The sequence below is a fragment of the Arthrobacter sp. 10L430 genome, from assembly GCF_056395245.1.
Genome location: NZ_JBFTJD010000001.1, coordinates 399,540 through 456,729, shown reverse-complemented (window position 1 = coordinate 456,729; position 57,190 = coordinate 399,540). Strand labels below are relative to the sequence as shown.

The following is a 57,190-nucleotide window of genomic DNA, read 5'->3' as shown; positions in this document are numbered from 1 at the left end:
CCGATGAGCTTGACGGGAACGCCGAGGGACTTCTGGATGGCCACGACGATGCCGCCCTTGGCTGTCCCGTCCAGTTTGGTCAGGACGATGCCTGTGATGTTCACTACTTCGGCGAAGACCCGCGCCTGGTTGAGCCCGTTCTGGCCGGTCGTGGCGTCGAGCACCAGGAGCACTTCGTCCACTTCCGCGAGCTTCTCGATGACGCGCTTGACCTTGCCGAGCTCGTCCATGAGTCCGACCTTGTTCTGCAGCCGTCCGGCGGTGTCGATCATGACCACGTCGACTTCCTGTTCGATGCCTGCCTTGACCGCCTCATAGGCGACCGACGCCGGGTCCGCTCCGTCGACGTCGGACTTCACGGTGGCAACGCCGACCCGCTGGCCCCACGTGGCCAGCTGCTCGGCGGCGGCTGCGCGGAAGGTGTCCGCGGCACCGAGCAGAACGTCCTTGTCCTCCGCGACCAGGACGCGAGCGAGCTTGCCCACAGTGGTGGTCTTTCCCACACCGTTCACGCCGACCACCATCATTACGGCAGGCTTGTCAGCGTGCCGTTCGATGTGGAGGCTCCGGTCCATCGTAGGGTCGACAAGCTTAATGAGCTCTTCTCGGAGGAGTGCCTTGACGTGATCGGGTGAACGGGTGCCCAGGACCTTCACCCGCTCGCGGAGGGCGTCCACAAGCTGCATGGTGGGCTCGGTGCCGAGGTCGGCGAGGAGCAGCGTCTCCTCCACCTCGTCCCAAACATTCTCATCAATCTTGTCGCTGGAAAGCAGCGCGAGCAGGCCCTTACCGAGGACGTTGTTCGACTTGACCAGGCGTTCCCGGAGGCGGGTGAGGCGTCCCTCCACAGGCAGCGGAGTCTCGACCGGAATAGTTTCGAGGCCGGCAACGTCGTCCGGAACCTCCGTTTCGACCCCTTCGACGTCGACGCCGCCCGGGGCCTTCCGCTCGGGAGCCGCCACCGGGCGGTCTTCCAGAAGGGTTCCGCCGCCTCCCAGCGGGTTCACCGGATCGTTGGCGTCGCGTGTATCTGGGTACCGGGTGCCGGACTTCCGTGCTTTAAGCAGCACCGGGACCAGCCCGCCGATGACTACCAGGGCAGCAAGAATGGGCAGGAGAATGGGGAGGATGTCGTTCACACCCCTAGCTTCTCATAACACCGCGCGGCGCTGCGGGCGGTCCGGGCCTGTCCGTACAGCTAGACGTCGGCTCCCAGGCGCTGGCTGATCACAGTGGACACGCCGTCTCCGCGCATGGTTACGCCGTACAGCGCGTCCGCCACCTCCATGGTCCGCTTTTGGTGTGTGATCACGATGAGCTGGCTGGATTCGCGAAGCTCTTCAAAGATCGTAATGAGGCGGCCCAGGTTGGTGTCGTCCAGCGCCGCCTCCACCTCGTCCATCACGTAGAACGGCGAGGGCCGGGCTTTGAAGATCGCCACCAACAGCGCTACCGCCGTCAGGGACCTCTCACCGCCGGACAGCAGGGAAAGCCGTTTGATTCTCTTGCCCGCCGGCCTCGCCTCGACCTCGATGCCTGTGGTGAGCATGTCGCCGGGATCAGTGAGGACCAGCCGGCCCTCACCGCCCGGAAATAGCCGGGCGAAGACCCGGACGAACTGCGCCGACGTATCGGCGAAGGCCTCCGCGAACACGCGCTGCACCCTGTCATCGACTTCCTTGATGATGTCCAGCAGGTCCTTCCGGCTGGACCTGAGGTCTTCCAGCTGCGTGCTCAGGAACTGGTGTCTTTCCTCCAGCGCCGCGAATTCCTCCAGCGCCAGCGGGTTGACCTTTCCCAGGGACGAAAGGTCCCGTTCCGCTTTGCGGAGCCGCTTTTCCTGCTCTTCCCGCACAAAGGGCTTCCCCTCCACCACGGGCTTGCCGTCGTCATCGACGGGCGCCCGCAGCTCCGCCCATTTGTCCGTGGACCCGCCCGCCGGCAGCGGAACCGGCCGGTCCGGGCCGTAGTCCGCCACGAGCTGGTCGGTCGTGAGCCCCAGCTCTTCGACCGATCTGTTCTCCAGCACCTCAATCCGCAGCCTTTGCTGGCTACGGGCCAGCTCGTCACGGTGCACCGAATCCGTCAGTTCCGCAAGCTCCCGGGCCAGGGCGTCGTTGGCGGTCCGGACCTCGGCCAGCTCACGGTCCCTCTGCTCCCTGTTTTGCTCGGCAATATCGCGTTCCCGGGCAGCCAGTTCGACCGAGATGTCACTGAACCGGATCGTGTGCGCCACCGCATGGGACACGGCAGCAGCCCGCCGTGCCTGGACCCTGCGGCGGCGTGCCCGCTCGGCGGCCTCCTCGCGGGCCCGGCGTTCCGAGGCGGCCGCGCGTTCCAGCGACGTTGCGCGGTTGCGGATAGCGGACAGCTGCTCCTCGGCGCTGCGCAGCGAGAGCCTGGCATCCATCTCGGTTGAACGCGCCAGGGTGGCAGCCTCGGCCATGGCGTCCCGCCGCCCGGTGGACGGCTCTTCCTCGGCAGGTGCCTCCTGGGCCGCAGCCAGCCGGGCGGCGATTGCGGTGAGGGCTTCCTGCTCGGTCACGATGTTGGCTTCGGCCCGTGCCAGCGACGCGGCCAGCCGTTCGCTCTCCCCCACGGCGCTGCGCAGGACCGAATTCAGGTGGCCCAGCCGTTCCGCCACGGCCGCGAGCCGCGCGTCGGAGTCATGCAGCCTTTCCAGTGCCGAGTCAGCCCTGTCCTGCGCCGCGGACCGGCGGGACTCCGCGCCCGCCAGTGCGAAACGGCATTGCTCCAGCCCTGCGGTGACCCCGGCAAGCCGGGACGCGGCGTCGTCGACGGCGGCCTGCACCTCAAGCAGCGACGGCGCCTTGGCCGAACCCCCGGTAACGGTGAGTGCCGTGAACACGTCGCCGGCGAGGGTGACGGCTGTCAGCCCGGGCCGTTCGCCAATCAGGCCGGCCGCGGAGTCCAGGCCATCGACGACGGCCGTCGACGCCAGCAGCCCGTGCACCGCCGCTGCGGCGGCGCCGGATGCCGACACGAGCTCCGTCGCCCATCGGGCACCCTCCGGCAGCGTGCCGGACCCGTCCGGCAGCTTCCCGGTGCCGTCCGGCGAAAAGCCCGCCGGCTTTGCCTGATCTTCAAGCAGCAGAGTGGCGCGGCCGGCGTCGTCGTCCTTCAGGAGCTGCACCAAGGCAGCCGCGGCTGCGCCATCCCGGACAACAACGGCATCCGAGGCAGTGCCAAGAGCGGCTGCAATGGCGGTTTCGTAGCCGGGTTCGACCGTCAGCGCCGACGCCAGCGATCCCACGACGCCGGGCAGCCCGGCCGCGAGGGCGTGCCCGGACCCGTCCTTGCGGTTAAGGCCCAACTGGAGCGCATCCCGCCGGGCCCGGAGTGCATCTCGCTCCCGCACGGCCTCCCGCTCGGCGCTCCGGAGGGATTCGATTTCTGCGAGAACGGCGTCCAGCACCGCAGTGGCGTCCTCGTACTCGGCGTCGAGGGATTCCTCGCCGTCCTCGACTCCGGCAACCTGCGATTCAAGCGCCGTGAACTCGGACTGGGCCAGCTTCCTGCGCTCATCGCCTGCAGCCTGGGACTCGCGCAGCCGGCCCACTTCTGCCTGCGCCGATTCCACCCTGGACCTCGCCGCCGCCACCTGGCCGGCAAGCCTGGCCAGGCCTTCTCGCCGGTCGGCAGCGGCACGGAGGGCGGCCGTGAGGCGCTTTTCCTCGGCAGCAGCGGCGCTTTCCGCCTCGCTTTTCGCGGCGGTGGCGGTCGCCAGAACGTCGCGCCTGGCGACGATTTGCTGCTCAAGTTCGGCATGCTCGGCCCGCACGCGGGCCGCCTGCCTTTCCAGCTGGTCGGGGTCTCGGCCGGGATCGGGTGCCGCGTCCGCGGAGCCCAGCAGCCGGCACCGTTCCTGCGCCAAGGAACCGAGCGACCGCAGCCGTTCGCGGCCGGCCGACAGCTGGTACCACGTGTCCCGTGCAGCATTCAACCTGGGGGTTGCCTCGGCAGCGAGCTGTTCCAGCGCGGCCTGTCGCTGACGGCCGGTTCCCAGCTCGTTCTCGACGACGGCGCGCCGCGTCTTGAGCGCGGTTTCGTCGGCGACGTCCTGGGCCAGGGTGTTCTGAAGCCGGACGAGGTCGTCGGCCAGCAGCCGGGCACGGGCATCCCGGACCTCGAACTGGACTGTCTGGGCACGCCGCGCAACTTCCGCCTGCTTGCCCAGCGGTGTCAGCTGGCGCCGGATTTCTCCTGTCAGGTCGCTGAGCCTCTGCAGGTTGGCCTGCATGGCCTCGAGCTTGCGGACGGTCTTTTCCTTGCGGCGCCGGTGCTTGAGGATGCCGGCGGCTTCCTCAATGAAACCCCTCCGGTCTTCGGGTGTGGCGTGCAGTACCTTGTCGAGCTGCCCCTGGCCCACAATGACGTGCATCTCGCGTCCCAGGCCGGAATCGGACAGCAGCTCCTGGATGTCCAGGAGGCGGCAACCGGCGCCATTGATGGCGTACTCGGAACCGCCGGTGCGGAACAGCGTCCGGGAGATCGTCACTTCGCTGTATTCGATGGGAAGCGCGCCGTCGGAGTTGTCGATGGTCAGCGAGACGTGCGCGCGCCCCAAAGGCGGGCGGCCGGAGGTGCCGGCGAAAATCACGTCTTCCATCTTGCCGCCGCGGAGCGTCTTGGCTCCCTGTTCGCCCATGACCCAGGCCAGCGCATCCACCACGTTCGATTTACCCGAGCCGTTGGGCCCCACCACCGCGGTGACTCCGGGTTCAAAGTCGAAGGTCGTGGCCGAGGCAAACGACTTGAAGCCCCGGACGGTCAGACTCTTGAGGTGCAAGGTATTTCGGATCTCCTGAGTGGCGGCAGCGGCTGCGTGTCCTGCCTAAATGTACTGCCATAAGGGCCGGAATCCGCGGATTTACGGCCTTTTGTGCCCGGAGACAGCGGTCACCAACGGCCGTTTCGGGGCCTCGGCTGGCACACCGGACAGGTGTAGGAGGAACGGTTCATGAACTGCTCGCGTTTCATGAGACTGACAATGCCGGACTCCGCGCACCGGCGGCATTCCTCCCCTTCCCGGCCGTACGCGTTGAGGGAACGGTCAAAATAGCCTGAGGCGCCGTTAACGTTCACGTACAAAGAATCGAAACTGGTGCCGCCTGCCGCGAGGGCGTCGAGCATGACCTCGCGGGCTGCAGTGAGGACCCGCTCGGCGTCCGCCCGCCGGAGCTTGTCCGTGGGGCGCGCGTAGTGAAGCTTGGCGCGCCACAGGGCTTCGTCTGCGTAGATGTTGCCGATCCCGGACACCAGGCCCTGGTCCAGGAGTGCCCTCTTGAGACCTGTCCTGCGGCTCCGCAGCCTGCGATAAAAGTCGTCGAAGGAAAAGTGCGGGTCCAAGGGGTCGCGCGCAATATGGGACGCTTCCTGGGCGACAAGGGGCATCGGCACCTCGGCCAGCCCGCCCGGGCCGGCGTCGTCCGTCGGGATGAGCGACGTGACGAACAGGCCGCCGAAGATCCGCTGGTCCACAAACCTGAGTTGCCCGGGCATCCCGGCCCGCGGGCTCAAGTGCAGCCGCACCTTGAGGTGCTTCTCGTCCGGCACGTCGCTGTCCTGCATCAGCAGTTGGCCGCTCATGCCCAGATGCGCCATCAGGGCAACCTGGGGCAGCACTGAAGGGTCGACCGAATCAGCGCCTTCGCCCTGCAATGGCATCCACAGGAATTTTCCGCGGCGGACCACGTCAAGGACCGTCGCGCCTTCAAGGTTCCCGGCAAAATCCTCAGGTCCCAAGGCGTGGCGACGCACGGACCTGGGATCCAAGACTTCGACGCCGGTGATGGTCCGGCCGAGAACCCAGTTCACCAGGCCGCGGCGGACCACCTCGACCTCGGGGAGTTCAGGCACCGCGCACCTAGCTGCCGGCGGCAGGTTCCGAAGGAGCTTCCGCCGTGTCTGCGCCGGAAAGCTTGCGCCAGGCGTCGGCTGCAGCTTCCTGCTCCGCTTCCTTCTTGGAGTGGCCCGATCCCTTGCCGTACGGCGTGCCGCCAATCTGCAGCTCTGCGACGAACGTCCGCGCGTGGTCTGGACCAGACCCTTCCACGGCGTAGTAGATGCTGCCGAGCTGACGGCCGGCAGCCAGTTCCTGGATGCTGGTCTTCCAGTCGGTGCCGGCCCCGAGGGCGGCTGCATCCTGCAGGAGCGGACCGATCAGGCGCATGACAAGCTGGCGGGCGGTCTCGATGTCGTTGGACACATAGGTGGCACCGATGAGCGCCTCCATCGTGTCAGCGAGGATCGATGCCTTGTTCTTGCCTTCGGTGAGCTTCTCGCCCTGCCCCAGGTAGATGTAGTCACCAATGCCCAGGCTGCGTCCAATGCCCGCAAGGGCACGGGTACTGACCACGGCCGACCGGCGCTTGGCGAGGTCGCCCTCGGGCAGCGTCGGGTTATCGCGGTAGAGCGCATCGGTTACTGAGAAACCCAAAATGGAGTCCCCCAGAAACTCGAGCCGTTCATTGGTGGGTATGCCCCCGTTTTCGTAGGCATAGGAACGGTGTGTCAGAGCAAGACGAAGCGTCTCGGTGTCAATGGAGACACCGAGACGCTTCAGAAGCTCTTCAGTTGAAGACATCCTGGTCAGCCTGTGGGCCGATTAGACGTCTGCGACCTTGCGGCCCTTGTATTCAAGGAACAGCGCGGTGCCAGCCGAGTCGGTGACGACCTTTGCCTGGTGCGGCAGGCTGTAAGTAACCTGGCCGTTCTCGACAGTCTTCACCAGGTGGGGGGCAGTCGCCTTCCACTGGGAGCGGCGGGCGCGGGTATTCGAGCGAGACATTTTCCGCTTCGGGACAGCCACGGCTAACTCATTTCTCTCTAGAAAAACACTTACAAATCAATTTTGCCGGTCAGGCTTAGCCAAGTCAGCTAGGGCAGCCCAGCGAGGATCTACGACCTCGTGGTGATGCCCCGGCTCGTCTTCCAGGCGCACTCCACATTCGGAGCACAGGCCCTGGCAGTCTTCCCGGCACACCGGCTGGAACGGCAGCATGGTTACAACTGCGTCCCGCAACACCGGCTCAAGATCGATTAGATCGTGCTCGATTCGATATTGCTCTTCTTCGTCTTCTCCGTCGGAGAACTGGGCGCCCTCGTAGAAGAAAAGTTCTTGCACATTGACTTCGAGGTCATACGCAAGGGGATCCAGGCATCTGCCGCATTCGCCGGTCACTTCGACGATAACGGTTCCGGATACCAGAATTCCTTCGTGTACGGCCTCAAGCCTCAGGTCAAGCTCGATGTCCGAGCCTTCCTGAACGCCAATGAGCGCCACGCCAAGATCACCTGGCGCGGGCACATGTTCGGTGAGCGTACGCATGCTCCCCGGACTGCGTCCGAGGTCCTTGACATCAAGCATCAAGGGCGAACTAGCATCTCGTTTAATGAGAACTCCTGTTGAACATATGACCGACGTATTATCTTAGCCTGAAGTCCTCGGGGGACTCAAACCGGAGGCCGGCCCCGGCAAAGCGGAGGAGCTAAGGCCAGCCGCCATGCGACCGGGAAAAGCACCACACAACCGGCGGAAAGCCGGAATGTACCGGTCAAGCCTACCCTCTCGACGGCTGGCCCGGGGCAGGCCCACCCGCGACAAGCCGTTTCAGGACGGACCGGGGCACATATTCGGCCACGTTCCCGCCCAGGGTGAACACTTCCTTGATCAGTGTCGAGGACAGGTGCAGGTAGTGCGCCTCAGCGGGCAGGAACACTGTCTCCACGCCGCTCAGTTGCCGGTTCATGGTGGCCATGGGCAGCTCGTAGTCAAAATCCGAGGACGAGCGCAGGCCCTTGACGATGGCGGACACGCCGCGCTGGCGGCAGTACTCGGCGAGGAGGCCTTCACCGACAGGCTCCACGACGATGCCACGCAGGGAGGCCAGCGTCTCCTTGGCCATCTCGATCCGTTCCTCCAGCGTGAACCGGTACTTCTTGGCGTAGTTGGTGGACACGGCCACGATCACTTCGTCGAAGAGGCTCGCGGCCCTGGCGATGACTTCAAGGTGTCCGTTGTGGATGGGGTCGAAGGAGCCTGGGCATACGGCGCGTCTCATGCTCCGAACCTACCGTATGTCCAAGCCGGGATACCATGACTGGATGCATCAGCCGCGCAGGAAAGTGGGCTGACCGGACAGGCGGGAACGTAATGGCAGAGACACTTCCGGCGCCCTGGCAGCGGGCGGCCATGGGGGCGAACCTCCTGGCTTCCGACGGAACCCTGGGCGTCACGATCTTCGAAGAAATGACCACTCTGGCCGTCCGGACCGGCGCCATCAACCTCGGCCAGGGGTTCCCGGACGAAGACGGCCCCGCGGAAATCAAGGCAGCCGCCCAGGCGGCGATCGCCCAGGGCTCTAACCAGTACGCACCGGGCAAAGGCATCCCCGAGCTGAGGCAGGCTGTCTCCGCCCACCAGCAGCGCTTTTACGGACTGGCTCCGGATCCGGACACCGAGGTCATCGTCACTACGGGCGCTACCGAGGGTATCGCCGCATCGCTGATGGCGTTTGTGGGCCCCGGCGACGAGGTCCTGACCTTTGAGCCCTTCTACGACTCCTATGGCGCGATTATCGGCCTTTCCGGTGCCACGCATGTCACGGCGCCGCTGCTCGCCCCTGACTTCATGCCTGACCTCGCGGCACTCGAAAATGCGTTCAGCAGCCGCACCAAAGTGGTGTTGCTCAACAATCCGCACAACCCCACCGGCGCCGTCTTTCCGGCGGACGTCCTGCAGCGCGTGGTCGAACTGGCCCGGAAGTATGACGCCCTCATCGTCACCGACGAGGTCTATGAGCACCTCACGTTCGGCGTCGGCCACATCCCGGTGGCAACCCTGCCGGGTGCCGCGGAGCGGACCGTCACCATCTCCTCGGCCGGCAAGACCTTCTCCTTCACCGGCTGGAAGGTTGGCTGGCTGAGCGGGCCGGAGCACCTCGTGTCTGCCATCCGGACCGTGAAGCAGTTCCTCACCTACAGTTCCGGCACGCCTTTCCAGAGCGCGATTGCGGCCGGGCTGGGGCTGCCCGACGCGTTCTACGACGGCGTCGCCGCCACGCTGGGAAAGAAACGCGACATCCTGAGTGACGGTCTCAGGGCGGCGGGCCTGGACGTGTTCACGCCGCAGGGCACGTATTTCGTGAATGTCGACACGTCTCCCCTGGGGATCAGTGATTCCGTGGAACTCGCCCGGCGCCTGCCTGAGCTCGTGGGCGTGGCCGCCATTCCCGTTCCTGTGTTCTGCCACCCCGAGGGGGCCGAGCGAACGAGGAGCCTGCTGCGGTTTGCCTTCTGCAAGAAGACCGAGGTCCTGGAAGAAGCGGCCACCAGGCTGGCGACCTTGCGGGACAGGCTCTGACGGTGGCGGAAGGTCACTCGCCGGTGTCGCGTTTTCTCCGCACCACCGGCCAGCATGCCGTCATAGAACCGGACCCGTTCACTGACGGCGGCTTCGTGCTCAGCATCGGCGGGGCCGAGCAGTCACACGTCGACCTGGCGGACCCGGAAGACATCTTCTACGAGTACCTGCGCCGGATCGGTCACATGGTGGACCTCGCGGCGCCCTGGGGGGAGGCGGTCACTGCCCTGCATCTCGGAGCCGGCGCGCTGACCCTGGCCCGGTACATCCAGGCGACCCGCCCGGGATCCGTGCAGTACGCAGTGGAGCTTGAACGGGAGCTTCTGGACTTCGTGCTGGAGCAGCTACCGCTGCCCGAAGGCACCGAACTGCACACGGTTATCGGCGACGCCCGCGAAGCGCTGGCGGAGCTGCCCGCGGACCTGCGCTTTGACGTCGTCATCCTGGATATCTTCTCCGGCCCCGACGCTCCGGAACATATCGCCTGCCAGGAGTTCTATAAGGAATGCGCGGCACGGCTGTCGGCGCGCGGCGTGCTGATCGTGAACGTCGGTGACGAGCCTGGCCTGACCCTGGTCCGCAGCCAGGTCGCGGCCCTGCGGCGTGCCATGACCGATGTGGCCGCCTTCGCCGAAGCCGGCATGTTCACCGGCCGGTATCCCGGGAACATCATCCTGGCCGGCACGCAGAAGCCATGGCCGCCCGAATGGACGGCCGCCCTGACAGCCCGCGGGCCGCACCCGGCCAAGGTACTGGCGGGAGTCGACCTGGATCAGCTGTCAGGCTGAGGCTCAGTCCTCTGCCTCCGGAACGACGTCCACCTGGTGGTCGCTGACGGGCTCGGCGAACCACAGCCGGGTTTCGCCGTATTTCTTCTCCGCGAAGCGTTCCAGGGCTGCAGGCCAGAACGGCTCCGGCGTCCTTGACGACCTTTCCACCACCACCACCGCGCCCGGCGCCAGGTGGCGGGCCAGTTTCCCGAGGACTGCGGCCAGGGCCGGCTCGTCCAGCGGGTACGGCGGGTCCAGGAAAACCACATCCCACCGGGTTCCATCAGCCGTCCGCTCCAGGAACGACTCAACCCGCGAGCGGTGTACGGTGACCGTCTTCCGGCCCAGCACACCGTTGATCAGGTCCGCATTCCGCTGGCACACGGCGCTCGCCCGGTCGGCAAATTCGACGAGGTCGACAGCCTGGGCGCCCCTGCTGGCGCTCTCCACGCCCAGTGAGCCGGAGCCCGCGTACAGATCGAGCACGCGGGAGCCAGCCAGCACATCGAAGGCGTCCAGCCGGGAGAACAGGGCTTCCTTAACGCGGTCGGTGGTGGGACGCGTCAGCGAACCCGGCACGCTGACCAGCGGCGTTCCTCCCGCAGCCCCTGCCACGATCCGGCTCATGCCGCCGGCCCCGCTTCCGCCCGGCGTGCCGCTGCTTGGGGTCCCAGCGCATCGGTGCTGCTAGCCACGTTCAAGGAACGCCTCCTTCTCGGGGTTCAGGTAATCGTCGATGGCCTCCGCCAGTGCCGGGTGGTCCGCGAGCGACGGGTCGCTGCCGACGATGTCCTGGGCGTCCTGCCGGGCGCGGGCGATGATGTCCTCGTGTTCCAGCACTCTCAGCAGTTTCAGCGTTGACCGGCCGCCGGACTGGGACGCGCCTAGGATGTCGCCCTCCCGCCGCAGTTTCAGGTCCTCCTGGGAGAGTACGAACCCGTCTGTGGTGGCGGCCACGGCATCCAGCCGGCGGCGGCTGGGGTGGCCGGGTTCAAGCGTGGTGACGAGCAGGCAGGTTCCCGGCAGCCCACCGCGGCCCACCCGTCCGCGCAGCTGGTGGAGCTGCGAAATGCCGAACCTGTCCGCGTCGAGGATGACCATCAGGGTGGCGTTGTGCACGTCCACACCCACTTCGATCACGGTGGTGGACACCAGCAATTTGGTCTCGTTGGCCGTGAACGAGGCCATGGTCTCTGACTTCACGAGGGGATCCTGGCGCCCGTGCAGCGGTGCCAGCGGCACACCCGCCAGGGCCGGTTCCTCGCGGAGATGTTCGACGACGCCTGTCACCGAGGCCAGCTCGCGTGCGGCACCGTCCCCCTCCAGTTCCCCGGCGCCGGGTTCCGCTTCGCCGGGACTGAAGTCGCCGTCGTCGTCCGTTCCGATCTTGGGGCACACGACATAGACCTGGTGCCCGGCGTCAATCTCTTCCCGGGCCCTCGACCAGATCCGGCCTGCCCAGCCGGGGTTCTCCGCAAGGCCCACCACGTGCGTGCTGATGGGCGCCCTGCCTGCCGGCAGCTCGTCCAGCACGGACGTTTCGAGGTCACCGAAGACGGTCATGGCCACCGTCCTGGGGATGGGGGTGGCGGTCATGACCAGCAGGTGTGGGGGCTTGCTCGCCTTCGCGCGCAGGGCGTCGCGCTGTTCCACGCCGAAGCGGTGCTGCTCATCCACCACGATGAGGCCGAGATCGTAGAAGGAAACGTTGTCGCTGAGCAGGGCGTGGGTGCCGATGACGATGCCGGCGGTGCCGGAGGCGGCGTCGAGCAGCGCCTGCTTGCGGGCGGCGGTGGGCATGGAACCGGTGAGCAGGCTGACCTGGACCGTGTGGTCGCCCAGGCCGCCCAGCAGCCCGTCGGCGGCCAGCGGCCCGAGCGTCCGCCGGATGGAGTCAAAGTGCTGCGCTGCGAGGACCTCCGTGGGTGCCAGCAGGGCAGCCTGTCCCCCGGCGTCGACGACCTGGAGCATGGCCCGCAACGCCACGATGGTCTTGCCTGATCCCACCTCGCCCTGCAGCAGCCTGTTCATCGGTCCGTCCTGTGACAGCTCACCGGAGAGCGTCTTGCCCACGGCGGCCTGTCCGCCGGTGAGGGTGAACGGCAGCTGGCGGTCGAAGGCAGCCAGCAGTCCGTCGGGCAGGGGCCGGCGGGCTGTTGCTTCCTCGGCGGCGAGCTGGGCGCGGCGCCGGGCAAGGGCAGACTGGAGCACCAGGGCCTCCTGGTACCGGAAGCGGTCCCGGGCGCGCTGCCAGTCCACAGGGGTCTGCGGCGCGTGGATCAGGCGGTAGGCCTCCGCGACGGGCAGGAACTTCTCGCGCGCAGAGATGCCTGCGGGCAGCGGGTCCGGCAGGTCATCCAGGTCAACGGTGTCCAGGAGCGTCGCGATCACCTTCTGGATTGACCAGCTGGTGAGTTTCGCGGTTGCCGGGTACACCGGGATGGGCATGGCGGCCAGTTTTTCCGGATCCATCCCCGGAGTGTCCGGGTCCTCGTCGAGCAACAGGAAATCGGGGTTGGTCAGCCCCAGCGATCCGCCATAGCGGGTCACCTTTCCGGAGAACATGGCCCGGCGGCCGGGCTGGAGTTCGGTTTTGGCCCGGAAGCCGTTGAAGAAGCTGACTTTCAGGGTGCCCGGCAGGCCGGCCCCCGCAGACCGGACTGAGTTGCCGGCACCGGCGTCGTCGGAGATCACGACGTCGGTCAGGGAACCGCGCCGGGCTCGCATCTGCCGGGTGCTGTTCGAGACGACCCTTGCGATGAGTGTCACTTCCTCGTCCAGGGGAACCTCGCTGATGGGCGTGAGCTCACCCCGGCTCAGATAGCGGCGCGGAAAGTAGTTGAGCAGGCCGCCAACCGTGGTGATCCCCAGGTGTTTTTCGACGACGGCTGCGGAGCGTTTGCCCATCCGGCGCTCCAGGCCGAGTTCAAGCTCGGTGTTCATCTTTCCTCTGCGTTCATCGGCCCTCTGTGTTTCATCAACCCTCGAGGCTCCGGACATCAGCCTCCACCGGGTTGGGGTCTCGTGGCAGTGCCAGCTCGCTGACTGTTACGCCGGTGGGCTCGCCGAGGGAACCGATCATCTCCAGGGCGGGACCTGGCTCCAGGACGTGCACATGGACCCGCCAGCGGTACCGGCCTTCCTGATCCGGAGACGGCCCCACCTGGCTCATGATCACAGAATCCCCGAGCTCGTCGAGGCGCTGCCTGAGAGTGGCCGCGTCCAGCGGCGACAGGCTGATGGTGCACATGACCTCCACGCCGTCGTCATCCGGCAGGTCCGCGTGGATGTGGGGGTCCTGCACGTCGTAGCCGTGCAGGCCGTCCAGCAGTTCACTCTGGAGTTCCCCGCCGAGTACCGCCGACCGCAGGCAATCAAGGATCAGCAGCATCCCCACGCCGCCGGCGTCCACGACGTGGGCGGCCTGCAGGGCATCGAGTTGGCCCTCGGTGCGGACGACGGCCTCGAGTGCTGCCTCAACTGCGGCGTCCAGCACCAGGCCCAGGGCGTGGTTGCTGTCATTCCCGTTCTGGGCGGCGTCGACGGCGGCCGCTGCCCGGGCGGCTGCCTCCATGACCGACAGCATGGTCCCGGGCACAGGGTCGCTGAGCGCCGACCAGGCCCGGATCTGCGCCCGGTTGAGGGCCGCGGCCAGCAACGTGGCGGTGAGCCGCATGTGCCCCGACAAGGGCTCGGCGGCGGCGCACAGGAAAACCGAGAACAGTGTGCCGGAGTTTCCCCTGGCCTGCTCCATCGCGGCCTGCCCGGCTTTGGCGAGGACCGCACCGACGTCGTTCTGGGCCGGGACCAGCTGAATGCTGGCCCTCTGCGACGTTTCCGGCGGGGACTCCTGAAGCGCACGGGCCGCTGCCCGGACTGTCAGGTAAAGGTTGGTGCCGGTGTCGCCGTCGGCCACCGGGAAGATGTTGATCGCATTGAGGCGGTCACTGTGGTTCCCCAGGGCTGTTTCGGCCTTGCCCAACCACCGCTTCATCGCTTGCGCGTTAGCGGCAATCTTAGTCTGCAAAGTGATCCCATCCCACGGAGTCAGCGGGCCGTCCCGCGATCGTAACGCCCGCCGCTTCATTCGAACCGCGGGCCTGTACTGAGCCTATCCCAGTGAACCCGGGAGGCAGCTGAATGTCCGCGGGGAATGTAGCAAGCAGGCCGTGGTCCTCTCCGCCGCCCAGCACCCACGCCAAGGGATCGGCCCCCAGGAGCGCGGCGGCCGGCCGCAGTGACGCGGCCAGCTGCTTCAGCTTCCCGGGATCAAGGTCCAGCACGACGTTGCTCGCAACAGCGAGCCGGGTGCCGTCCCGCACGAGCCCGTCCGAAATGTCCATCATGGCGGTGGCTCCTGATGTCCGCGCCCCTGGCCCGGCATCAAGGGGCGGCTCGGGGCGGCACTGGAGATCCAGGAACAGCCTCAGTTCCGGGGCCAGCGATGCCACAGGGTGGTTCGACTCCAGGAGTGCGAGCCCCGCAGCGGCGTAGCCGGCATTGCCGGCAATGGCCAGAGTGTCACCGGCCGTTGCCCCGGACCTCAGTACGGGCAGACCTCCGCTGAGCGTGCCGAGAACCGCCACAGTGACGGACAGCTCGCCCCCGCGGCCCAAATCGCCTCCAGCGACAGAGCATGATCCTGCCCCGAGCTTTCCGATGGCCGCGGCCAGCCCGTCCGCCAGGTCCTCGATCCATTCAACCGGAGTGTCGGCCGGCATGGTGAGGCTGACCACGAGCGTGGTTGCGGTGGCGCCCATGGCATTGATGTCGCTGAGGTTCTGGGCTGCCGCCTTCCACCCCACGTCGTAGCCGGTGGTCCGATAGCCGTTGTTCCACTGGAGCCGGAAATCCTGGTCCTGTACCTGGGTGTCGATGCTGATGACTGTCCGGCCGTCCGGCACGGCAACGATGGCGGCATCATCGCCAGGACCCAGGAGAACGGCCGCGCTGTGCACGGCGTTCAGCTCCAGCCGCGGGAAGATCCGCGTGAGCAACTCGGCTTCGGACAGTTCGGCGACAGTCAGTGGTGATTGGGGCACGCCACTACGCTACCGCGACGGGACGACATTGTTTCCCGGCATCCGGGGCGCCGGTGACCTCACGGCAATTCGGGTCCTGACTCCGGGATAGGGTTAACGCATGCACTGCCGCCGCACGCCTGGATCAGCCCGAACAGCCCGAAACCTTCGGGTCCCCGGACCGGCCAGCCGGCCCGGCACCTGGTCAGTTCTGGCCGTGGCTTCAGCCGCCGCCCTTGCGCTGGGCGGCTGCTCCCCCGCCGTCGATGTTGCGCCCGCCGCCGACGCCGCGAACCCGGCCTGCGCTCCCATGATGGTGGCACTCCCTGACGCCATTGGCGATGCCCGCCTCCGCAAGACAAACAGCCAGGCGACGGCCGCATGGGGTGATCCCTCCCAAGTGATCCTGCGGTGCGGAGTCAACGTACCCGGGCCCACCACGGACCGCTGTGTCAGCGTCAATGACGTCGACTGGGTCATCAAGGAGGGCAATCCCGTGTGGACATTGACCACCTTCGGCCGCGAACCGGCCACGGAAATCCTGATGGACCCGAACAAGATCAGCTCGGCGACTGTGCTGGCCGACCTCTCCGGGGCTGCCGGGAAAATCAAGGCAAGCCGCAACTGCGTTGGCCAGGAAGACCTTCAGGACCTGCCCACCAGCAAGTAGGTCCCGACAGGCTCGACCAGAGATGGTCAGGACCCGGGGCCGGACGGGCCCGGCCAGCGGCGCGTCCTAGCGGAGACCGGTTTTGCGCTTCAGCGCCAGATAGATGAGTTCGTCGATCAGCTCCGCGTAGCTCAGCCCCGAGGCGGCCCACATCTGCGGATACATGCTCTTCGGCGTGAATCCAGGCATGGTGTTGATCTCGTTGATGATGAGCGCGCCGTCGGCGGTGTAGAAGAAGTCGACCCGGCTCAGGCCCTCGGCTCCGACTGCGTCGAATGCCACGGCGGCGAGCTCCCGCACCCGGGCTATAGCCTCCTCGGGCATAGCCGCGGGGCAGCTCAGTGCGGCGGCGTCATCCACGTACTTGGCGTTGAAGTCGTAGAACTCATGGTCACCGGCGGCCACGGAAATTTCTCCAGGCAGGGACGTCCGCGGTGCATCGGAACCCCGGCCTTCCAGCACGGCGCACTCGATTTCCCTGCCGACGATGCCGGCCTCGATGACGAGCTTGGGGTCGTGTTCACGGGCGGCCTCGATGGCCGCGTCGAGGTCCTCAAGGCGATCCACCTTTGAGATACCCATGGAGGATCCGGCGCGGGCGGGCTTGACGAACACGGGGTAACCGAGCAGGTCGACACGCTTCCGCACCGATTCGGGATCGTTGCGCCACTGCCGGTCCGTCACAGCGATGTAGGGGCCAACCTGCAGTCCGGCGGCCTCGAAGACCACCTTCATGAAATGCTTGTCCATGCCCACGGCGGACGCCAGTACCCCGGCACCCACGTATCGCGTGTCGGAAAGCTCCAGGAGGCCCTGGATGGTTCCGTCCTCGCCGAACGGACCGTGCAACAGCGGGAAAACCACGTCCACCGTGCCGAGTTCCTGCGGCACCTCGTTGGGCGAGGCCACGATAAGCTGGTGCTCCCCGCCGATTTCGGCGAGTGTCACGGTCTGGGACGACGGCGCAACCTCGGGCAGGGAGGTCGACGAAAGTGACCACTGCCCGGTGTCCCCCGCAGCAAGAACCCACTGCCCGGACTTGGCGATCCCGATGGGAATGACGTCGTATTTGTTGCGGTCGATTGCGCCCAGCACCCCGGCTGCCGTGACGCAGCTGACGGCGTGTTCACTCGAACGCCCGCCGAAGAGCACCGCAACGCGGGGCCTGCTCGTCTGGGCGTTGTCCGCTGCGGTCAAGTTTTCTTCCGACACTGTCAGTAATCGCCTTCGGATTTAAGTTCCCGGGCCAGCAGTAGCGGCCCCAGTTGGTCAACGGACAATTTTCCGGCCAGCACGGCGACGACGGCTGCCGTGATGGGCATCTCGACGCCGAGCTTACCGGCAAGTTCATGGACAGCCTGCCCGGACTTGATGCCCTCAGCCGTCTGGGTCATCTTTTCGGCGACTTCATCCAGGGTGAGTCCCTGGCCGAGAAGCCGGCCGGCAGTGTGGTTCCGGGACAGCGGCGACGAGCAGGTGGCCACGAGGTCCCCCAACCCGGCGAGTCCCGCCATGGTTTGTGCTTCGCCGCCCAGAGCCAGAGCCAGGCGGGAGGTCTCCGCAAGTCCTCTGGTGATCACCGACGCTTTGGTGTTATCGCCCATCTGTTTGCCCTCGCAGATTCCCACCGCCAGGGCTATGACGTTCTTGACGATGCCGCCGATCTCGACGCCCACAATGTCCGAGGTGGTGTAAGGGCGGAAATACGGAGAGGTGCAGCTCCTGGCGATCCAGCCGGCGACCGCCGAGTCGGGACACGCCACGACCGAGGCCGTGGGTTCCTCCCGGGCGATTTCCATGGCCAGATTGGGCCCGGACACCACGGCGATGCGGTTGGCGGGGATATCCAGCTCCTGGCCGATGACTTCGCTCATGCGGGCGTCGGTGCTGAGTTCGAGGCCCTTCATGAGGGACACCACCAGGGCGTCCGCCTCCAGCAGGGGCTTCCATTCGCGCAGCTGCAGGCGCAGCGACTGCGCCGGAACGGCGAGGACCACGAGGTCTGCTCCGGCGAGCACCTCGGCCACGTCGGTGGACGCCGTGATGCTCGGCGGAAGTTCGACGTCGGCGAGGTATTGCGGGTTGCGGTGGTACCGGTTAATTTGCTCTACGACTTCCGCGCGCCGGCCCCAAAGCCGGATGCGGCGGTCGACGCCCGAGGCTGTGGCGGCGTCGGCGAGGATCTTGGCGAACGTGGTTCCCCACGAGCCTGCGCCGAGGACCGCCACCGACACCGCGGCACCGGGCCGGGCCCGCTCAGGCGTCATTGTCCGCCCCGCTCCACGTCGCGGCCGTGCTTCGTCTGGTTGTGCGCAGCCGGGTCCCAGCGTTTGGCGGGCGGCTGCTCAGCGCGGAGTTCAGCCAGAAGGCCGGTGACTGCATCCATGATGGCCTCGGTGGCCTCCGTCAGGGTGGCTTTGTCCCTGGGCCGGCCCTCGAAGCGGGAAAGATCCACGGGATCGCCAATCAGGATCCTGGAAGTTTTCCGCGGAAAAAGTTGGAAACGCTTGGCATACCGGGGGAAGACCTCGTGGGCGCCCCAGTGGGCCATGGGCACGACGGGGATACCACCTTCGAGTGCCAGCCGGGCAGCGCCCGTGTGGCCCTTCATGGGCCAGAGGTCCGGATCCCGCGTCAGCGTGCCCTCCGGGTAGATGACAATCGCCCCGCCCTCTGCCACGATCTCCTGGGCGAGCTGCAGGGAGCGGTTGGCACCCGCCGTCGAGCGTTCCACCGGAATCTGCTTGACGGCGTGGAGCAGCTTACCGAGGACCGGCACCTTGAAGAGGCCTGCCTTGGCGAGGAAGTGCGGGGCGCGCTTCTGGTTGTAGAGCATGTGCCCGACGACCAGCGGATCGATCTCGGTGCAGTGGTTGGGTGCCGCAATGAAACCGCCGGCGGGAAGTTTTTCTGTGCCTTCCCATTTCTTGTTCATCATCAGTGTCAGGAGGGGCCGGGCAATCCCGGCGATGATCACGAACGTGATGTGGCTCTTGGCCGATTCCTTCACAGGGGCACGCTACTTCGCAGCAGTGATGTCGAAATCGGCGCCCAGGCCTGCGAGCTTTTCATTGAAGCGCTCATAGCCGCGGTTAATGATGTCCATACCCGTCACCCGGGACGTGCCGGTGGCGGCCAGGGCTGCGATGAGGTGGCTGAAGCCGCCCCGCAGGTCCGGAACATCGATGTCGGTGCCCTTGAGCTGCGTCGGGCCGGAGATGACGGCTGAGTGGAGGAAGTTCCGCTGCCCGAAACGGCACGGTACGCTGCCCAGGCATTCCCGGTGGACCTGGATGCTGGCTCCCATCCGGATCAGGGCGTCGGTGAAGCCGAATCGGTTCTCATACACGGTCTCGTGCACGATCGAAACGCCCTCGGCCTGCGTCAGTGCCACAACAAGCGGCTGCTGCCAGTCCGTCATGAAGCCCGGGTGGACGTCGGTTTCGAGCACCAGCGGGCTCAGCTTGCCGCCGCGGTGGTAGAACCGGATGCCGTCGTCACCGATGTCCATGCCGCCGCCCACCTTGCGGAAGGTGTTCAGGAAGGTCATCATGTCGCGCTGGGAAGCGCCTTCAACGAAGATGTCGCCGCGGGTGACCAGGGCAGCGGAAGCCCAGGACGCAGATTCGTTGCGGTCAGAGAGTGCCCGGTGGTTGTAGCCGCCCAGGTCCCTGACGCCTTCAATGCGGATGGTGCGGTCCGTCTGGACGCTGATGATGGCGCCCATCTTCTGCAGCACAGCGATGAGGTCCACGATCTCGGGCTCGGTAGCCGCGCCGGAGAGTTCGGTGATGCCTTCGGCGCGCGTGGCACTCAGGAGGACCTGCTCCGTAGCGCCCACTGAGGGGTACGGCAGGGAGATTTTGGCGCCGTGGAGTCCCTTGGGCGCGGAGATGTGGATGCCGCCCGGGCGCTTCTCCACGACGGCGCCGAACTGGCGCAGCACGTTCAGGTGGTAGTCGATCGGGCGGTCGCCGATCTTGCAGCCGCCGAGATCGGGGATGAAAGCCTCACCGATGGCGTGGATCAGGGGGCCGCACAGCAGGATCGGGATGCGTGAGTCACCGGCGTGGGCGTCAATGGCCGTGCTCGGCGCCGTCTTGGCGTCCTTCGGATCCAGGGTGAGATCACCGGTCACGGGATCCTTCTCCACGGTGACCCCGTGGAGCTGGAGCAGGCTGGTGACAACCTCGACGTCCTTGATTTCCGGAACGTTCCGGAGCACCGAAGGCTCATTGCCCAGCAGCGCCGCCACCATGGCCTTGGGCACAAGGTTCTTTGCACCGCGGACCTTGACACGGCCAGTTAGCGGGACGCCTCCGCGGATTGTCAGAACACTACTCATTTACCGGTTTCCTCACGACTACTCGTCCCCAAATCCTTACAAAGGCACCAGCTAAGCATATGAGCTTGCGTTACCGAACCGAAATACGGCCCCTTGTGAAAGCCGCCTCCGCGGGACCTGCGGCCAGGCCCCGCGGGCCAGGGAGTGGATCCACAGGGGGCTCAATACAGTATTCACCCGTACGGGCCCGGCAACGGAAAGGCCCGCCGCAGGTTCGTGCGACGGGCCTCCGACTGGGTAACAGGACCTAGGAAAGCCTGGCCGGCAGGGTCTTCGGCTTGAAGGCCGGCCGGGTGGCCTCGTAGGTGGTGATGTCTTCCTCGTGCTGCAGCGTCAGGCCGATGTCGTCGAAGCCCTCGAGCAGGCGCCACCGCGTGTAATCGTCGATCGAGAATGGAGCAACCACGTTCCCGCAGATGACGGTCTTGGACACGAGGTCCACGGTCACCTCGGTGCCGGGGGCGTTCTCGAGTGCCTTCCAGATCAGTTCGATGTCATCTTGCGCCAGTTCGGCAGCCAGGAGTCCCTGCTTGCCCGAGTTGCCGCGGAAGATATCGGCGAACCGGGAGGACAGCACGGTCTTGAAGCCGTAGTCCTTGAGCGCCCAGACTGCGTGCTCGCGGGAGGAGCCGGTCCCGAAGTCGGGCCCGGCCACCAGCACGGAGCCGGCGTTGAAGGGTGCCTGGTTCAGGATGAACGCCGGGTCTTTCCGCCAGGCTGAAAACAGTGCATCCTCGAAGCCCGTGCGGGTGATCCGCTTGAGGTAGACCGCCGGAATGATCTGGTCGGTGTCAACATTGCTCTGGCGCAGCGGGACGCCGATTCCGGTGTGGGTGGTGAACTTTTCCATGGGGGTCTTCCTAGGCTGCGTCGGTCGTCTGGAGGGCGGCGGATTCCGGGGCCGGATCAAGGTCCGACGGCGAGCTCAGCGTTCCGCGCACTGCCGTGGCAGCTGCCACCACAGGCGACACCAGGTGGGTTCGTCCGCCTTTGCCCTGGCGCCCTTCAAAGTTGCGGTTGGACGTGGATGCGCAGCGCTCCCCCGGCTCAAGCTGGTCCGGGTTCATGCCCAGGCACATGGAACATCCGGCGAAGCGCCATTCTGCACCGAAATCCTTGAACACCCGGTCCAGGCCCTCGGCTTCCGCTTCCAGACGGACGCGGGCCGAGCCCGGCACCACGAGCATGCGGACCTTGGGATCCTTCTCGCGGCCGCGGATGATGTCAGCCGCGGCCCGGAGGTCCTCGATGCGGGAGTTCGTGCAGGAGCCCAGGAAGACCGTGTCCACCCGGATGTCCTTCATGCGTGTCCCTGCCTCCAGGCCCATGTACTGCAGCGCACGTTCGGCTGCCGCCTTGGCGTTCTCATCGCCGAAGTCGTTGGGGGAAGGGACCTTGTCCGACAGCGGGACGCCCTGGCCGGGGTTGGTGCCCCACGTGACGAACGGCTCGAGCGTGTCGGCGTTGAGGTCCACCTGGGCATCGAAGACGGCGTCATCGTCGCTGCGCAGGGTGGACCAGTATGCGACGGCGGCATCCCAGTCGGCACCTTCCGGTGCGTGCGGGCGGCCCTTCATGTATGCGTAGGTGGTTTCGTCCGGAGCGACCAGGCCGGCGCGCGCCCCTGCCTCGATGGACATGTTGCAGATGGTCATCCGCGCTTCCATGGACAGTGCCCGGATGGCCGATCCGCGGTACTCCAGGACGTAGCCCTGGCCACCGCCGGTGCCGATCTTGGCGATCACTGCAAGGATGATGTCCTTGGCTGTGACGCCGGGACGGAGGGTGCCCTCGACATTGATAGCCATGGTCTTGAACGGCTTCAGGGACAGGGTCTGGGTGGCCATGACGTGCTCCACCTCGGACGTGCCGATGCCCATGGCCAGCGCGCCGAAGGCGCCATGGGTTGAGGTGTGCGAATCGCCGCAGACCACGGTCATGCCGGGCTGGGTCAGGCCCAGCTGGGGACCCACCACGTGCACAATGCCCTGTTCGGCGTCGCCGAGAGAGTGCAGGCGCACCCCGAACTCCTGGCAGTTGTTGCGCAGCGTCTGGATCTGCGTGCGGCTGGTGAGGTCGGCGATTGGCTTGTCGATGTCCAGCGTGGGAGTGTTGTGGTCCTCCGTGGCGATGGTGAGGTCCGGGCGGCGCAGCTTGCGGCCGGCCAGGCGGAGCCCTTCAAAGGCCTGCGGGGACGTCACCTCGTGGACGAGGTGAAGGTCGATGTACAGAAGGTCCGGCTGGGCGTTGGCGCCATCGCCGTCGCCTTTGCGCACCACGTGCGCGTCCCAGACTTTCTCGGCCAATGTGTTTGCCATGGCCATCTCCCTTCACTGCTGTTGGCTGTTACTTCCACTGAAGCAGCAGAGCCGTGTAATAAGCCAGTCAAAAGATTTGCATCTCAGATAATGAGACGGCAATATCATTACATGGACAATTCTAGTGGAGTCGGTGTCATTGATAAAGCGGCCCAGGTGCTTGACGCGCTCGAGGCCGGACCAACGACTCTGGCACAGCTCGTTGCTGCCACGGGACTGGCAAGGCCCACCGTGCACCGGCTCGCATTGGCGCTGGTTCACCACCGCCTGGTAAGCCGCGATATCCAGGGCAGGTTTGTTCTCGGCAGCCGCCTCGTGGAGCTTGCCTCGGCCGCCGGCGAGGACCGGCTCATCGCCTCAGCGGGTCCGGTGCTGATGCAGCTGCGAGACGCCACGGGCGAAAGCGCCCAGATCTTCCGCCGCCAGGGCGACTGGCGCGTCTGCGTCGCCTCTGCCGAGCGGCCCATCGGCCTCCGCGACACCATCCCGGTTGGTACTCAGCTGTCCATGAAGGCGGGTTCCGCCGCCCAGGTCCTGCTCGCATGGGAGGACCATGACCGCCTGCTGGAAGGACTCCAGTCCGCGCGATTTACTCCCACCGTTTTGGCGGGAGTACGACGGCGGGGCTGGGGTCAGAGCCTCGGTGAACGGGAGCCGGGGGTCGCCTCGGTTTCGGCGCCGGTCCGCGGTCCCTCCGGCCGTGTAATCGCCGCCGTCTCCATCTCCGGCCCCATCGAGCGGCTCACCCGCCAGCCCGGCCGCCTGCACGCCGAGGTGGTCTGCAACGCAGCCCGGGTCCTGACGGAAGCGCTCCGCAAGAACAACGACTGAGGCGAGTGCCGGGTTAGTCCACCTTGGGCCGGATATCGCAGGCTTCCTGCCCTCGGAACAGCACAGCGCTCGTGGGGCTTGGCCAGCTATTGGAAACTCTCTTAGCTGGTACCGGCCCCGACCCTAAATTGTCTGTGCCCCTTGGCAGACTGTGTTTATGGATGGAATTGGGGAAACGCACCTGACGAAGGCAGCGCTGCAATGCGGCTGCGCTCTTCCCCGGGGCGATTTTCCCGGCGCCGATTTCCCGGACGCTGATTTTCCCGTCGACGCGTTTCCACTCGACCCTTTCCCTGACGACGGGTTTCCAGACGCCACTTTTCCAGAGGATCCTTTTCCCGATACCTCATTTGCAGACCCTGCCTTTGCCGGGGCCGCGTTTGAAGACGACGCCGAGTCGGACACCGCCGGCTCGAATACCGTTGCGTCCAGCTCCGCTTCGAGCTGTGCCTGCGTGCAGGACCTGATCGCGGCGGCGGGTTCGCTGCGGCTTCGCGCGGACAATGCCGGGCTGATCGATCAGCTGGCGGGCCTGGAGGACCTCAAATGCGTCATCGCCGGGCTGCAGGCCCGGATTGCCGTGGCCTTTGATGCCTCCCAGCGCCGGGGCCAGGCCCGGGCAGGGGTCCCGGCCGCGGAATGGGGCCAGGGCGTGGCCGCGCAGATCGCCCTCGCCCGCCGCGAATCCCCCAACCGGGGCAGCCGGCTGCTCGGCTTCGCGAAGGCACTCGTGACCGAGATGCCGCACACCCTGGCCGCCCTGGACAGCGGCCAGCTCAACGAATGGCGCGCCACCCTGCTCGTCAAAGAAACGGCATGCCTGTCCGCTACCGACCGGTCCGCCGTCGACGACCAAGGGCAACAATTGGGCCGGCCCGGGCGCGGTCGGGAGGACGATCCCACAACGGGTGACGGCCCAGACCCGGGCCGGCGGGAGGACTCTGGGCACAGTGCAGCTTTCGATGTCTGGCTCCGCCGGCTCTACACCGCCCCCGGGACCGGCGACCTCGTCGCCATGGATACGCGGGCGCGCCTGTTCCCAGCCGGTCTGCGGCGCTTCATCGAGGCCCGCGATGACACCTGCCGCACCCCGTACTGTGACGCGCCCATCCGCTATCACGACCACGTCGTACCGTGGCACACCGGCGGGACCACCAGCCTCGGAAACGCGGCCGGGCTGTGCGAAGCCTGCAACCACACCAAAGAACTCCCAGGATGGAAGGCCCAACCCAGCCCCGGCCCCCGGCACACGATCGAACTCCGGACCCCCACCGGCCACAGCTATCACTCCACGGCACCTCCGCTGCCCGGAACCACGCCGTCCGGAACCAGCAAGACCCGAAAAGTCAGCCAAACCCGCCTGATCAATTCGCGCAACCACCAAGACTGCGGCGAGCATACCGGCGTCGCAGAATAGGACCACCGGCGGCCCACGCCCCTGTCAGCCGCAATCCGGCAGTAGTGTGGGCCCATGACCAGCTACGCAGTGTTCCTTCGCGGCATCAACGTGGGCGGCATCAACATCAAGATGGCGGACCTCAAGGAAGCCCTGAAGGCGTCCTCATTCACCGGTGTGAAGACGCTACTGGCCAGCGGCAACGTCGTGCTGGCCAGTGACCTTGCTCCCGGAGACGTCAAAAAGGAATTCGAGGCGGCACTGAGGCAATCCTTCGGCTATGACGCCTGGGTTGTGGTGCTGACGTCCTCCCGTGTTGCCGAACTGGTGGCAGCCTGTCGCTATCGGGCGGACGACAAAACCACCCACACGTACCTCACCCTGACCTCGGATACCGCCGCACTGGACGAGCTGGTCGCGGCCGCGGAGGCACTGGGCGGCGGCGAATGGGTCGGCGTGGAGCAGGAGAGGCTGGGCCCGGAGGCCCTGGCCTGGCTGGCACCGGCGGGCGGTACCCTGGACAGCCCCTTCAGCAAGCTGACGGCCAAGCCGAAGTACAAGGTTTCCACCACAACCCGCAACCTCCGCACCATGGTCAAGGTCCGGGATGCTGCAGCCGCACTCCAGGACGCCGGGGCCTAAAAGCCACCCTGGCGTCGGGTCATCTGCCGGCGGCCCTGACCGCTGCGTTGAAGGCCTTTAGCCGGCTGATTTCGGTTTCCACGGGTTCCACCACATGTTTCGCCGCGACCTGCGCTATGGCTGTTTTGAGGCGCTTGCGCGCTGACGCCGCCCGGGCACGGGCCGCGCCGGCGGTAATGAATTTCGCGGTGATCGCCAGGAGGATGCCCAGCGCCGCGCCGCCGGCAATCATGAGGGTGGGGATGGGCCAGCCCTCCACGCGGGGCACCTCCGGGATCGGCAACTGCAAATAGCCGAGGACTGCGAGCAGGCCGAGCCACCCCAGTCCGCCCACGGCCGTCAGCAGCGCCAGCCACTGGACCACGTTGAAAACGCCCCACCACCAGGATCTCCGTCCCGCTCTCAAGTCGGCACCGGCGATGGCCTGGTCCAAAGCATCCGGGAGCCTGTCCCTCCCCTGTCGGGCTGCGTTCCGGATCGACGCCCGCCACGGGCCCGGTGCGCCGTCGCTCGCGGCGTCGGCAAAGTCACGGACCGCAGCGTCCGTTCTGGCCCGTTCCGGGGCACCTGCAGGAGGCAGCGAGGTCCTGTTCACCTCGGCATTGGTGCCGCGGCGCAGGTTCAGGCGCCGGAGCGGGTCCGGCCGGAACCGGACCAGCCACCTTGTCACCGGCCAGCCTGTGCGCCGGGTGGACTCTTGCCGGTATGAGCGGCCTACGGCATCGACAACCAGCGGGACGTTGGCCGCGATCGCCAACTCCTCCGCCAGCCGCGCCTTCGATCCGCCCTTCACGCCGGCTGCCTCGCCGGTCCCGGACGCATCCTGCAGCCGTGCGGACGCCCTTGAGACATCCGCGGAGAGCCTCAGTGACAGGGCCGCCCGCTGTGCCGCCACGTGGCCGATCGCCGCCCGGACTTTGTCCACCCCCGCCCCGGTAAGGGCCGAAGCCCCCAGAACCTGGACCTTGCCGAGCCCGTCGCGGACGAGGATGCCCCTGAGCGACTCCAGGACCGGCTGCACATCGGCGTCGGGGAGCCGGTCGATCTGGTTCAGCACCACAAGGGTCACGGCGCCGTGTGACGCCAACGGGGCCAGAAAGTCATTGTGGACGGCGGCGTCGGCGTACTTTTGCGGATCCAGCACCCACACCAGGACGTCAACCATACCCACCAGCCGCTGCACGGTCTCGCGGTTTGCGGCCCTCGTCGAATCGAAGTCCGGCAGGTCAAGAAGTATGAGCCCACTTGATTCGTCCGCGAATCCCTCCACTGGCACAGCGTGATGGCGCTGGCGCACCTCCAGCCAGTCGAGCAGCGTCTCGCTGCCGTCCGCTCCCCAGACACTCGCCAAAGGTTCCGAGGTAGTGGGCCGGCGGGCGGCCGCCGTCGCGATTTCTGCTCCGTGGACGGCATTGAAAAGGGTTGACTTGCCGCTTCCCGTTGCCCCAAAAAATCCCACGACGGTATGGTCGGCTGAAAGTGACCGCCGCGAACTGGCGCGCTCCAGGACCTGGAACGCCTCATCCAACGCCTCAGCCGGCAGGACCCCTCGGGCCAGCTCGCGGGCATTGTTCAGCGCTTCAAGGCGGCTTTGCAGCTGCGTTGCTTCCTTGACCACGCTGTGGCGGCTCATGCGGCGCCCGCCAGCCGGGCCAAAGACCGGGCATGGCCGGCAAGTACTTCGGCCGATGCGCCGCCGTCAAATGCCAGCCGGTCCAGGAAGCGCTGCTGTTCACCCTGCAGCAACGTCTGGCAGCGGGAGTGGAGATCTTCTCGGGCGGTCTGGGCGAGACGGCGTACGGCGTCCTCGCCGAAGAAGGCCTCAAGCAGCCTCTGACCGACGACGGCGGTGCCGCCCGCCACGCCGATCTCAAGTCCGGTCAGGCCTGCAGTCATGGAAAAGACCACAATCATCAGCGCGGCGCCGAGGCCGTTGATGCCGAACGACAGCCACCTGGCCTGCGTCCGCTTGCCCTGGCCCTCGGTCCGGATCAGTTCCATCAGACGCTCCTGCCAAGCCCGGATTTCCGCGGCCACCTCGGCTGCAAACCCCGGGCTGGTTCCGGAGAGGTCGTCCGTGCCCAGCAACTGTCGCCCCGCAGGATCCGAGCGCCAGCGCCGGTCCGTGTCCTCCGCCGCGTTGGCGGCTTCATCAACGATGACTGCCTGCAGCCCCGTCTCGATGGCGGTTTCCACCTTGATGGCCGGAGCCGGTTCACCGCGGAAAAATGCCCCCATGCGGTCCCGGAACCGTCCGATGTTCTGCTCCAGGCTCCGGAAGAACTCTCCCGTGCCCACGAAGTCCTGCCAGCGGGCCAGCACCTCACCGCGCAGGAGCGCGCCGTCCTTCGTGGCGTTGAGGATCCGGGTCACAGCGTCCTTGTAGGCGGCCCGGGCGTCGTCGCCGAGAATCTCCGCGGCGCGGCTCTGTTCCCCCGAGGCCTCAGCCACGCGGTGGACGCGCTGGCCCAGGGCCTGGACGGTTCCGTTGAGCGTGCGTCGGGCAATCTCTGCCCGCCCGGCGGCGTCGGCGGCGAGATTTCCCAGCCACGTCTTGAGCGGTTCAACGGCGGCCGCGGGCAGCATGCCGAACCGGTCCAGGGAAACTTCCGGAATGACGAACAGTCCGGCTTCGCCGAGCCCCTCCCGGGCAAGCATGGCAAGCAGGTCTTCGCTGACCTCGGCCTCGGCCGCCGGGGGGACCCGGTCGAGGACCACGGCGACCATGATGTCCCGCGACGCTGCGTTAAGCAGCAGCTTCCAAGGGACTGCATCTGCATAACGGTTGGCGGTGGTCACAAAAATCCAGAGGTCGGCCGCCGCCAGCAACTGGTTGGCCAGCTTACGGTTGTCATCTGAGATGGAATCGACGTCCGGCGCGTCCAGGAGCGCAATTCCCTGCGGCACGGCGGGGTCTCCCCCCAGGACCAGCGACGAGATCGAAGCCGCGTCCGGCGTGGGACCGGCCTGATTGGCAGGCACCTGGGTGGAGACCACCGAGCCCCGGATGCGGCTGAGGCTCGGCAAAACGCGCTGGTCCTCAAACCAGGGGGCATCTCCGGGGTGGTGCAGGAGTATGGGCTGGCGTGTAGTGGGTCGGATGGCTCCGGCACGCGTCACGGGGTGCCCAACGAGCGCGTTCACGAGGGTAGATTTGCCCGCGCCGGTCGAACCTCCGACAACGGCCAGCAGCGGAGCGTCGAGGCTCCGGTACCGCGGGAGGATGTAGTCATCGAGTTGGGCTACCGAATTGCGGATCTCCAACCTTGCCTGCTCCACGCCGGGAAGCGCCAGCGGCAGCGATACTGAAGCCAGGTCGCCGTGAACGGACTCCAGAAGCGCGACCGCGCCAGCTGACTGCTCTACTGTCTTCTGGCTCTGGGGCGGCCCGTCAGGCCGCGGAGGCTCGGTGAAGGAGGTCACAGCATCATCATGCCAGTTTGGGGAATTTTGCGGGTCAGGCATGGCCGGAGCGCTGGCCGGCCAGTCAAATCGATCCGCCGGGCACCTGGGGCCGGTTAAACAGATCAGGCCCCGGGCTGCTGCCCGGAGCCTGATCATTGGTGACCCCAGCGGGATTCGAACCCGCGTTACCGCCGTGAGAGGGCAGCGTACTAGGCCGCTATACGATGGGGCCGCGTACTTTCCAACCAGCATTTCTGCCGGCCAGCCAAGTGATTCTTTCATACACTCAGCTTGTGTTTCAAATTGACGATTCTCTTTGAAACTCCCGAAAATCTGCGGAACACCGCGGATTTTTCAGAGCTGGGATACCAGGACTCGAACCTAGAATGACGGTACCAGAAACCGTAGTGTTGCCAATTACACCATATCCCAATGGAACTTTCGGGCCGGTTCAGCAGGACCAATCCTGCGCTCCGAGCGCCTCAGCACGAGTAATTACTTTACCCGAGAGTTTTGCCCGGCACAAATCGAACGGACGGACCCTCCAAGAACGGCGCTAAGCGGCCCGTTTCGGTGGCACCGGGACCTCCGTGGCAGGAAAATCCTTGCCAAGCCGGGGAAAATAAGTTTACGCTCGGTAAGTTACCGCCGAGTAACAGCCCCTCCCCCGCCCCCGTGCTGGCCGAGTTGCAGCCACTTTTGATTGTTAGCTGCATCACAGCCCCGGGAGTGCCCGGCAGCAAAGCCGCCGCCGGAAAACCGTCGAGAGGAATTATCCGTGCCACAGAGCCGTGCCACCATGCCCAGCAAAACCCGAACCCGGGCCCAACAGCTTGCCGTCGCCATCCTGGCGCTTCTGCTCATGGCGCTGCTGGGGTTCTACACCGTCGTGACGGGACGCGTCGCAGACGGTTCGGCCAGGTTGCAGGACGGGGCAGAAAGGGCGTCAGCCGGCGCGGAGCAGCTGAAAGCGGGCGCTGGCAAGCTTTCCGGCGGAGCCGGACAGGCCAATGCAGGGTCCGTCAAACTTTCTGAGGGCGCGGACAAGATCTACACCGGCATCAGCGGCAAACTGGCGCCGGGGGCCAACAGGCTCGAAACCGGTGCCGGCCAGCTCGCCGCAGGTGCCGTCAAGGTCGAAACGGATGTCAACAACAAGCTCGCCCCTGGCGTCTACAAGGTGGATGACGGTGCCCACAAGCTTGCGGCCGGATCCGTGCAGTTGTCCGCAGCCCTGACGCCAACCCCGGCGGGGAATGCCCCGAATAACCTGGCCGACGGCGCCACCAGGCTTGACGGCGGTGCAGGGCAGCTGGCGGCCGGAACCGGTGAACTTGCTGCCGGCACGGACAAGTTGGAGGCCGGCACCGTCCAGCTCAAGGGCTACCGGGGTGCGAACAACGATCCCGCGGCAGGTACCGGAACGGCGGCGCTGGCACAGGCCTTGGAGCTGCTGGAGTCCGCGGCGTCGGATCCCGTCCAGGGGCTGGTTCCGTTGTCTGTGGTCAAGGACAAGATCGCCAAGATCCGGGCGGGGGCACAGAAGCTGGACGCCGGAGCCTCGCAGCTGCAGGCAGGCTCGGAACAGCTCAACGCCGGCGCGGCACGGCTGGATGCGGGGGCAGGGCAGCTTCACGCCGGAACGCGAAAGCTGACCGCTGGGTTCAGCACGCTGGCAGGCAGGCTGAACAGCACGGATCCGAACAACCCCGGCGTCGTGATGGGCACCCGTCTCCTCGCGGAAGGAACGGCCAAGCTCCGAGTCGGAATGGACGGTGTGCCGGGAGACCCTGCCCACCCGGGGTTGCTCAAAGCCACCGCCAGGATCACGCAGGGAAGCTCGCGGCTCGCCGCGGGAACCTCGGCGCTCAACGCCGGCATTAAAGGCGACCCCGCAAATCCCGGCAGCCCGGGGTTGCTCAGCGGTTCCAGGGCACTCGCTGCCGGGGCCTCGACGCTCTCGGACGGCAACACCAGGCTTGCAGCCGGCTCCACCCGGCTTGCCAGCGGAGCGGCCAAGCTCGCCGATGGCAACGCCCGGATCGCCGAAGGCACGGGCACGCTCCACTCAGCCATCGCCGCTGTTTCGCCGTCGAACCATGTTGGCCAGTCCGATGCCGCGATGGCCGTGGCGCTGGTGGGAGTCCTTAGCCTCGGCTCGGTCGCTGCCTACCTCATTCTGAGGAACCGGGGACTGCGAATCCAGGTGCTCCGAAACCGGGCGTTCCGAAACCCGGCGCGAAACAGCCTGCCGTTGCAGGAGAGCCCTTAGTCCCTGGCCAGCAGCTCCAGCAGGGTGCCGACCTCGTGCCCCTGAAAGCCCGGGGCGGCCTCCCCGGTGCGGTTCAGCCACACGCCCAGCAGTCCTGCCGCCGTCGATCCTTCAGCGTCGAGCAGGCGGTTGTCCCCGACGTACAGCGTGCTGTCCGCGGAGCTGTCCAGAAGCCGCACGCCCTCCAGGTAGATTGCCGGATCCGGCTTGGGCACCCCCACGGTATCTGTGCCCACCAGAACGCGGATCCGTTCAAGCCCGGCACTGTCGAGCTTGACGCGCTGGTAGTCATGCACGTTGTTGCTCACCGCCCCGTAGGGTACGCCGGCAGCGTCCAGCGCATCCAGGAGGGGTACGACGTCCTCGAACGCCCTGACGTAGCTGGGCTGCAGCCGCGAATAGGAACTGAGCCAGTTGCGGGATTCCTCACCTTCGCCCAGGTCGACGCCGAAATGGCCCAGCGCCGCCCGGCCCCGGAGCAGCCGCTGCTCATTGAAGGTCAGTTCGCCGGCCAGGTAGCGGTCGTAGTAGTGCGTGGTTTCGTGGGTGAAGATCCTGCCGAACTTCTCCCACCCGGCCTGGTCCAGGCCGGGCAGGAGATGTTCGCTGACATCGCGCAGCGCGGTGGTCATGGCGAAGCCCAGGTCAACCAGGGTGTCGTCGATGTCGAAAAGAACGCCTCCCACCGCGCCGAACCGGCGGTCCAGGACGGCTCGCTGCATGGATTCGGTCGCTTCCACGGCCGCCGGCCGGGACATCAGCCGCGGAAGGCGCGCAGCCGCGCCAGCGACGATTCCTTGCCCAGGATCACCATGGACTCGAACAGCGGCGGTGAGATTCTGCGCCCGGAGATGGCCGTGCGCACTGGCCCGAATGCCAGCCTCGGCTTGATGCCAAGGTCCTCCACGAGCGCCTGCTTCAAGGCGGTCTGGATGTTCTCAGCGTTCCAGTCGTCGATGGGCTCGAGCGCCGCCAGGGCAGCGTCGAGAACCTCCTGGAGGTTCTCGGGCAGTCCCTTGCGGGCGTCGTCCGCGACGTCGATCGCGTCGTCCTTCTTGAACAGGAAGGCGAGCATTTCCGGAGCTTCACCCAGCAGGGAGATGCGCTCCTGGATCAGCGGGGCAGCCTCGGCGAGGATCTCCTCCTGCCGTTCGCTCAGGCTCTCCCCGACAAATCCAGCGGCCCTGAGGTACGGGACCAGGCGTCCGCGGAAGTCCTCCGGGTCGAGCATGCGGATATGCGTGCCGTTGATGGCTTCGGCCTTCTTGATGTCGAAGCGGGCCGGGTTGGCGAGTACGTCGTTGACGTCGAAGTGCTCGATCAGCTGCTCCACCGTGAAGATGTCCTCGTCGGCGGACAGGCTCCAGCCCAGCAGCGAGAGGTAGTTGAGCAGGCCTTCGGGGATGAAGCCACGGTCCCGGAGCAGGAACAGGTTCGACTGCGGATCGCGCTTGGAGAGCTTCTTGTTGCCCTCTCCCATGACGTACGGAAGGTGGCCGAAGACCGGCATGTAGCTGGCGACGCCGATGTCCATGAGCGCGCGGATCAGCACCACCTGGCGGGGCGTGGAGGACAGCAGGTCCTCACCGCGGAGGACGTGCGTGATGCCCATCAGGGCGTCGTCGACCGGGTTGACCAGGGTGTACAGCGGGGAACCGTCGGCGCGGACAATGACATAGTCCGGAATGCTGCCGGCCTTGAAGGTGATCTCGCCACGGACCATGTCGGTGAAGGTGACATCCTCATCCGGCATCCGGACGCGGAGCACGGGCTTGCGGCCCTCGGCCTGGAACGCCGCCAGCTGCTCCTCGGAGAGCTCACGGTCGAAGTTGTCATAGCCCAGCTTGGGATCGCGGCCGGCTGCCCGGTGGCGGGCTTCGACCTCCTCCGGCGAGGAGTAGCACTCGTAGGCATATCCGGCGTCGATCAGCTTGGCCACGACGTCCTTGTAGAGGTCCAGACGCTGCGACTGGCGGTAGGGCTCGTGCGGACCCCCGACTTCCACGCCTTCTTCCCAGGTGATGCCGAGCCACTTCAGGGCCTCCAGCAGCTGCTGGTAGCTCTCCTCCGAGTCGCGCGCGGCGTCCGTGTCCTCGATGCGGAACACGAATGTGCCCTTGGTGTGCCGGGCGTGGGCCCAGTTAAAGAGGGCCGTGCGGATCAGGCCGACGTGCGGGGTGCCGGTGGGTGACGGGCAGAACCGGACGCGGACGGGGGTGTCGGCAGTGACTTCACGCGTGACTTCGAGGGGGGCAGAGCCGGGGACGGCGTTGGGCGCAGAAGGAGTAGTCATAGTGACTCCAACTTTACCGCCTGCCCGTTCACGGATTTCGACGCAGGCTCCGGTGCGCACATCCGCTACGAAAACGGACAGCCGCACCGTGGATCCACGGTGCGGCTGTCCGAAATCGGCGCGGAAAGCAGTTAGCGGCGGACTATCGGGTTGGACAGCCTGCCGATGCCCTCGATTTCCACCTCGTACCGGTCACCGGCCTGCACGAGGTCGACGCCGGCCGGGGTGCCGGTCATGATGACGTCGCCGGGGAGGAGGGTAAACGCGCTCGAGACGATGGAAACAAGTTCCCGGACGCCGCGGATCATCTGGCTAGTGCTGCCGTCCTGGCGGAGTTCGCCGTTGAGCCACCCCTTGATGGACAGGTCCTCGGGGTCCAGTTCGGTTTCGATCCAGGGCCCCAGCGGCGCGGAGGTGTCGAACCCCTTGGCGCGGGCCCACTGCAGGTCGGTCTTCTGAACGTCCCGGGCGGTGAGGTCATTGCCGCAGGTGTACCCGAAGATGACGTCGTCCGCGCGTTCTTCCGGAACGTCCTTGCAGATCCGGCCGATGACGACGCAGAGCTCGGCCTCGTAGGAGACTTCATCGGAGAACTCCGGCAGCACGATGGGATCGTTCGGGCCTACCACCGAGGTGTTGGGCTTGAGGAACAGCAGGGGCTGCTGCGGCACTTCGTTGCCGAGCTCGCGGGCGTGCTCCACGAAATTCCGGCCCACGCCGATGACCTTGCTGCGGGGAATGATGGGTGCGAGCAGGCGGACGTCCTCCAGCTTGTGGCGGACGTGCGTGCGTTCCACGCCGTTGAAGAACGGGTCGCCGTTGATGACAGTAATTTCCTCACTGCCGGGCTGGCCTTCAACAACGCCGTAGAGGGGATCAGAATCGACTACAAACCGGGCAATACGCATGGTCCCAAGCCTACAGTCTTGGTTCGGCTCCCCCGCCGCGTCCCGCCGTCAGGTCCGGTCGTGCAGGGTGCGCAGATAGTCCAGCTGGGCAGCCACCGAATTCTCGGCCGCGCGCCGCACTGCCGGATCGACGTCGGCATAGACAACATCCGTGACCTCCGCGACTCCGGACTTCCCGCCCAGGCCGGCGAGGGCCGCCCGGATCTGGCTGAGCCGGTCCAGGCGGTGGCTGCGGTAGTCCCGGACCACGGCGTCGAGTGCAGGAAGGACCGGACCATGCGCCGGCAGCACGGTGGCTGGCCCCAGCAGTTCCAGCCGGTCGAGGGAAGACAGGTAGTCATCCAGACGGCCGTCCGGGTGGTCCAGAACGGTAGTTCCGCGGCCCAGGATCGTGTCGCCGGTGAGCACGGAACCGGCCGGCCCGTCGAGGGGCAGGTGGAAGCAGACCGAATCGGAGGTGTGGCCCGGGGTGGCGACCACCCGGACTTCGGTTCCGGCAACTGCGATGGTCTCACCGGGCCGGAGCGGCGTGGCCCCGATGCAGTGCGCCGGGTCGGCCGCGCGGACGGGCGCACCCGTCAGTTCGTGGAGGCGTGCCGCCCCGGCGGTGTGGTCCGCATGGCGGTGGGTGATCAGGATCAGTTCCACGGAACCAGCAGCGGCCAGCGCCTGGAGGTGCGCCTCGTGGAGCGGGCCAGGGTCCACCACAGCGGCCCCTGGATGGCCCCCTACACTAATAAGGTACGAATTGGTGCCGTCCAGGCTCATGGGCCCGGGGTTCGGGGCCAGGTGGAACCTGGTCAGCGGGCTGCTGGCTTTGAGGGCTGGCGTGGTGTCCGGATTCACAGTCCCATTCTTGCATTTCCGGGGAACGCCGACGGCGGGCGGCCGGTTCGATGCCGCAAAGGCACCACCCCGGCCACCCGCCGTCGTACGTACAAAAGCGTCAGGCGAGCCGGGTCAGCCAGCCGTGGGTGTCGGCGACCTTGCCCGTCTGGATGCCGAGCAGCTGCTCGCGGATGGCCATGGTGGTTTCGCCAGCCTTGGCGTCCTCCGAACCGATGAACTCCGTGTCGTCCTTAAGGACGCCGATGGGTGTGATGACGGCGGCGGTGCCGCAGGCGAAAACCTCGGTGATGTCACCGGAGGCCACGCCGTCACGCCATTCATCCAGCGTGATCTTGCGCTCTGCGACTTCGCGGCCCATGTCCTTGGCCACCTGCATGACGGACATCCGCGTGACGCCCTCCAGAATGGTTCCGGTCAGGGCGGGCGTGACCAGCGAGCCGTCCTTCATCACGAAGAACACGTTCATGCCGCCCAGTTCCTCTACCGCGTTGTCGTTGAACTGGTCGAGGAACAGCACCTGCTTGCAGCCGTGGGCCTCAGCTTCCTGCTGCGCGATCAGCGACGCCGCGTAGTTGCCGCCACACTTCGCGGCGCCGGTACCGCCGCGGCCTGCGCGGGCGTACTGTCGCGAGATCCAGATGGAAACGGGCTTCAGCTCGCCGCCGAAGTAGTTGCCTGCCGGCGACGCGATGACCCGGAAGGACACCTCGCGGGCGGCGCGGACGCCCAGGAATGCCTCGGTGGCGATCATGAACGGACGCAGGTAAAGGGCCTCGCCGTCGCCGGCCGGGACCCATTCCTTGTCCGCGGCCACGAGTTCACGGATGGCACCCAGGAAGTACTCGGCCGGAATCTCCGGCAGGGCCAGGCGGCGGGCGGACTGGTTCATGCGCGCGGCGTTGGCCTCAGGCCGGAAGGTCCAGATGCTGCCGTCGGCGTGCCGGTAGGCCTTGAGCCCTTCGAAGATCTCCTGCCCGTAATGCAGGACGGCTGCCGAGGGGTCAAGCATGATGGGCCCGTAGGCCTCAATCCGGGCATCGCGCCAGCCGCCCTGTCCGTTTTCATCGACGCTGTAGTCAACGATCGCGGTGTGGTCGGTGAAGTAGTTGCCGAAACCCGGGTTCGCCAGGATGGCTGCACGCTCTTCAGCAGACTTCGGGGTGGCCGACGGCTGCTGGGTGAATTCGACGCCATGGGCAGTCTGAGTCATGGTTCCTCCACGGTCGGCTGCCTGGCATGTGAACGTGGTTCAGCATCGGACCACGGCAGCATTTTGGTGATTCAGGTCAAGCTTACGCCTGCTGGACGGGGCTAAACGGCAGCGGCAATGGCGTCGCCAATGGCGCTGGTGGTCCGCGCTTCGCCGTTGCGGCTTTCGACGTCGGCCACCACCGCGGTCTCGATCTTGCGTGCCGCGTCGGAGAAGCCCAGGTGGTCCAGCAGCAGCGCCGCCGACAGGATGGCGGCCGTGGGGTCCGCCTTCTGCCGCCCGGCAATGTCCGGAGCGGATCCGTGAACCGGTTCAAACATGGACGGGGCCGTGCGGTCCATGTTGATGTTGCCGGATGCTGCCAGTCCGATGCCGCCGGTGATGGCTGCAGCGAGGTCCGTGATGATGTCGCCGAAGAGGTTGTCCGTGACGATCACGTCGAAGCGTGAGGGGTCGGTGACCATGAAGATCGTGGCGGCGTCGATGTGCAGGTAGTCGTGGCTGACTTCGGGGAATTCCTTGGCGACGGCTTCCACCGTGCGCTTCCACAGGTGCCCGGCGTACACCAGGACGTTGTGCTTGTGGACCAGGGTCAGCTTCTTGCGGGGGCGCTCGCTGGCGCGCCGGAACGCATCGCGCACCACGCGCTCCACGCCATGCGCGGTGTTCAGCGACACTTCCGTGGCCACCTCATGGCGGGTGCCGGCACGCAGGGTGCCGCCGTTGCCCACATAGGGGCCTTCGGTGCCTTCCCGGACCACGATGAAATCTATGGCTCCCGGGGCGGACAGCGGGCTGCCCACGCCGCTGTAGACCCTGGAGGGACGCAGGTTGACGAAGTGGTCAAGGCTGAACCGCAGCTTGAGGAGCATCTCGCGCTCGATGATGCCGGAGGGTATCCGGGTGTCCCCGGGGGCGGCGCCGACCGCGCCGAACAGGATGGCGTCGCGGGTCCGCAGGTCCTCCAGCACCGACTCCGGAAGTGTCTCGCCGGTCTCCAGCCAGTGCTGCGCACCGAGCTTGTAGTGGGTTTGCTCGAGGGTGACGCCTTCGGCGGCGACCACCTTTTCGAGGACCTTGATGGCTTCGGCGATGACCTCGGGGCCAATGCCGTCCCCGGGGATGACAGCGAGATTGATCGTTGATGCGCTCATGTTTTCAGGGTAGCCAAGCCATCCACATTCTGGTCAAACCGTCTCATTATTCGAACAGCGCCGCGACGGGGGCTTAAACACGAACGCTCCCCCCCTTCCGGTGAAGGGTGAGGGAGCGTCCGGCATGGGGCTACGCTTCGGCCGGTTCTTCGTACTTCGGAAAGACCGGTGCCGGCGCGGGCAGTTCGGTGCCGGCGACAATCGGCGTCGGGATGGCAGCGAACTGCCGGGCGTCGCCCTCCGGCTGCCCCAGGGTGCCCAGAAGGGCCGCCGATGCCCCCGGCATGACCGGCTGCGCCAGGATCGCGACGATGCGAAGCACCTCAAGGGTCACGTACAGCACAGTCCGCATGCGTTCGACGTCGGTCTTCCGCAGGACCCAGGGGGCCTGCTCGGCGAAGTACGCGTTGGTGTCGCCCAGCACACCCCAGATCGCTTCAAGGGCACGGCTGAATTCCTGCTTGTCGAAGGCGGCGCGCGCCTGCTCGAGCAGGCCGTTCGCCTGCGCCAGGATCGCCTGGTCCTCGGCGGTGAAGGTTCCGGGGACCGGCACCCGGCCTTCGCAGTTCTTCGCCACCATGGACAGCGACCGCTGCGCCAGGTTTCCGAAGTTGTTGGCGAGGTCCGAGTTCATCCGCCCCACAATTGCCTCGTGGTTGTAGCTGCCATCTGCGCCGAAAGGCACTTCACGGAGGAAGAAGAACCGGACCTGGTCCAGGCCGTACTGGGCCACGAAATCGGCCGGGGCCACCACGTTGCCCAGCGACTTCGACATCTTCACGCCATTGTTGTGCAGGAAGCCGTGGATCATCACGCGCCGGGGCAGTTCCAGGCCGGCACTCATCAGGAAAGCAGGCCAGTAGATGGCGTGGAAGCGCGAGATGTCCTTGCCGATCACGTGGACGTCGGCAGGCCAGAATTTCCTGAAGGACGCCGATTCCACCTCCGGGTATCCGGCGCCGGTCAGGTAGTTCGTCAGGGCGTCCACCCATACGTACATGACGTGCTTGTCGTTGCCGGGTACCGGAACGCCCCAGTCAAAGGTGGTGCGGCTGATGGACAGGTCTTCGAGGCCGCGCTTGACGAAGCTGATGACCTCGTTGAAACGGGACTGCGGGGCGCCGAACTCCGGCTGCGCCTCGTAGAGCGCCAGCAGCTTGTCCTGGTAGTTGGAGAGGCGGAAGAAGTAGCTCTCCTCGGCCGTCCAGGTTACAGGGGTGTCGGTCTCCTTGGTGTACCGGTCGCCGTCCTCCTTGACCACGGTGTCGTCTTCCACGTAGTAGGCCTCGTCGCGGACGGAGTACCAGCCCTCGTACTTGGAGAGGTAGATGTCGCCGTTGGCTTCCATCTTCTTCCAGATGGCCTGCGAAGCGGTGTAGTGGTCGGTGTCCGTGGTGCGGATGAAGCGGTCGTAGGAGATCCCCAGGGCGGCGTGCGCCGCCTTGTAGATTTCCGCGTTCCGGTCCACGAGCTCCTTCGGCGTGACACCTTCCTTCTCCGCGGCCTGGGCGATTTTCAGACCGTGCTCGTCAGTGCCCGTCAGGAACATCACGTCGTAGCCATCGAGCCGCTTAAAGCGGGCCATTGCATCGGTGGCAATGTACTCATACGCGTGGCCGATGTGCGGCACACCGTTGGGGTAGGTGATGGCCGTGGTGATGTAGAACGGGCGCTTGTCTGGGGAAGTCACGGGCGGAACGTTACCTTTAGTGCGGAGGGATGAATCTAGATCAGTTCGGTCAGCGTATCGCTCAGCCGGACCAGTTCGTGGTCATGTGAAGCAACGAGGACGGCAATCCCGTCGGACGTCGTGTCCTTAAGGATGCTGATGATGCGGTTGGCGGACGCGCGGTCCAGGCTGGCTGTGGGCTCATCCACTACCAGGACGCGTGTTCCCAGAATCAGGGCCCGGGCAATGGCGACGCGCTGGCGCTCACCGCCGGAGAGCTGGGCTGGGCGGTGCCTCATCCGGCGGCCAAGTCCCACAAGATCCAAGAGGTCCTTGGCCATGTCGCGGCGCTTATCCACTTCACCGTCCGGGACTGCGGGCAGCAGGACATTTTCAAGGGCACTCATGCCGTCGATCAGCGCCCCGCCCTGGTCGACGTAGCCGATCAGGGCACGCCGGCGGTCAGCAATCTCGTCATCGCCCATGCTTTCGAGCGACTGCCCCTCCCACAGCACCCGGCCCGACGTCGGCAGGGTGAGTCCCGCGCCCACGGTCAGGATGCTGGTCTTGCCGGAGCCGCTTCGGCCGGCGACGCAGTGCATCTCACCTGCGTGGAGCGTCAGGTCGAAGCCCTCCACCACGCTGACGGCGTCGGCTCCGCCTTTTCCGCCGCCGTAGCGGATGGTGATGTTGCTCAGCTCGAGCGGGGTACCGTGATCGGCGGCCTTGACGAGGGTGTTGGCGCGCGTCTGGAGCGAGCCCTCGCCGTCGTCGTTCCCGCGCGCCCGGCGAAGGTTAAGGTCGTTGGTCATTGGACTACTTTCGTTGCAATCGGAATCCAGCAAAGTACGGCCACGAGCCCGGCCACGGCGGCCCAGAGCGCGGCATAGGGGGCCAGGAGCAGCCCCACGCCCAGGGCGCCCAGCACGCCCAATGGCACAGCCACCGCGCCCACCAGGGCATTTTCGAAGAAACGGACCTGGCCCAGCATGTCGGGGTTCCAGCCCATGGCCTCAAGGGTGCCCAGGTACTGGCGCTTGGCCTGCAGTTCAAAGCGGCCGGTGACGAGCGTCAGCAGGAGTCCCACCGCAACTCCGGAGAGGCCCAGGACGATGCTTGGCAGGGCGACGCTGGCAGCAGCCAGGCCGCTCAGTGCGCTGGCGCCGGCGGCTCGCGGGATGTCGATCAGCAGGGCGATCAGGCCGCCCACTGCTGCACCGAACACTCCGACCGCCACGGCAAGCGAGATGGCATTGAAGCGGTTGGTGCTCAGCTGCCGGTTTGCGAACGTCAGGGGCGAGTCGACGGCGATGAGCCGCTCGTCATGCTGGGGTTCCTGGTCGATCTCCTCGCGGTGGCGGAGCTGCTGGGCTGCAAAGAAGGCCGCGGCCGCATACAGGAACAGCACTGACGCCGAGACAATCACCGTGGCGAGGTTCCAGCTCAGCAGGCTCAGGACGATACCCGCGACGGCCAGAAGCCCGGCGCCGACGGCAAATTCCTCCAGCACCCACGAGCGGATCCGCCGCTGGGTCCAGCCCATGGCCCGCAGGGTGCCGGCCTCGCGGCGGCGCTGCCGGACGTAGCTGACGGTGGAGGCGCCTGTCAGCAGCGCAGCGCCGCAGAGGGTTAGGAAGAGAAGTGTGAGGTTGGTGGCGGTCAGCGAGCCGGACACGGCGTCGGCAGCATCCTGCCTGACCCATGACTGCTGGACGGTGCCCAGCGCAGATTCCTTGCCGGCGTCGTCCTTGGAGTAGCCGGGGACGAAGATGTTGGCGTCCTCGCGCGCAGAGCCGGCCACGATGGTGGCCTCAAGGCCCATGTCCCGGATCTCGTTGGCGAGCTTTTCAACCTCCGGCTGGGCCTGCTTCCAGCTTCCAGCCGCGCTGGCCCGGACGCGCACGGCGTCGATGACCGAGGTGTTCTTCTCGAAGCCGCGTGCGGCCGCGAGACCGTAGAAGTCCGTGATCGCGCCGGCCGACTGGCTGACCAGCCCGGTGGCACTGAGTGACGGCTTGAGCGTGGTGTCCTGGACATCCTTGCCCTGGGCGTCCTTGGTCAGCGTCAGCGGAGTGGGGTCGTAGCCGCCCAGCGGAAGCCTGTTCACATCCCCAGCCGCTTCTTTGACGGCGGCGGGGTCGAACGTCCCGTAGACCATGGCCAGGGGTGCGGCGAGCTTCTTCCCCGTTTCGAGGTTGTCCCGGTAGGAGCGCTCATCGACCGGATTGCGCTGGGTCTGGTCCACCGGTTCCCCGGCCGCTGTCTTCTCCGGAAGACGGTTGACGGTGACCCACTCGCCCGGCGTTGCCGTCTTGTCGACAGCACCGTTGCCCGCGGTGGAGCCATCCGTGTACTTGGGAGCGGACGCGAAGTTCGTGCTCCAGGTGGCAGGCGTGTAGAGGCCGCGGCTGAAGTTCGACGAGTTCCCCAGCAGCTTGGAGTAATCGGTGGATCCCGGCCAGGCGAGCGCAAAGGGCGATTTGGAGACGAACGGAAGGTAATCCTTGTCCAGGGACCGGTCCACCGTCCCGACCTCTTTGACCACGTTCCCGGAGTCATCGATTTCCTCGATCTTCACCGAGTACTTCAGGTCAACGGACGTGCCCGAGCGGACAATCAGGGGTATGGCCTGGGAATCCTCGGTCAGCTGGCCGTTCAGTTTGGCCTGCTGGTACTGGGTCATCAGCGGCGCCCAGTACTTGAGCTTCACGCCCAGGAAATCGGGCCCCTCCTCGAGTTCCTTCATGCCGATGCCGGTGGTGAAGAGGCTTTCGAAGTGGCGTCCGATCGCGCCCGCGTTGCGGGCGTCGGCCGGCGGTGCCTTCTCCAGCGGGGCAAGGAAGTCGCCGGCGGTTCCCAGCAGTGCGCGCTCCGAAACGGGGTCGACGGCGACCACAGACTCGGTGACCTCCGGCGCCATGGGCAGGGCTACGGAGAGGTTGAAGAGGTTGTGCTCGGATCCGCCCGCGGGTGCCGGGAACTTGATGCCCGTCTCACCCTCGGGTCCGGCAATGCGGATGCTCTTGCCGCCGGCGGCCTGTTCTTCGACGAGTCGGGCCTTGCCGAGGGATCCTTCCGCAGTGGACTTGAAGAGAGTCTGCTCGGAAGCGCCGTCGGAACTGGTGGCGCTGGCCGTCAGCCGGTACTTCTTGGGGGTAGCGCTGAGGACCGACTGTGAGGCCGGCCACTTGCTGGGATCTGTGCCGCCCGGCTGGCTTGCCGTAGCCGTGCCCACCAGCCCGGCGTTGAAGCCGAGGTAGTCCATGGCCTCAAGCCGCGGGGCTTCCAGGTTCTGGGTGACGCGGGAGACCAGGCTGATGGGGGCTGCGACCGAGGTGCCCGAGAGGTCCCTGATGCCCTGCAGCTGGCCGAAGCTGATGCCGCCCTGGCCGTTGGCGATCTCCGGCTGCATCAGTGCACCCCCGGAACCCGCCTTGGCCTGGACCAGGATGTCATAGAGCCCGCGCGAGTTTTCGTCCACGGTCCGGTTCAGCGCTGCCTGCGACTGGTTCTGGACGAGGACGGACAGGCACATGGCGGCGATCAAAATGGCAGCGGTCAGCAGCAGCACTTTGCTTCTGATGAACCTCTGGACGGCGTTCATTGGGCTCCCTGAAACCTGGATTGCGTGCGCACGACTCGATCACCTTTGGAGGTGGAGGTTTCCCTTGCGGGCGTGCAAAAAGTATTGGCCGGTCTGCCGGCAAGATCCTTAATTCGGACCTAGCCATTGTACGCAGACCGGCCAATCATATTTAGCCGGGGTGTTCTCCCTGCCGCGCAGAGTTCACCCCGGGGCGGGATCCCTAGTCCTCGAGATCCACTTCGCGCACCATTTCCGCACCGATGCCGGCCTTGATGGCATCCAGCACCTGCTGCGGGACGGAGCTGTCGATGGTGAGCAGCGCCAGCACCTGGCCGCCCTCTGCCTGGCGTGCCACCTGCATGCCGCCGATGTTGATGTTGTTCATACCCAGGATGTGGCCGATCGTACCGATGACGCCGGGCCTGTCAGCGTAGGACACCACCACGAGGTGTTCGCTGATGGGGATTTCGACGTCGTAGCCGTTGACGCCAACGAGCTTCTGCACCTGCTTGGGGCCGGTCAGGGTGCCGGCAACGGAGATCTGGCTGCCGTCGCTCAGGGCTCCGCGCAGGGTCAGGACGTTGCGGTAGTCCTCGGCATCGGGAGTCGTGATGAGGCGGGTGTTGATGCCGCGCTGTTCAGCGATGACGGGCGCGTTGACGTAGGACACCTGCTCGGTGACAACGTCAGCGAAGATGCCCTTGAGGGCAGCGAGCTCCAGGACCTTGACGTCGAGGGAGGCGATCTCACCGGCAACCTCAACGTCGATCTGGGTCAGGGAGGCGTGGGTCAGGGCTGTGAAAATGCGGCCCAGCTTCTCGATCAGCGGGATGCCCGGGCGGACGTCGGGGGCGATCACGCCGCCGGCAACGTTGACCGCATCCGGCACGAGCTCACCGGCGAGGGCGAGTCGTACTGACCTGGCCACGGAAACGCCGGCCTTCTCCTGGGCTTCGTCCGTGGAGGCACCCAGGTGCGGGGTGACCACAACATTGTCCAGCTTGAAGAAGGGCAGGTCCGTGCTGGGCTCCTGGACGAAGACGTCCACTGCCGCGCCGGCGATCTGGCCGTCCTGCAGTGCCGCGTAGAGGGCTTCCTCGTCAACGAGTCCGCCACGGGCCACGTTGATGACGTAGGCCGTGGGCTTCATCTTGGTGAAGGCGTCAGCGCCGAGCATGCCGACCGTTTCGGGGGTCTTGGGCATGTGGATCGTCACGAAGTCCGACTGCGCAAGCAGCTCATCCAGGGTGACAAGCTTCACGCCGAGCTGGGCAGCGCGGGCGGAGGTGATGTACGGATCGTACGCGAGGATTTCCGTGTCGAAGCCCTGGAGCCGTGCGGCCACCAGGGCGCCGATCCGGCCCAGGCCGATGATGCCGATCTTCTTCTCGAAGAGTTCGATGCCCGTGTACTTGGAGCGCTTCCACTCACCGTCCTTGAGGGCGGCGCTGGCCTGCGGAATGTGGCGCGCCAGGCTCAGGATGTGGCCGACCGTGAGTTCGGCGGCGGAGACGATGTTGGACGTCGGGGCGTTGACCACCATGACGCCGGCCTGAGTGGCCGCCTTGATGTCAACGTTGTCCAGCCCGACGCCGGCGCGGGCGATGACCTTCAGGTTCTTCGCCGCTGCGATGGCTTCGGCGTCCACCTTCGTGGCGGACCGCACCAGGATGGCGTCGACGTCCGCAATGGCAGAGAGCAGCTGGGAGCGGTCGGCGCCGTCGGTCTGGCGGATTTCAAAGTCCGGGCCAAGGGCCTCGATTGTGGCGGGCGAAAGTTCTTCGGCGAGCAGTACTACGGGTTTTGACACGGCTGATCCTCTGCGTTGCAGTCCGGGGGATGAATTAAGTCTAGGCTGACGGAAAGGCCGGGCTCACATTGTTAAGTGTGAACCCGGCCTCACTGTCGCGTCCTGAAGGGCTCCTAAGCGAAAGCCTCAGCCCTAGCGGGCTGCAGAGCCTTCGACGTAGTCCTCGTCCTGCTGCTGCCAGGAGAACAGGGAGCGAAGTTCGCGGCCCACACCCTCGATCGGGTGCTGCTCTGCCTTTGCACGCAGTTCCTTGAATTCGGCGCCGCCATTGTCCTGGTCGTCAATGAAGCGCTTGGCGAAGGCACCGTTCTGGATGTCGGCGAGAACAGCCTTCATGTTTTCCTTCACCTCGGGGGTGATGACGCGCGGGCCGGAGACGTAGTCGCCGTACTCTGCGGTGTCGGAGACGCTCCAACGCTGCTTGGCAATGCCGCCTTCCCACATGAGGTCAACGATGAGCTTCAGCTCGTGAAGCACCTCGAAGTAGGCGATCTGCGGCTGGTAGCCGGCCTCGGTCAGGGTCTCGAAGCCGTACTGGACCAGCTGGGACACGCCGCCGCACAGGACGGACTGCTCGCCGAAGAGGTCCGTTTCGGTCTCTTCGGTGAAGGTGGTCTTGATGACACCGGCGCGGGTGCCGCCAATGGCCTTGGCGTAGGACTTGGCCAGCTCCCATGCGGAACCGGTGGCGTCCTGCTCCACGGCGATGATGTCCGGGATGCCACGGCCGGCTTCGAACTCGCGGCGCACCGTGTGGCCGGGAGCCTTCGGGGCGATCAGGATGACGTCGACGCCCTCCGGAGCCTCGATGTAGCCGAAGCGGATGTTGAAGCCGTGTGCGAAGGCCAGGGCCTTGCCCGCGGTCAGCTTGTCCTTGATGGAGTCGTTGTAGATCGAGCGCTGGTGCTGGTCCGGTGCCAGGATCATGATGACGTCGGCCCATTCGGCGGCGTCGGCAACATTCTTGACCGTGAAGCCTGCTTCCTCGGCCTTGGCGATCGACTTCGAGCCTTCCTTGAGCGCGATGACAACCTCGACGCCGGAATCGCGCAGGTTCAGCGCGTGGGCGTGGCCCTGAGAGCCATAGCCGACAATGGCAACCTTGCGACCCTGGATGATCGACAGGTCGGCGTCGTCGTCGTAGAACATTTCAGTCACTGGGGTGTCTCCTTTGAGTGGATTCTTTATAGATGGTGGTCTGTGGTGCGGCAATGCCTAGGCATGCGCTGCAGGAAGGCTGTGCCTTAAGCGCTGCGCAACGCCCTGTCACTCATGGAGCGGGATCCCCGTCCAACGGCCAAGGTGCCGGACTGCACGATTTCGCGGATACCGAAGGGCTCGAGCACTGAGAGGAGTGCCGTGAGTTTTTCTGGGTGGCCGGTTGCTTCAATGACCACGGAGTCTGTGGAGACGTCGACCACTGAAGCACGGAACAGGTCTGCAGCCTGGGTCACCTGCAGGCGTGTTGCGGCATCCGCACGTACCTTGACCAGGATGTGGTCACGCTGTACGGAAGATTCTGAGGTGAGTTCAACAATCTTGATCACGTTGACCAGCTTGTTCAACTGCTTGGTGACCTGTTCGATCAGGTCACCGTCGGCGTCGACCACAACGGTCATCCGGGACATGCCCGGGACTTCCGTCGGGCCGACGGCCAGGGAATTGATGTTGAAGGCCCGGCGCGCGAAGAGGCTCGCGACGCGGGTCAGCACACCGGGCTTGTCTTCGACCAGAACAGACAGTGTGTGGCGGGGCATGTTCAGTCCTCCTCTTCCCATTCCGGGGTCATGTTGCGGGCAACCTGGATCTGGTCATTGCTGACGCCGGCGGGCACCATCGGCCACACCATGGAGTTAGGGCTGACAACGAAATCAATAACCACAGGGCGGTCGTTGATTGCCAGGGCCTTCTGGATCGTGGCGTCGATGTCCTCGTCGCGTTCGCAGCGGAAGGACGCACAGCCGTAGGCCTCGCCCAGCTTGACGAAGTCCGGGATCCGGACGGTGTCGTGGCCAGTGTTGAGGTCCGTGTTGGAGTAGCGGCCCTCATAGAAAAGCGTCTGCCACTGCCGGACCATGCCCAGCGAGGAGTTGTTGATCACGGCGACCTTGATGGGGATCTTGTTGATGGCGCAGGTGGCCAGTTCCTGGTTGGTCATCTGGAAGCAGCCGTCGCCGTCGATGGCCCAGACCACACGGTCCGGCTCCCCCACCTTGGCGCCCATGGCTGCGGGAACCGCGTAGCCCATGGTGCCGGCGCCGCCCGAGTTCAGCCAGGCGTGCGGGCGCTCGTACTTGATGAACTGCGCGGCCCACATCTGGTGCTGGCCCACGCCCGCAACGTAGATTCCCTCAGGGCCCGTCAGCGCGCCGATGCGTTCGATGACGCGCTGCGGGGCGCTGAGACCGTCCTCGGGCTCGGTCCACCCCAGCGGGTACGTGTCCTTCAGGTTGTTAAGGAACGTCCACCAGTTCGCGAGGTCCGGCGTGCCCGCGGTCCCGAACAGGGTCCGCACCGCTTCGGTGAGCTCCGGGATGATCTCCTTGACGGAGCCCACAATCGGGACGTCGGCCGTGCGGTTCTTGGAAATCTCGGCGGGATCGATGTCTGCGTGGATCACCTTGGCGTTGGGCGCGAACGACTTCAGGATGCCGGTAACCCGGTCATCGAAACGGGCGCCGAGGGTGATCAGGAGGTCCGACTGCTGCAGGGCCGTCACGGCGGACACAGTTCCGTGCATGCCGGGCATGCCGACATGCTGCGGGTGCGAGTCCGGGAAGGCGCCGCGCGCCATGAGCGTGGTGACCACGGGGGCACCGGTCAGCTCCGCCAGCTCCATCAGTTCGGCCGAGGCGTGGGCCTTGACCACGCCGCCGCCGACGTACAGCACAGGCTTGCTGGCTGCCGCGATCAGTTTGGCCGCCTCGCGGACCTGCTTGTTGTGCCCGCGGACCACGGGACGGTAGCCCGGGAGATCGATTTTCGGCGGCCAGGAGAATGTCATCTGGCCCTGCTGGGCGTCCTTGGCAACGTCTACAAGGACGGGTCCCGGCCGGCCCGTCGAGGCGAGGTGGAAGGCCTCAGCCATGACATGGGGGATGTCGTTGGGGTCCGTGACCAGGAACGAATGCTTGGTGATCGGCATGGTGATGCCGACGATGTCCGCCTCCTGGAAGGCATCGGTCCCGATGACTCCGCTGGACACCTGGCCGGTGATGGCCACGAGCGGGACGGAGTCCATGTGGGCATCCATGATGGCGGTTACGAGGTTGGTGGCACCGGGGCCCGAGGTGGCGATGCAGACGCCCACCCGCCCGGTGACCATGGCATAGCCTTGCGCGGCGTGGCCGGCTCCCTGTTCGTGACGGACCAGAACGTGGTTCATTTTGGAGGCCATCAGAGGGTCATAGGTGGGCAGGATCGCGCCACCGGGTAAACCGAAAATATCGTCGACGCCGAGTTCTTCGAGCGAGCGGACAATAGCTTGCGAGCCGGTCATCACCGTTGGGGGTACAACGTTGTTCGGCCCGAGGACAGGAGAGGCGGTTGCAGCAGTGTCGACGCCGACGGCGGTTTCAGCCGTCCGGTCGGCGCGTTCCGGAGCCTTGGGGGCTCCAGCGGACTTAGTAGCCATCAGCGAGGGGCTGATCGGCGATCCTTTGCTCATCGGACTCTTCCTTAGTGAATCTTGAATTGGGGCGGTGCTACATGAAAGCTGAAACTGCTGTCACGCTGGAAAATAAAAAAACCCCTCAGCCTGGCGGCTCTTCGAGGGGTTGCGCGTGACAGTTCGTTACCAGTCGGGCTATGGAGCCACGCGCTTGGTAAGTACGACGACGGCGCCGACGGTAACGAATGCGATCATGCGTTCAGTTTTCCCTCTGGTGGGATGCGTGTCAACGAAGCTGACCGCCGTCTCACCATTTGGACTTCATTGTCCATCAACCGAACATCCCGGTCCGGTCACTTCTCGCTCCTGCCCCCGGCGAACGGCGCAAACGCCGATCGCCAGGGACCTAACGGAGCTTCCTCATTAAGCCCTGCCGCCCTAACGGCGACGGGCTCAACTTTGTGTCACCCGCAGTATGCTCCGGTGGAGGCGCTGTGCACCAGCTTGGCGTACTTGGCCAGGACGCCCTTGGTGAACTTGGCCGGAAGCGGTTCCCAGCCGATCTTGCGGGACTCGAGTTCGGCGTCGTCGACCAGAAGATCGAAGCTCCGGGCAGCGATGTCCACACGGATACGGTCACCGTCCTTGACGAAGGCGATGGGGCCGCCGTCGACCGCTTCGGGGGCAACGTGGCCGATGCACAGGCCGGTGGTGCCGCCGGAGAAGCGGCCGTCGGTCAGGAGCAGGACGTCCTTGCCGAGGCCCGCACCCTTGATGGCTCCGGTGATGGCGAGCATTTCGCGCATGCCGGGGCCGCCCTTCGGTCCTTCGTAGCGGATCACCACGACGTCGCCCGCCTTGATCAGGCCCTTGTCCAGCGCGTCCAGGGCGCCCTGCTCGCGCTCGAATACCCGCGCGGTGCCTTCGAAGACGTCGGCGTCGAAGCCGGCGCTCTTCACCACGGCACCCTCAGGAGCCATGGAACCGTGCAGGATGGTGATTCCACCGGTCTTGTGGATCGGGTTGTCCAGCGCACGGAGGATCTTGCCGTCCAGGTCCGGCGGGTTGATGGCAGCCAGGTTCTCCGCCACGGTCTTGCCCGTGACGGTGAGGCAATCGCCGTGCAGCAGGCCGGCGTCCAGCAGTGCGCGCATGATGACCGGCACGCCGCCGATCTTGTCGACGTCGGTCATGACGTAGCGGCCGAACGGCTTCAGGTCACCCAGGTGCGGGATCTTGTCGCCGATGCGGTTGAAGTCATCCAGGGTCAGCTCGACCTCGGCTTCGCGGGCGATGGCCAGCAGGTGCAGCACGGCGTTGGTGGAGCCGCCGAAGGCCATGGTCACGGCGATGGCGTTCTCGAACGCCCTCTTGGTCATGATGTCCCGGGCGGTAATGCCCAGGCGCAGCAGGTTCACCACTGCCTCGCCGGACTTGCGGGCAAACTCATCGCGGCGGCGGTCTGCCGAGGGCGGCGCCGCGGAACCCGGCAGGGACATGCCCAGGGCTTCGCCGATGCAGGCCATGGTGTTGGCCGTGTACATGCCGCCGCAGGCGCCTTCGCCCGGGCAGATGGCCTTTTCGATGCGGGTCAGGTCTTCGAGGCTCATCTTGCCGGCAGCGCAGGCGCCGACGGCCTCAAAGGCGTCGATGAGGGTGACTTCCTTTTCGGAGCCGTCCTCGAGCTTGACCCAGCCCGGCATGATGGAGCCGGCGTACAGGAAGACGCTGGCCAGGTCCAGGCGCGCGGCCGCCATCAGCATGCCGGGCAGCGACTTGTCACAGCCGGCCAGCAGAACAGAGCCGTCGATCCGCTCGGCCTGCATCACCGTTTCCACGGAGTCAGCAATGACCTCGCGGGAGACCAGGGAGAAGTGCATGCCCTCGTGGCCCATGGAAATGCCGTCGGAAACGGAGATCGTGCCAAACTGCATCGGGAACCCGCCGCCGGCGTGGACGCCCTCCTTGGCGCCCTGGGCCAGCCTGTTCAAGGAAAGGTTGCAGGGAGTGATCTCGTTCCACGAACTCGCGACACCGATCTGCGGCTTGGCGAAGTCGTCATCGCCCATCCCCACGGCCCGGAACATGCCACGTGCCGGAGCCGCGTGAATGCCATCGGTGACGACCCGGCTCCGGGGCTTGATGTCAGGCTTGTTGTCGGTTGCGATCTGGGTGTCCTCACTCATGGGTCAAAGTCTATGACTCCGGGAACCGCGCCAACGACCCGGAATGGCCGGTTAAGCGGGATTTCCGGAATATTTCGATCAGATAGTGGACTCACGTCTCAAATAATGGACTTCGCGGGCTCCCGGCGAGGGGCGCGTGGCGGCGGTCACACCTTTTCGAGGCCATCCGTGAGGGCCTTGGCTTCCGCCTTGAGCATGCCGAGGACACTCTGGATAGTGGTCCTTGCTGCCACCTCGGGCCGGGCAAGGGCCACGATGCTGCGGCGCGCCGTCACTCCGGTCAGGGGACGGAGAACGAATCCCCTGCCTTGATTTCCCAGCGAGGTATAGCGCGGGAGCAGCGATAGCCCATGACCCGAGCTCACGAGCGCCTCCAGGACCCGAAGATCGGCAAAGAGCTGGGCGCGTACTGCCGTGGTGCCCGCCTGTGCCTCGATCTGCTGCAGGACGGTATCAAACGGGAACCCCTCCGGAACTCCCATCCAGGGAAACCCCACCACGTCCCGCGCCGTCAGACTGGGCTTCGAAGCCAGCACGTGCCCGGACGGAATGGCCACATCCAACGGTTCGTTCAGTAACGGCACCACCACCAGGCCCCGCCGCGCAAACACCTCCGGCCCGTCCACGCTGTGGGCAAGAACGATGTCATAGTCCGCCGCCAGGCCAGCGAATCCCGCCACGCCGGGATCCTCCAAGTGGGCTTCAAAGCGGAGTCCGTCGATTTCCTTCACTCGGTGCAGGAGCCCCGGCAGGAGCATCTCCGCTGCGCTGGGGAAGAAGGCGGCCTTGACCTGCGTCTGCCAGCCCCGGCGGTACGTGTCCACCGTTGCCTCCGCCCTGGCCATCGCGACGGCGACCTCTGCCGCCGCCCGCGCCATCGCGGCGCCGGCTTCGGTGAGCCTCACGCCACGGCCCGACTTCTCCATCAGCACCACTCCGAGCTCGTCCTGAAGCGTCTTGAGCTGCTGCGAAACGGCTGAGGGCGTGACGCCCAGCGCCTCGGCGGTGGCACCCACCGAGCCGCGGTCCGCCAGTTCCCTGAGTATCCGGAGACGCTTGAAGTCCATGAAGCGAGGCTACGTCACGCCCCGCGGACTCCTGAACGCTGCTTATCGGTCTGCGCACAGCGCAGCCAGGCATTGACAAACCTAGACAGCCGTATTGACAGCGACGTACCGTCAAGCAACGGCAACCTCGCCTCGTGGACAGAAGGGTTTTGCTATGGAGTGGCTTATCTGGGTCATCGTCATCGTATTGATCATTGCCATCGTGTGGTGGCTGCTGAACCGCAACTCGGGCAAGACTGCAGGAAGCCGGGATCCAGCCGGGACCGACCAGGTAACGTCCTCTCCTTCAAGGGCCAGCGCTTCCATGGCGGGCGCTTCCGGCAGCAGCGCTTCAGCCGCGGCTCCCGCTGAGGCCGGGGCGACTGGTTTCGCCAACACAGCAGGCGCCGGAGAAGCCGCCCGGACCGAAGCGCCCTCCCCGGCCGGCGCACCACCCGTCCGGCCTGACTCTTCGCCGGCAGCCCAGGCCGACCCGGAGGACGTGGAACCCGACATTGAGTCCTGGGACGCCGCCACTTCACGCCCGCCGGCCGGCGCTCACGTTCCCTCCGGCGGCGACGTCGATGACTGGGACGATGACGAAGACAAAGCCGAATGGGACACACAATGGTCCGAAGCCGGATCAGCCGCGGCAACGCCCCAGCGCTCCGCGGAGTCCGCATCATCAGCTCCGGGCACCCCCGCGCATCACCCTGAGTACACCGAACAGCACGCCGCCACCCTGCCCGGAGCGGAGTCGGCCGCCGCCGAGACCCTGGATGCCGAGGCAGAAACCCAGCAGAGAATCCAGTCGTCAGCAGCCACCGAGGCCGCAGCGAGCCACGGTGCCGAACCCGTGGGCCACGAAACCATGAGCCCCCGGGCTGCTGGCGCGGGGGCCATGGCCAACGAACCGCACCAGACCAAGGCTGCTGAGGCCCCTGACACGTCGGCCGCGGCTGCAGCGCCCACCCATGAGGGTGCCGCGGGCGCACCCGGTCAACCCTATGGCGAGGGTTCGGCCGCATCTTCAGCGGACGGAAGCGGCCCCGAGGGCTTCACAGTGAAGGCCGATACCGGATCGATGACCTATTACGACGAGGACAGCTCCGGTTACAACGAGGCGAGTGCGGAGGTGTGGTTCCTCTCGCCTGCCCATGCCGAGGCTGCCGGTTTCCGCGCTCCGCGCCGGACCCGGCGCTGAAAGCCGGCAACTAACACCGGCAACTAACAGCGGTGGGCTGATCCCCCGTCCAGGACAGGCGGCAAAGTCATGATCACAGGCGGGGCGCGCATGGCATTGGCCAGCACCGCAGTCGCATCTTGCCTGCAGCCGGTCACAGGTATCGCTGCCGCTGTGGCCTTGGCGCTCATGCTTGCCGGCTGCACCGGGAACGGCGGCAGCGCCCCGGACGGCAGCGGCGGCACGTCAACCGGCCCCTCTACGGGCACGGCCGCCGGTACCGTGCCGGGTCCGGGCGATAGCACGGCCGCCAGTCCCGGGAAAAACGGCGCAACAGGCTCGGGCGAGCCGCAGGTCAGCACCAAAATAGATGGCCTGCAGCTGCCTTGGTCAACGGTATTCCTGCCGGACGGAACAGCAGTCATCTCGGAGCGGGATTCCGCCCTCCTCAAATCCGTCAGAGATGGCAGAATCACCACCGTCGGCAAGGTTCCGGGAGTGGTCCCCGGCGGCGAAGGCGGGCTCCTGGGGCTGGCACTGTCCCCGGACTATGCCGCCGACCGCTTCATCTACCTGTACTTCACCGCGGCCGAAGACAACAGGATCGCCCGCCTTCGGATCGAACCGGAAGGGGCCGGTACGGGCAGCGGCCTGAGGCTGGGCGCTCCGGAAGTCATTTTCTCCGGCATCCCCAAGGCGTCCACCCACAACGGTGGCCGGATCCGCTTCGGCCCCGACGGCTTCCTCTACGTGGGTACGGGCGACTCACAGCGCCGCGAACAACCCCAGGACCGGAACGCTCTGGGAGGGAAGATCCTCCGGCTGACCAGGGACGGCGAGCCGGCACCGGGCAATCCGTTCCCCGGCAACCCCGTTTACAGTCTCGGTCACCGGAATGTTCAGGGCCTGGCATGGGACGCTCAAGGGCGTCTCTGGGCCAGCGAGTTCGGTCCGGATGTCAATGACGAACTGAATTTGATCCAGGCAGGCGGAAACTACGGATGGCCCGTGGTCACCGGGGCACCCCATCGCCCGGAATTCATCGACGCAAAAGTCGTGTGGCCCTCCACCGCCGAGTCTTCGCCCAGCGGACTGGAGATCGCTGGTACTACAGCCTATTTGGGAGCACTCCGCGGGCAGCGGATCTGGTCGGTGCGGCTCAATGGTGAAAATGCCGGCAAGCCTGTGGGCTATTTCACACAGCAGTATGGCCGCATACGGAACGTCTCGCTCGCTCCGAACGGGGACCTGTGGGCGCTCAGCAACAACGAAAACCCTGATTTCGCGCTGATTTTGAGCCTGCCGGGCTAAGCTCCGGCACCTTCATCCGCCCTGATTTCACACTGGCGAAAAGTTCGTGTAGAGTTTCATGTCGTTGCGGAGAACAACGCGGGAAGCAAAGCCCACGATTGAACGAAACAGCAGCTGCACCTCTAGCTCAATTGGCAGAGCAATTGACTCTTAATCAATGGGTTCCGGGTTCAAGTCCCGGGGGGTGCACAGATGAGAAACCCCGTCTTCACAGGCCGCGCGCCGTGAAGGCGGGGTTTCGTTTTGCCCGAAAAGTGTACCGACGGTGCGTCGCTCCGGCTCCGGCCATGGCAGCAGTTCATAACCGGGTCCCAATGAGACCGCGCACCGCCGCCCCTGCTTACAATCGATCGACGATCAACTACAGAGGGAAACATGAAGAAACTCATCACTGCCGCGCTCGCCGCCGGGCTCCTCCTCTCCGCTTCGGCCTGCAGCGCACCGAAATTGTCCACTGCGGAAACCTGCGATCGGGTCAAGACCGTTGTGTCGAACCCCGCGGCCAGCACAGGCAAGACCGGAATGATCCGCCTCGCCAACCAGATCCGGCCGATCGAAGCCGTGTCCTCTGATGACCTGCAGCCGGCGCTTCAGGCGATCCTGGACTACGCGGACGAGTCCGTGAAGGAGAACCCGGACGCTGAAAAGCTTAACGGGCTAAAGACCGAATATGAGAAGGCCGGCAGCACCTACAGCAAGTTCTGCAGCCAGTAGCAGTATCGGCCATTTCCAGCCGTACCCAACGGAGGGGCCGGATCGTGAACCGCACCCCGAAGGTTGGACTTGAAACTAGAGTCCGTGCTTCGGTGGTGCGGTTCACCGCTTTCGTAGGCGAGCCCAGGCTCGCCGACTATATGGTGACTCAGGCCGGCGGATCCGGGGCAGGCGCGTGTCACGCTCGCGGCCCGGGGTCGGGTTCGAATATCTTCTTGGTATGAGTGAGGAACGTCCCGGGGAGCTGACCGGGCAGATATCAATCAATGAGCTGCTCATCGCCATGGGCGAAGAGCCCGTCATCAGCATGATTGATCTCACCGTTCCGGACGACGCCTCATCCCTGACGGACGAGCAGCCCACACTGCCCGGACTCTGATTCAGAGGCTCTTTCAGTCGAAGGAGCTGGCCTCAACCTTGAGACCTGAGTCGACACTTGCCACGATGGCGGTGGTTGCCGGCGAGGCGAAACGGGTGGCCAGTTCCCGGACAACGGCCTGGAGTTCCTGCCGGAGGACGTCCGGATCGATGGACGCTGCGGCAAGCACTGACCGCTCCATGTCCGCCGCTGCAGTCACGGCTTCGGTCCCGCGGTCCGTAAGGGAGACAACGTGGCTCCGGCGGTCAGAGGTGCTGCGTTGGCGCACAATGTGACCGTGTGACTCCAGCCGGCTGAGCGTCTTGCCCATGGTCTGGGCCTGAACACGGACCAGCTGCGCCAGTTGCGCCTGTGTCATGGGTCCGTTGTTGTAGAGCACCTCAATAGCAATGACGCCGGCGTGGGTCAGGCCAATGGCCCCCAGTTTTTCGTTCCAGGAGTGTTCAACGAGACGTGCCGCCGTGGACAAGAGGCGCCCAGTGGGCCAGCGATCCATATCAGGCATACCAACAAGTATAGCCAAGTGTGGATTCGTCCCGGCGCAGCAGGCTTACTAAGCTGAAATGTCCCGCATGCAAACAAGGAGAATACTGTGGCTGAACGACTCAACCCCGGCGACGTCGCACCGGACTTCACACTGAAGGATTCCGAAGGAGCGGACGTCAGCCTGAGCGATTACCGCGGCCGAAACACCATCGTTTACTTCTATCCCGCTGCTGCCACCCCCGGATGCACCAAGCAGGCCTGCGACTTCCGGGACAGCCTGGCCTCCCTTCAGGCTTCCGGTTATGAGGTCCTGGGGATATCCCCCGACCCGTCCAGCAAGCTGGCCGCGTTCGCTGAAAGCGAAGGCCTGACCTTTCCCTTACTGTCCGACAACAGCCACGCCGTTGCCGAGGCCTACGCAGCGTGGGGAGAAAAGAAGAACTACGGGCGGACCTACGAGGGCCTCATCCGCTCGACCGTCGTGGTGGATCCGGACGGCAAGGTGGCACTCGCCCAGTACAACGTCCGGGCCACCGGCCACGTCGCCAAGCTGCGCCGGGACCTGAAGGTGGCGACAGACAGCTGACGGGACACGCTGCCGGCCGTAGAGCTGACTGAAGGCCCGCCCTGCTGACGGTACAATGGAGGCTGGCAATCGCCGTCGTACGTTTTCTGTTGCACAGAAGGCGGAAGGCGGAGCCGCGCGCGAGTGGTGAAATTGGCAGACACGCAGGATTTAGGTTCCTGTGCCTTCGGGCGTGGGGGTTCAAGTCCCCCCTTGCGCACAAAACTGGAACACGAAATTCCAGAAGCTAAACATCACAGGAATCCCGGACCGGGCGGTCCGGGATTCCGGCGTTTAAAGGGCACTTTGGCCGACGCATCCGCGGCGCCAGCGGGCCGCCCCAAAAAGATTTTCCAGGTTTACCCATCCACCGCCCGGCACCGGCCGAATACCCAGTGAGACACCAACCAAGGGTCGGTGCCCACAGTCGGAATAGGGCCAGGTGCGGGGTGAAAAGCCTTCCCCGCGGGCAATGATCGGCACAACCAAGGAGAATCGAAATGCAGTCATTCAAGCGCACAACTTTCACCGTCGCAGGTGTTGCAGCCGCGGCCCTGCTTAGCCTCACCGCCTGTGGCGGTTCGGCGACGGCCCCGAGCTCTTCTTCAGCGGCGGCAGAACCGTCCGCCTCCAGCATGGCGCCCTCCCCTTCGGAGAGCTCCTCGGCAGCAATGGACCCGGCAGCCAACCTGGTGGGTCCCGGCTGCTCCGCCTACGCTGCGAAGGTTCCCAGCGGTGCAGGCTCCGTTTCGGGCATGGCCCTCGATCCGGTTGCAGTCGCTGCCTCAAACAACCCGCTCCTGAAGACGCTCACCGCCGCTGTTTCCGGCAAGCTGAACCCGAAGGTGAACCTTGTGGACACCCTCAACGGCAGCGAGTTCACTGTCTTCGCGCCGGTGGACGACGCCTTCGCAAAGATCGATGCCGCCACCATCGAGACGCTCAAGAAAGACGATGCCCTGCTGAGCAAGATCCTCACCTACCACGTGGTTGCCGGCCAGATCACCCCGGACAAGATCGTCGGCACGCACAAGACGGTCCAGGGCGGATCAGTAACCGTCACCGGAAGCAAGGATGCGCTCAAGGTTGACGGTGCCAACGTGATCTGCGGTGGTGTCCAGACGGCGAACGCCACTGTTTACCTGGTGGACTCGGTGCTGATGCCCAAGTAGCCGC

Annotated in this window: 48 protein-coding genes and 4 tRNA genes (1 of these 52 running past the window's edge); 15 read left to right on the top strand and 37 right to left on the bottom strand. The window is 65.9% G+C overall.

What is annotated here, in order from left to right; translation table 11 throughout:
* The 7 genes from ftsY to coaD form a co-directional block, all read right to left on the bottom strand.
* A protein-coding gene (gene ftsY / locus AC1DDG_RS02050; RefSeq protein ID WP_230116815.1) for a signal recognition particle-docking protein FtsY crosses the window boundary here: on the bottom strand, positions 1–1,139 show its 5' portion. 70 nt of this gene lie to the left of the window's left edge; the window shows 1,139 of its 1,209 coding nt (coding positions 1–1,139); its start codon is at positions 1,137–1,139; its stop codon lies beyond the left edge, outside the window.
* Positions 1,140–1,198: 59 nt separating this feature from the next.
* On the bottom strand, positions 1,199–4,810 hold the full coding sequence (gene smc / locus AC1DDG_RS02045) for a chromosome segregation protein SMC (protein ID WP_476874766.1): 3,612 nt from the start codon (positions 4,808–4,810) through the stop codon (positions 1,199–1,201).
* A gap of 110 nt (positions 4,811–4,920) precedes the next feature.
* Positions 4,921–5,880: a bifunctional DNA-formamidopyrimidine glycosylase/DNA-(apurinic or apyrimidinic site) lyase gene (gene mutM / locus AC1DDG_RS02040; protein WP_230116817.1), complete on the bottom strand. Its 960-nt coding sequence runs from the start codon at positions 5,878–5,880 to the stop codon at positions 4,921–4,923.
* A 7-nt stretch (positions 5,881–5,887) separates the two neighbouring features.
* Positions 5,888–6,607 carry a ribonuclease III gene (gene rnc, locus AC1DDG_RS02035; protein WP_230116818.1) on the bottom strand — a complete coding sequence of 240 codons (720 nt, stop codon included), beginning with the start codon at positions 6,605–6,607 and terminating at the stop codon, positions 5,888–5,890.
* 21 nt (positions 6,608–6,628) lie between these two features.
* On the bottom strand, positions 6,629–6,832 hold the full coding sequence (gene rpmF / locus AC1DDG_RS02030; RefSeq protein ID WP_009356569.1) for a 50S ribosomal protein L32: 204 nt from the start codon (positions 6,830–6,832) through the stop codon (positions 6,629–6,631).
* A 36-nt stretch (positions 6,833–6,868) separates the two neighbouring features.
* Positions 6,869–7,393, bottom strand: coding sequence for a YceD family protein (locus AC1DDG_RS02025; protein ID WP_230116819.1), 525 nt, complete (start codon positions 7,391–7,393; stop codon positions 6,869–6,871).
* A gap of 190 nt (positions 7,394–7,583) precedes the next feature.
* Positions 7,584–8,084 (bottom strand): pantetheine-phosphate adenylyltransferase, encoded by a 501-nt coding sequence (coaD, locus tag AC1DDG_RS02020; protein ID WP_230116820.1) that lies wholly within the window; start codon positions 8,082–8,084, stop codon positions 7,584–7,586.
* 92 nt (positions 8,085–8,176) lie between these two features.
* Between coaD and AC1DDG_RS02015 the strand changes: the two genes are divergently transcribed.
* Both AC1DDG_RS02015 and AC1DDG_RS02010 read left to right on the top strand, forming a co-directional pair.
* Positions 8,177–9,385, top strand: a complete 1,209-nt coding sequence (locus AC1DDG_RS02015; RefSeq protein ID WP_230116821.1) for an aminotransferase class I/II-fold pyridoxal phosphate-dependent enzyme — start codon at positions 8,177–8,179, stop codon at positions 9,383–9,385.
* 23 nt (positions 9,386–9,408) lie between these two features.
* A complete protein-coding gene (locus tag AC1DDG_RS02010) occupies positions 9,409–10,173 on the top strand; it encodes a spermidine synthase (protein WP_290369692.1) in 765 nt (254 codons plus the stop codon).
* Positions 10,174–10,176: 3 nt separating this feature from the next.
* On the opposite strand, the gene rsmD is transcribed toward AC1DDG_RS02010, so the two are convergent.
* From rsmD to AC1DDG_RS01990, 4 genes are read right to left on the bottom strand one after another with little or no spacing between them, the layout of a single operon-like run.
* On the bottom strand, positions 10,177–10,782 hold the full coding sequence (gene rsmD, locus AC1DDG_RS02005) for a 16S rRNA (guanine(966)-N(2))-methyltransferase RsmD (RefSeq protein ID WP_230116823.1): 606 nt from the start codon (positions 10,780–10,782) through the stop codon (positions 10,177–10,179).
* A gap of 60 nt (positions 10,783–10,842) precedes the next feature.
* A complete protein-coding gene (locus AC1DDG_RS02000; protein ID WP_476874765.1) occupies positions 10,843–13,098 on the bottom strand; it encodes an ATP-dependent DNA helicase RecG in 2,256 nt (751 codons plus the stop codon).
* A 34-nt stretch (positions 13,099–13,132) separates the two neighbouring features.
* Positions 13,133–14,149: a DAK2 domain-containing protein gene (locus tag AC1DDG_RS01995; RefSeq protein WP_230117040.1), complete on the bottom strand. Its 1,017-nt coding sequence runs from the start codon at positions 14,147–14,149 to the stop codon at positions 13,133–13,135.
* Positions 14,150–14,171: 22 nt separating this feature from the next.
* The gene (locus AC1DDG_RS01990; RefSeq protein ID WP_476874764.1) at positions 14,172–15,197 is read right to left on the bottom strand and encodes a thiamine-phosphate kinase; all 1,026 of its coding nucleotides are present in this window, start codon (positions 15,195–15,197) and stop codon (positions 14,172–14,174) included.
* Positions 15,198–15,297: 100 nt separating this feature from the next.
* Here AC1DDG_RS01990 and AC1DDG_RS01985 point away from each other — a divergent pair, with 100 nt between their 5' ends.
* The gene (locus tag AC1DDG_RS01985; RefSeq protein ID WP_476874763.1) at positions 15,298–15,846 is read left to right on the top strand and encodes a DUF3515 family protein; all 549 of its coding nucleotides are present in this window, start codon (positions 15,298–15,300) and stop codon (positions 15,844–15,846) included.
* Positions 15,847–15,912: 66 nt separating this feature from the next.
* Here AC1DDG_RS01985 and AC1DDG_RS01980 read toward each other — a convergent pair whose 3' ends face one another.
* The 6 genes from AC1DDG_RS01980 to leuC all read right to left on the bottom strand — a co-directional run bounded on the left by AC1DDG_RS01980 (position 15,913) and on the right by leuC (position 22,509).
* Positions 15,913–17,058: a D-alanine--D-alanine ligase family protein gene (locus AC1DDG_RS01980; protein ID WP_476874762.1), complete on the bottom strand. Its 1,146-nt coding sequence runs from the start codon at positions 17,056–17,058 to the stop codon at positions 15,913–15,915.
* Between the two features lie 2 nt (positions 17,059–17,060).
* Positions 17,061–18,113 carry an NAD(P)H-dependent glycerol-3-phosphate dehydrogenase gene (locus AC1DDG_RS01975; protein ID WP_476874761.1) on the bottom strand — a complete coding sequence of 351 codons (1,053 nt, stop codon included), beginning with the start codon at positions 18,111–18,113 and terminating at the stop codon, positions 17,061–17,063.
* Complete coding sequence (locus AC1DDG_RS01970; RefSeq protein WP_476874760.1) at positions 18,110–18,856, bottom strand: lysophospholipid acyltransferase family protein; 747 nt, start codon at positions 18,854–18,856, stop codon at positions 18,110–18,112. Before AC1DDG_RS01970 ends, AC1DDG_RS01975 begins: the two co-directional genes overlap by 4 nt.
* A gap of 9 nt (positions 18,857–18,865) precedes the next feature.
* Positions 18,866–20,191 (bottom strand): UDP-N-acetylglucosamine 1-carboxyvinyltransferase, encoded by a 1,326-nt coding sequence (murA, locus tag AC1DDG_RS01965; RefSeq protein WP_230116830.1) that lies wholly within the window; start codon positions 20,189–20,191, stop codon positions 18,866–18,868.
* Positions 20,192–20,438: 247 nt separating this feature from the next.
* Positions 20,439–21,041, bottom strand: a complete 603-nt coding sequence (gene leuD / locus AC1DDG_RS01960; protein WP_230116831.1) for a 3-isopropylmalate dehydratase small subunit — start codon at positions 21,039–21,041, stop codon at positions 20,439–20,441.
* A gap of 10 nt (positions 21,042–21,051) precedes the next feature.
* Positions 21,052–22,509: a 3-isopropylmalate dehydratase large subunit gene (gene leuC, locus AC1DDG_RS01955; protein WP_230116832.1), complete on the bottom strand. Its 1,458-nt coding sequence runs from the start codon at positions 22,507–22,509 to the stop codon at positions 21,052–21,054.
* 111 nt (positions 22,510–22,620) lie between these two features.
* On the opposite strand from leuC, the gene AC1DDG_RS01950 reads away from it, so the two are divergent.
* The 3 genes from AC1DDG_RS01950 (at position 22,621) to AC1DDG_RS01940 (ending at position 25,378) form a co-directional block, all read left to right on the top strand.
* Positions 22,621–23,340 (top strand): IclR family transcriptional regulator, encoded by a 720-nt coding sequence (locus AC1DDG_RS01950; protein WP_043420062.1) that lies wholly within the window; start codon positions 22,621–22,623, stop codon positions 23,338–23,340.
* 157 nt (positions 23,341–23,497) lie between these two features.
* Positions 23,498–24,757 (top strand): HNH endonuclease, encoded by a 1,260-nt coding sequence (locus AC1DDG_RS01945; protein WP_476874759.1) that lies wholly within the window; start codon positions 23,498–23,500, stop codon positions 24,755–24,757.
* Positions 24,758–24,811: 54 nt separating this feature from the next.
* Positions 24,812–25,378, top strand: a complete 567-nt coding sequence (locus AC1DDG_RS01940) for a DUF1697 domain-containing protein (RefSeq protein ID WP_476874758.1) — start codon at positions 24,812–24,814, stop codon at positions 25,376–25,378.
* Between the two features lie 19 nt (positions 25,379–25,397).
* Here the strand turns inward: AC1DDG_RS01940 and AC1DDG_RS01935 are convergent, their stop codons facing one another.
* The 4 genes from AC1DDG_RS01935 to AC1DDG_RS01920 all read right to left on the bottom strand — a co-directional run bounded on the left by AC1DDG_RS01935 (position 25,398) and on the right by AC1DDG_RS01920 (position 29,215).
* Positions 25,398–27,011: a GTPase gene (locus AC1DDG_RS01935; protein ID WP_476874757.1), complete on the bottom strand. Its 1,614-nt coding sequence runs from the start codon at positions 27,009–27,011 to the stop codon at positions 25,398–25,400.
* Positions 27,008–28,801 carry a dynamin family protein gene (locus AC1DDG_RS01930; RefSeq protein WP_476874756.1) on the bottom strand — a complete coding sequence of 598 codons (1,794 nt, stop codon included), beginning with the start codon at positions 28,799–28,801 and terminating at the stop codon, positions 27,008–27,010. The genes AC1DDG_RS01935 and AC1DDG_RS01930 overlap by 4 nt, the downstream gene beginning before the upstream one ends.
* A 138-nt stretch (positions 28,802–28,939) precedes the next feature.
* Positions 28,940–29,015: transfer RNA gene (locus AC1DDG_RS01925), tRNA-Glu, on the bottom strand.
* 128 nt (positions 29,016–29,143) lie between these two features.
* A tRNA-Gln gene (locus AC1DDG_RS01920) sits at positions 29,144–29,215 on the bottom strand.
* Between the two features lie 346 nt (positions 29,216–29,561).
* Here AC1DDG_RS01920 and AC1DDG_RS01915 point away from each other — a divergent pair.
* The gene (locus tag AC1DDG_RS01915) at positions 29,562–31,055 is read left to right on the top strand and encodes a hypothetical protein (protein WP_476874755.1); all 1,494 of its coding nucleotides are present in this window, start codon (positions 29,562–29,564) and stop codon (positions 31,053–31,055) included.
* On the opposite strand, the gene AC1DDG_RS01910 is transcribed toward AC1DDG_RS01915, so the two are convergent.
* The 15 genes from AC1DDG_RS01910 to AC1DDG_RS01840 form a co-directional block, all read right to left on the bottom strand.
* A complete protein-coding gene (locus AC1DDG_RS01910; protein ID WP_476874754.1) occupies positions 31,052–31,777 on the bottom strand; it encodes an HAD family hydrolase in 726 nt (241 codons plus the stop codon). The two genes, AC1DDG_RS01915 and AC1DDG_RS01910, sit on opposite strands and share 4 nt — an antisense overlap.
* Positions 31,778–31,812: 35 nt before the next feature.
* Positions 31,813–33,348, bottom strand: coding sequence for a glutamate--tRNA ligase (gltX, locus tag AC1DDG_RS01905; protein ID WP_476874753.1), 1,536 nt, complete (start codon positions 33,346–33,348; stop codon positions 31,813–31,815).
* A gap of 131 nt (positions 33,349–33,479) precedes the next feature.
* On the bottom strand, positions 33,480–34,256 hold the full coding sequence (locus AC1DDG_RS01900; RefSeq protein ID WP_476874752.1) for a fumarylacetoacetate hydrolase family protein: 777 nt from the start codon (positions 34,254–34,256) through the stop codon (positions 33,480–33,482).
* A 48-nt stretch (positions 34,257–34,304) separates the two neighbouring features.
* Entirely contained in the window at positions 34,305–35,102 is a 798-nt protein-coding gene (locus AC1DDG_RS01895) for an MBL fold metallo-hydrolase (RefSeq protein WP_476874751.1), read from the bottom strand.
* A 100-nt stretch (positions 35,103–35,202) separates the two neighbouring features.
* Complete coding sequence (locus AC1DDG_RS01890; protein ID WP_476874750.1) at positions 35,203–36,315, bottom strand: branched-chain amino acid aminotransferase; 1,113 nt, start codon at positions 36,313–36,315, stop codon at positions 35,203–35,205.
* 101 nt (positions 36,316–36,416) lie between these two features.
* On the bottom strand, positions 36,417–37,469 hold the full coding sequence (locus AC1DDG_RS01885) for a 3-isopropylmalate dehydrogenase (RefSeq protein WP_476874749.1): 1,053 nt from the start codon (positions 37,467–37,469) through the stop codon (positions 36,417–36,419).
* A gap of 130 nt (positions 37,470–37,599) precedes the next feature.
* Positions 37,600–39,159: a methionine--tRNA ligase gene (gene metG, locus AC1DDG_RS01880; protein WP_476874748.1), complete on the bottom strand. Its 1,560-nt coding sequence runs from the start codon at positions 39,157–39,159 to the stop codon at positions 37,600–37,602.
* Between the two features lie 35 nt (positions 39,160–39,194).
* The gene (locus AC1DDG_RS01875) at positions 39,195–39,950 is read right to left on the bottom strand and encodes an ABC transporter ATP-binding protein (RefSeq protein ID WP_230116844.1); all 756 of its coding nucleotides are present in this window, start codon (positions 39,948–39,950) and stop codon (positions 39,195–39,197) included.
* Positions 39,947–42,742, bottom strand: coding sequence for an ABC transporter permease (locus AC1DDG_RS01870; RefSeq protein WP_476874747.1), 2,796 nt, complete (start codon positions 42,740–42,742; stop codon positions 39,947–39,949). Before AC1DDG_RS01870 ends, AC1DDG_RS01875 begins: the two co-directional genes overlap by 4 nt.
* Before the next feature lie 202 nt (positions 42,743–42,944).
* Positions 42,945–44,534 (bottom strand): phosphoglycerate dehydrogenase, encoded by a 1,590-nt coding sequence (serA, locus tag AC1DDG_RS01865; RefSeq protein ID WP_230116846.1) that lies wholly within the window; start codon positions 44,532–44,534, stop codon positions 42,945–42,947.
* A gap of 132 nt (positions 44,535–44,666) precedes the next feature.
* Entirely contained in the window at positions 44,667–45,692 is a 1,026-nt protein-coding gene (gene ilvC / locus AC1DDG_RS01860; RefSeq protein ID WP_230116847.1) for a ketol-acid reductoisomerase, read from the bottom strand.
* Positions 45,693–45,778: 86 nt separating this feature from the next.
* Positions 45,779–46,291, bottom strand: coding sequence for an acetolactate synthase small subunit (gene ilvN / locus AC1DDG_RS01855; protein WP_230116848.1), 513 nt, complete (start codon positions 46,289–46,291; stop codon positions 45,779–45,781).
* Between the two features lie 2 nt (positions 46,292–46,293).
* Complete coding sequence (locus AC1DDG_RS01850; protein WP_230116849.1) at positions 46,294–48,201, bottom strand: acetolactate synthase large subunit; 1,908 nt, start codon at positions 48,199–48,201, stop codon at positions 46,294–46,296.
* Between the two features lie 407 nt (positions 48,202–48,608).
* Positions 48,609–50,330: a dihydroxy-acid dehydratase gene (ilvD, locus tag AC1DDG_RS01845; protein WP_476874746.1), complete on the bottom strand. Its 1,722-nt coding sequence runs from the start codon at positions 50,328–50,330 to the stop codon at positions 48,609–48,611.
* Between the two features lie 146 nt (positions 50,331–50,476).
* Positions 50,477–51,397 carry a LysR family transcriptional regulator gene (locus tag AC1DDG_RS01840; protein ID WP_476874745.1) on the bottom strand — a complete coding sequence of 307 codons (921 nt, stop codon included), beginning with the start codon at positions 51,395–51,397 and terminating at the stop codon, positions 50,477–50,479.
* A gap of 154 nt (positions 51,398–51,551) precedes the next feature.
* Here AC1DDG_RS01840 and AC1DDG_RS01835 point away from each other — a divergent pair, with 154 nt between their 5' ends.
* The 5 genes from AC1DDG_RS01835 to AC1DDG_RS01815 all read left to right on the top strand — a co-directional run bounded on the left by AC1DDG_RS01835 (position 51,552) and on the right by AC1DDG_RS01815 (position 54,963).
* Positions 51,552–52,580, top strand: coding sequence for a sunset domain-containing protein (locus AC1DDG_RS01835; RefSeq protein WP_476874744.1), 1,029 nt, complete (start codon positions 51,552–51,554; stop codon positions 52,578–52,580).
* 90 nt (positions 52,581–52,670) lie between these two features.
* Complete coding sequence (locus AC1DDG_RS01830; protein WP_476874743.1) at positions 52,671–53,870, top strand: PQQ-dependent sugar dehydrogenase; 1,200 nt, start codon at positions 52,671–52,673, stop codon at positions 53,868–53,870.
* Positions 53,871–53,986: 116 nt separating this feature from the next.
* A tRNA-Lys gene (locus AC1DDG_RS01825) sits at positions 53,987–54,059 on the top strand.
* A gap of 186 nt (positions 54,060–54,245) precedes the next feature.
* Positions 54,246–54,584 (top strand): hypothetical protein, encoded by a 339-nt coding sequence (locus AC1DDG_RS01820; RefSeq protein ID WP_230116854.1) that lies wholly within the window; start codon positions 54,246–54,248, stop codon positions 54,582–54,584.
* A gap of 220 nt (positions 54,585–54,804) precedes the next feature.
* The gene (locus tag AC1DDG_RS01815; protein ID WP_476874742.1) at positions 54,805–54,963 is read left to right on the top strand and encodes a hypothetical protein; all 159 of its coding nucleotides are present in this window, start codon (positions 54,805–54,807) and stop codon (positions 54,961–54,963) included.
* Positions 54,964–54,976: 13 nt separating this feature from the next.
* Here the strand turns inward: AC1DDG_RS01815 and AC1DDG_RS01810 are convergent, their stop codons facing one another.
* Complete coding sequence (locus AC1DDG_RS01810) at positions 54,977–55,459, bottom strand: MarR family winged helix-turn-helix transcriptional regulator (RefSeq protein WP_230117041.1); 483 nt, start codon at positions 55,457–55,459, stop codon at positions 54,977–54,979.
* Positions 55,460–55,555: 96 nt separating this feature from the next.
* On the opposite strand from AC1DDG_RS01810, the gene bcp reads away from it, so the two are divergent.
* From bcp to AC1DDG_RS01795, 3 genes are all read left to right on the top strand, one after another.
* Entirely contained in the window at positions 55,556–56,035 is a 480-nt protein-coding gene (gene bcp, locus AC1DDG_RS01805) for a thioredoxin-dependent thiol peroxidase (protein WP_230116856.1), read from the top strand.
* Positions 56,036–56,152: 117 nt separating this feature from the next.
* Positions 56,153–56,234, top strand: a tRNA-Leu gene (locus tag AC1DDG_RS01800).
* 280 nt (positions 56,235–56,514) lie between these two features.
* Entirely contained in the window at positions 56,515–57,186 is a 672-nt protein-coding gene (locus AC1DDG_RS01795) for a fasciclin domain-containing protein (RefSeq protein WP_476874741.1), read from the top strand.
* Positions 57,187–57,190 lie beyond the last annotated feature (4 nt).

Excerpts from the sequence above, each read along its gene's own strand:
- AC1DDG_RS01870 (WP_476874747.1), bottom strand. The coding sequence starts at position 42,742 with ATGAACGCCGTCCAGAGGTTCATCAGAAGCAAAGTGCTGCTGCTGACC.
- AC1DDG_RS01950 (WP_043420062.1), top strand. The coding sequence starts at position 22,621 with ATGGACAATTCTAGTGGAGTCGGTGTCATTGATAAAGCGGCCCAGGTG.
- murA (WP_230116830.1), bottom strand. The coding sequence starts at position 20,191 with ATGAGTAGTGTTCTGACAATCCGCGGAGGCGTCCCGCTAACTGGCCGT.
- leuD (WP_230116831.1), bottom strand. The coding sequence starts at position 21,041 with ATGGAAAAGTTCACCACCCACACCGGAATCGGCGTCCCGCTGCGCCAG.
- AC1DDG_RS01995 (WP_230117040.1), bottom strand. The coding sequence starts at position 14,149 with ATGAAGCGGTGGTTGGGCAAGGCCGAAACAGCCCTGGGGAACCACAGT.
- AC1DDG_RS01875 (WP_230116844.1), bottom strand. The coding sequence starts at position 39,950 with ATGACCAACGACCTTAACCTTCGCCGGGCGCGCGGGAACGACGACGGC.
- ilvN (WP_230116848.1), bottom strand. The coding sequence starts at position 46,291 with ATGCCCCGCCACACACTGTCTGTTCTGGTCGAAGACAAGCCCGGTGTG.
- AC1DDG_RS01985 (WP_476874763.1), top strand. The coding sequence starts at position 15,298 with ATGCACTGCCGCCGCACGCCTGGATCAGCCCGAACAGCCCGAAACCTT.
- AC1DDG_RS01885 (WP_476874749.1), bottom strand. The coding sequence starts at position 37,469 with ATGAGCGCATCAACGATCAATCTCGCTGTCATCCCCGGGGACGGCATT.
- AC1DDG_RS01890 (WP_476874750.1), bottom strand. The coding sequence starts at position 36,315 with ATGACTCAGACTGCCCATGGCGTCGAATTCACCCAGCAGCCGTCGGCC.
- AC1DDG_RS01910 (WP_476874754.1), bottom strand. The coding sequence starts at position 31,777 with ATGCAGCGAGCCGTCCTGGACCGCCGGTTCGGCGCGGTGGGAGGCGTT.
- AC1DDG_RS01935 (WP_476874757.1), bottom strand. The coding sequence starts at position 27,011 with ATGAGCCGCCACAGCGTGGTCAAGGAAGCAACGCAGCTGCAAAGCCGC.
- AC1DDG_RS01900 (WP_476874752.1), bottom strand. The coding sequence starts at position 34,256 with ATGCGTATTGCCCGGTTTGTAGTCGATTCTGATCCCCTCTACGGCGTT.
- AC1DDG_RS01815 (WP_476874742.1), top strand. The coding sequence starts at position 54,805 with ATGAGTGAGGAACGTCCCGGGGAGCTGACCGGGCAGATATCAATCAAT.
- AC1DDG_RS01940 (WP_476874758.1), top strand. The coding sequence starts at position 24,812 with ATGACCAGCTACGCAGTGTTCCTTCGCGGCATCAACGTGGGCGGCATC.
- AC1DDG_RS01835 (WP_476874744.1), top strand. The coding sequence starts at position 51,552 with ATGGAGTGGCTTATCTGGGTCATCGTCATCGTATTGATCATTGCCATC.
- AC1DDG_RS02000 (WP_476874765.1), bottom strand. The coding sequence starts at position 13,098 with ATGAACACCGAGCTTGAACTCGGCCTGGAGCGCCGGATGGGCAAACGC.
- AC1DDG_RS01840 (WP_476874745.1), bottom strand. The coding sequence starts at position 51,397 with ATGGACTTCAAGCGTCTCCGGATACTCAGGGAACTGGCGGACCGCGGC.
- AC1DDG_RS01945 (WP_476874759.1), top strand. The coding sequence starts at position 23,498 with ATGGATGGAATTGGGGAAACGCACCTGACGAAGGCAGCGCTGCAATGC.
- ilvD (WP_476874746.1), bottom strand. The coding sequence starts at position 50,330 with ATGAGTGAGGACACCCAGATCGCAACCGACAACAAGCCTGACATCAAG.
- AC1DDG_RS01795 (WP_476874741.1), top strand. The coding sequence starts at position 56,515 with ATGCAGTCATTCAAGCGCACAACTTTCACCGTCGCAGGTGTTGCAGCC.
- AC1DDG_RS01820 (WP_230116854.1), top strand. The coding sequence starts at position 54,246 with ATGAAGAAACTCATCACTGCCGCGCTCGCCGCCGGGCTCCTCCTCTCC.
- AC1DDG_RS02015 (WP_230116821.1), top strand. The coding sequence starts at position 8,177 with ATGGCAGAGACACTTCCGGCGCCCTGGCAGCGGGCGGCCATGGGGGCG.
- AC1DDG_RS01850 (WP_230116849.1), bottom strand. The coding sequence starts at position 48,201 with ATGAGCAAAGGATCGCCGATCAGCCCCTCGCTGATGGCTACTAAGTCC.
- gltX (WP_476874753.1), bottom strand. The coding sequence starts at position 33,348 with ATGACTACTCCTTCTGCGCCCAACGCCGTCCCCGGCTCTGCCCCCCTC.
- AC1DDG_RS01830 (WP_476874743.1), top strand. The coding sequence starts at position 52,671 with ATGGCATTGGCCAGCACCGCAGTCGCATCTTGCCTGCAGCCGGTCACA.
- coaD (WP_230116820.1), bottom strand. The coding sequence starts at position 8,084 with ATGAGACGCGCCGTATGCCCAGGCTCCTTCGACCCCATCCACAACGGA.
- rsmD (WP_230116823.1), bottom strand. The coding sequence starts at position 10,782 with ATGAGCCGGATCGTGGCAGGGGCTGCGGGAGGAACGCCGCTGGTCAGC.
- leuC (WP_230116832.1), bottom strand. The coding sequence starts at position 22,509 with ATGGCAAACACATTGGCCGAGAAAGTCTGGGACGCGCACGTGGTGCGC.
- rnc (WP_230116818.1), bottom strand. The coding sequence starts at position 6,607 with ATGTCTTCAACTGAAGAGCTTCTGAAGCGTCTCGGTGTCTCCATTGAC.
- AC1DDG_RS01975 (WP_476874761.1), bottom strand. The coding sequence starts at position 18,113 with ATGACGCCTGAGCGGGCCCGGCCCGGTGCCGCGGTGTCGGTGGCGGTC.
- AC1DDG_RS01810 (WP_230117041.1), bottom strand. The coding sequence starts at position 55,459 with ATGGATCGCTGGCCCACTGGGCGCCTCTTGTCCACGGCGGCACGTCTC.